46 protein-coding genes, 9 tRNA genes, 3 pseudogenes and 1 riboswitch (1 of these 59 cut by a window edge) are annotated in these 57430 nt (G+C 69.8%); of the genes and pseudogenes, 33 read left to right on the forward strand and 25 right to left on the reverse strand.

Features of this window, described 5'->3' with window-relative positions; genetic code table 11:
• From ACTWQO_RS39855 to ACTWQO_RS39875, 5 genes and pseudogenes are all read left to right on the forward strand, one after another.
• Positions 1-864 (forward strand): annotated as a pseudogene (locus ACTWQO_RS39855) (DNA polymerase III subunit gamma and tau); the annotation flags it as partial.
• A gap of 153 nt (positions 865-1017) precedes the next feature.
• Positions 1018-2268, forward strand: coding sequence for a phosphoribosylamine--glycine ligase (purD, locus tag ACTWQO_RS39860; protein ID WP_443242269.1), 1251 nt, complete (start codon positions 1018-1020; stop codon positions 2266-2268).
• 354 nt (positions 2269-2622) lie between these two features.
• On the forward strand, positions 2623-4416 hold the full coding sequence (locus ACTWQO_RS39865) for a hypothetical protein (protein ID WP_443242270.1): 1794 nt from the start codon (positions 2623-2625) through the stop codon (positions 4414-4416).
• Between the two features lie 237 nt (positions 4417-4653).
• Positions 4654-6153: a N,N-dimethylformamidase beta subunit family domain-containing protein gene (locus tag ACTWQO_RS39870; protein ID WP_443242271.1), complete on the forward strand. Its 1500-nt coding sequence runs from the start codon at positions 4654-4656 to the stop codon at positions 6151-6153.
• Positions 6154-6224: 71 nt separating this feature from the next.
• Positions 6225-7124 carry a phosphoribosylaminoimidazolesuccinocarboxamide synthase gene (locus ACTWQO_RS39875; protein ID WP_443242272.1) on the forward strand — a complete coding sequence of 300 codons (900 nt, stop codon included), beginning with the start codon at positions 6225-6227 and terminating at the stop codon, positions 7122-7124.
• Positions 7125-7174: 50 nt separating this feature from the next.
• On the opposite strand, the gene ACTWQO_RS39880 is transcribed toward ACTWQO_RS39875, so the two are convergent.
• The 8 genes from ACTWQO_RS39880 to ACTWQO_RS39915 all read right to left on the reverse strand — a co-directional run bounded on the left by ACTWQO_RS39880 (position 7175) and on the right by ACTWQO_RS39915 (position 11656).
• Positions 7175-7247, reverse strand: a tRNA-Gly gene (locus ACTWQO_RS39880).
• A gap of 23 nt (positions 7248-7270) precedes the next feature.
• Positions 7271-7879 (reverse strand): response regulator, encoded by a 609-nt coding sequence (locus tag ACTWQO_RS39885; protein ID WP_443242273.1) that lies wholly within the window; start codon positions 7877-7879, stop codon positions 7271-7273.
• Positions 7876-9099, reverse strand: a complete 1224-nt coding sequence (locus ACTWQO_RS39890) for a sensor histidine kinase (protein ID WP_443242274.1) — start codon at positions 9097-9099, stop codon at positions 7876-7878. Before ACTWQO_RS39890 ends, ACTWQO_RS39885 begins: the two co-directional genes overlap by 4 nt.
• A gap of 17 nt (positions 9100-9116) precedes the next feature.
• Positions 9117-9860 carry an ABC transporter permease gene (locus ACTWQO_RS39895; RefSeq protein ID WP_443242309.1) on the reverse strand — a complete coding sequence of 248 codons (744 nt, stop codon included), beginning with the start codon at positions 9858-9860 and terminating at the stop codon, positions 9117-9119.
• Positions 9861-9886: 26 nt separating this feature from the next.
• Positions 9887-10846, reverse strand: coding sequence for an ABC transporter ATP-binding protein (locus tag ACTWQO_RS39900; protein ID WP_443242275.1), 960 nt, complete (start codon positions 10844-10846; stop codon positions 9887-9889).
• Between the two features lie 130 nt (positions 10847-10976).
• A tRNA-Gly gene (locus ACTWQO_RS39905) sits at positions 10977-11049 on the reverse strand.
• Positions 11050-11129: 80 nt separating this feature from the next.
• Positions 11130-11201: transfer RNA gene (locus ACTWQO_RS39910), tRNA-Gly, on the reverse strand.
• A gap of 137 nt (positions 11202-11338) precedes the next feature.
• Positions 11339-11656 carry a histone-like nucleoid-structuring protein Lsr2 gene (locus ACTWQO_RS39915; protein WP_443242310.1) on the reverse strand — a complete coding sequence of 106 codons (318 nt, stop codon included), beginning with the start codon at positions 11654-11656 and terminating at the stop codon, positions 11339-11341.
• Positions 11657-11935: 279 nt separating this feature from the next.
• Between ACTWQO_RS39915 and purS the strand changes: the two genes are divergently transcribed.
• The 9 genes from purS (at position 11936) to purM (ending at position 21066) form a co-directional block, all read left to right on the forward strand.
• Positions 11936-12199: a phosphoribosylformylglycinamidine synthase subunit PurS gene (purS, locus tag ACTWQO_RS39920; RefSeq protein ID WP_015659417.1), complete on the forward strand. Its 264-nt coding sequence runs from the start codon at positions 11936-11938 to the stop codon at positions 12197-12199.
• On the forward strand, positions 12196-12876 hold the full coding sequence (purQ, locus tag ACTWQO_RS39925; protein WP_362944191.1) for a phosphoribosylformylglycinamidine synthase subunit PurQ: 681 nt from the start codon (positions 12196-12198) through the stop codon (positions 12874-12876). Before purS ends, purQ begins: the two co-directional genes overlap by 4 nt.
• Positions 12873-15131 carry a phosphoribosylformylglycinamidine synthase subunit PurL gene (purL, locus tag ACTWQO_RS39930; RefSeq protein ID WP_443242276.1) on the forward strand — a complete coding sequence of 753 codons (2259 nt, stop codon included), beginning with the start codon at positions 12873-12875 and terminating at the stop codon, positions 15129-15131. The genes purQ and purL overlap by 4 nt, the downstream gene beginning before the upstream one ends.
• Positions 15132-15252: 121 nt before the next feature.
• Entirely contained in the window at positions 15253-15753 is a 501-nt protein-coding gene (locus tag ACTWQO_RS39935) for an ArsR/SmtB family transcription factor (protein WP_443242277.1), read from the forward strand.
• Between the two features lie 31 nt (positions 15754-15784).
• Positions 15785-16621: a M23 family metallopeptidase gene (locus ACTWQO_RS39940; protein WP_443242278.1), complete on the forward strand. Its 837-nt coding sequence runs from the start codon at positions 15785-15787 to the stop codon at positions 16619-16621.
• A 10-nt stretch (positions 16622-16631) separates the two neighbouring features.
• Positions 16632-17429, forward strand: a complete 798-nt coding sequence (locus tag ACTWQO_RS39945) for a sterol carrier family protein (protein WP_443242279.1) — start codon at positions 16632-16634, stop codon at positions 17427-17429.
• Positions 17430-17498: 69 nt separating this feature from the next.
• Positions 17499-18380, forward strand: coding sequence for an META domain-containing protein (locus tag ACTWQO_RS39950; protein WP_443242280.1), 882 nt, complete (start codon positions 17499-17501; stop codon positions 18378-18380).
• Between the two features lie 57 nt (positions 18381-18437).
• A complete protein-coding gene (gene purF / locus ACTWQO_RS39955; protein ID WP_301982189.1) occupies positions 18438-19964 on the forward strand; it encodes an amidophosphoribosyltransferase in 1527 nt (508 codons plus the stop codon).
• Between the two features lie 34 nt (positions 19965-19998).
• On the forward strand, positions 19999-21066 hold the full coding sequence (gene purM / locus ACTWQO_RS39960; protein ID WP_443242281.1) for a phosphoribosylformylglycinamidine cyclo-ligase: 1068 nt from the start codon (positions 19999-20001) through the stop codon (positions 21064-21066).
• A 90-nt stretch (positions 21067-21156) separates the two neighbouring features.
• Here purM and ACTWQO_RS39965 read toward each other — a convergent pair whose 3' ends face one another.
• Positions 21157-21414 (reverse strand): DUF3073 domain-containing protein, encoded by a 258-nt coding sequence (locus ACTWQO_RS39965; protein WP_443242282.1) that lies wholly within the window; start codon positions 21412-21414, stop codon positions 21157-21159.
• A gap of 303 nt (positions 21415-21717) precedes the next feature.
• Positions 21718-22809 carry a Leu/Phe/Val dehydrogenase gene (locus ACTWQO_RS39970; protein WP_443242283.1) on the reverse strand — a complete coding sequence of 364 codons (1092 nt, stop codon included), beginning with the start codon at positions 22807-22809 and terminating at the stop codon, positions 21718-21720.
• A gap of 221 nt (positions 22810-23030) precedes the next feature.
• On the opposite strand from ACTWQO_RS39970, the gene ACTWQO_RS39975 reads away from it, so the two are divergent.
• Both ACTWQO_RS39975 and bldC read left to right on the forward strand, forming a co-directional pair.
• Entirely contained in the window at positions 23031-23873 is an 843-nt protein-coding gene (locus ACTWQO_RS39975) for a hypothetical protein (protein WP_443242284.1), read from the forward strand.
• Between the two features lie 577 nt (positions 23874-24450).
• Positions 24451-24657: a developmental transcriptional regulator BldC gene (bldC, locus tag ACTWQO_RS39980; protein WP_003949541.1), complete on the forward strand. Its 207-nt coding sequence runs from the start codon at positions 24451-24453 to the stop codon at positions 24655-24657.
• A gap of 472 nt (positions 24658-25129) precedes the next feature.
• Here the strand turns inward: bldC and ACTWQO_RS39985 are convergent, their stop codons facing one another.
• The 7 genes from ACTWQO_RS39985 to ACTWQO_RS40015 form a co-directional block, all read right to left on the reverse strand.
• A complete protein-coding gene (locus tag ACTWQO_RS39985) occupies positions 25130-25321 on the reverse strand; it encodes a DUF6274 family protein (RefSeq protein ID WP_362944175.1) in 192 nt (63 codons plus the stop codon).
• 370 nt (positions 25322-25691) lie between these two features.
• Positions 25692-25766: transfer RNA gene (locus ACTWQO_RS39990), tRNA-Asp, on the reverse strand.
• A gap of 94 nt (positions 25767-25860) precedes the next feature.
• Positions 25861-29814 (reverse strand): ATP-dependent RNA helicase HrpA, encoded by a 3954-nt coding sequence (gene hrpA, locus ACTWQO_RS39995; protein WP_443242285.1) that lies wholly within the window; start codon positions 29812-29814, stop codon positions 25861-25863.
• 137 nt (positions 29815-29951) lie between these two features.
• Positions 29952-30025, reverse strand: a tRNA-Phe gene (locus ACTWQO_RS40000).
• Between the two features lie 24 nt (positions 30026-30049).
• Positions 30050-30124, reverse strand: a tRNA-Asp gene (locus ACTWQO_RS40005).
• Positions 30125-30161: 37 nt separating this feature from the next.
• Positions 30162-30234 (reverse strand) — tRNA-Glu (locus tag ACTWQO_RS40010).
• An 80-nt stretch (positions 30235-30314) separates the two neighbouring features.
• On the reverse strand, positions 30315-31901 hold the full coding sequence (locus tag ACTWQO_RS40015) for a metallophosphoesterase family protein (protein WP_443242286.1): 1587 nt from the start codon (positions 31899-31901) through the stop codon (positions 30315-30317).
• A 104-nt stretch (positions 31902-32005) separates the two neighbouring features.
• Between ACTWQO_RS40015 and ACTWQO_RS40020 the strand changes: the two genes are divergently transcribed.
• The 7 genes from ACTWQO_RS40020 (at position 32006) to ACTWQO_RS40050 (ending at position 38538) form a co-directional block, all read left to right on the forward strand.
• Positions 32006-32356 (forward strand): metallopeptidase family protein, encoded by a 351-nt coding sequence (locus ACTWQO_RS40020; RefSeq protein ID WP_211362888.1) that lies wholly within the window; start codon positions 32006-32008, stop codon positions 32354-32356.
• A gap of 110 nt (positions 32357-32466) precedes the next feature.
• Entirely contained in the window at positions 32467-33021 is a 555-nt protein-coding gene (locus tag ACTWQO_RS40025; protein WP_443242287.1) for a hypothetical protein, read from the forward strand.
• Positions 33022-33238: 217 nt separating this feature from the next.
• Positions 33239-35413 carry a DEAD/DEAH box helicase gene (locus ACTWQO_RS40030; protein ID WP_443242288.1) on the forward strand — a complete coding sequence of 725 codons (2175 nt, stop codon included), beginning with the start codon at positions 33239-33241 and terminating at the stop codon, positions 35411-35413.
• Positions 35414-35884: 471 nt separating this feature from the next.
• Entirely contained in the window at positions 35885-36010 is a 126-nt protein-coding gene (locus ACTWQO_RS40035; RefSeq protein WP_443242289.1) for a hypothetical protein, read from the forward strand.
• Between the two features lie 48 nt (positions 36011-36058).
• Entirely contained in the window at positions 36059-37594 is a 1536-nt protein-coding gene (locus ACTWQO_RS40040) for an amino acid permease (RefSeq protein WP_443242290.1), read from the forward strand.
• Positions 37595-37703: 109 nt separating this feature from the next.
• Positions 37704-37776, forward strand: a tRNA-Lys gene (locus ACTWQO_RS40045).
• Between the two features lie 129 nt (positions 37777-37905).
• Positions 37906-38538 (forward strand): DUF2461 family protein, encoded by a 633-nt coding sequence (locus ACTWQO_RS40050; RefSeq protein WP_443242291.1) that lies wholly within the window; start codon positions 37906-37908, stop codon positions 38536-38538.
• 50 nt (positions 38539-38588) lie between these two features.
• Here ACTWQO_RS40050 and ACTWQO_RS40055 read toward each other — a convergent pair whose 3' ends face one another.
• From ACTWQO_RS40055 to ACTWQO_RS40065, 3 genes are all read right to left on the reverse strand, one after another.
• The gene (locus ACTWQO_RS40055) at positions 38589-39101 is read right to left on the reverse strand and encodes a DUF5994 family protein (protein WP_443242292.1); all 513 of its coding nucleotides are present in this window, start codon (positions 39099-39101) and stop codon (positions 38589-38591) included.
• A gap of 97 nt (positions 39102-39198) precedes the next feature.
• Positions 39199-39597 carry a DUF5994 family protein gene (locus ACTWQO_RS40060; RefSeq protein ID WP_443242293.1) on the reverse strand — a complete coding sequence of 133 codons (399 nt, stop codon included), beginning with the start codon at positions 39595-39597 and terminating at the stop codon, positions 39199-39201.
• A 48-nt stretch (positions 39598-39645) separates the two neighbouring features.
• The gene (locus ACTWQO_RS40065) at positions 39646-40644 is read right to left on the reverse strand and encodes an acyl-CoA desaturase (RefSeq protein ID WP_443242294.1); all 999 of its coding nucleotides are present in this window, start codon (positions 40642-40644) and stop codon (positions 39646-39648) included.
• 316 nt (positions 40645-40960) lie between these two features.
• Here ACTWQO_RS40065 and ACTWQO_RS40070 point away from each other — a divergent pair, with 316 nt between their 5' ends.
• Positions 40961-41323, forward strand: coding sequence for a hypothetical protein (locus tag ACTWQO_RS40070; protein ID WP_443242295.1), 363 nt, complete (start codon positions 40961-40963; stop codon positions 41321-41323).
• A gap of 196 nt (positions 41324-41519) precedes the next feature.
• Complete coding sequence (locus ACTWQO_RS40075; RefSeq protein WP_443242296.1) at positions 41520-42956, forward strand: glycosyltransferase family 39 protein; 1437 nt, start codon at positions 41520-41522, stop codon at positions 42954-42956.
• Between the two features lie 177 nt (positions 42957-43133).
• Here the strand turns inward: ACTWQO_RS40075 and ACTWQO_RS40080 are convergent, their stop codons facing one another.
• The 3 genes from ACTWQO_RS40080 to ACTWQO_RS40090 all read right to left on the reverse strand — a co-directional run bounded on the left by ACTWQO_RS40080 (position 43134) and on the right by ACTWQO_RS40090 (position 45526).
• Positions 43134-44192 (reverse strand): helix-turn-helix domain-containing protein, encoded by a 1059-nt coding sequence (locus tag ACTWQO_RS40080; RefSeq protein WP_443242297.1) that lies wholly within the window; start codon positions 44190-44192, stop codon positions 43134-43136.
• Positions 44193-44268: 76 nt separating this feature from the next.
• Positions 44269-44904 carry a GTP cyclohydrolase II gene (locus ACTWQO_RS40085; RefSeq protein WP_443242298.1) on the reverse strand — a complete coding sequence of 212 codons (636 nt, stop codon included), beginning with the start codon at positions 44902-44904 and terminating at the stop codon, positions 44269-44271.
• 106 nt (positions 44905-45010) lie between these two features.
• Complete coding sequence (locus ACTWQO_RS40090) at positions 45011-45526, reverse strand: MarR family winged helix-turn-helix transcriptional regulator (RefSeq protein ID WP_443242299.1); 516 nt, start codon at positions 45524-45526, stop codon at positions 45011-45013.
• Positions 45527-45591: 65 nt separating this feature from the next.
• Here ACTWQO_RS40090 and ACTWQO_RS40095 point away from each other — a divergent pair, with 65 nt between their 5' ends.
• The 8 genes and pseudogenes from ACTWQO_RS40095 (at position 45592) to ACTWQO_RS40130 (ending at position 55144) form a co-directional block, all read left to right on the forward strand.
• Positions 45592-46722, forward strand: a complete 1131-nt coding sequence (locus tag ACTWQO_RS40095; RefSeq protein WP_443242300.1) for a dihydrofolate reductase family protein — start codon at positions 45592-45594, stop codon at positions 46720-46722.
• Between the two features lie 102 nt (positions 46723-46824).
• Positions 46825-48042, forward strand: coding sequence for an alginate lyase family protein (locus ACTWQO_RS40100; protein WP_443242311.1), 1218 nt, complete (start codon positions 46825-46827; stop codon positions 48040-48042).
• 55 nt (positions 48043-48097) lie between these two features.
• Positions 48098-48174: transfer RNA gene (locus tag ACTWQO_RS40105), tRNA-Met, on the forward strand.
• A 154-nt stretch (positions 48175-48328) separates the two neighbouring features.
• A complete protein-coding gene (locus ACTWQO_RS40110; RefSeq protein WP_443242301.1) occupies positions 48329-48832 on the forward strand; it encodes a DUF4365 domain-containing protein in 504 nt (167 codons plus the stop codon).
• Between the two features lie 10 nt (positions 48833-48842).
• Positions 48843-49928 (forward strand): hypothetical protein, encoded by a 1086-nt coding sequence (locus ACTWQO_RS40115; RefSeq protein ID WP_443242302.1) that lies wholly within the window; start codon positions 48843-48845, stop codon positions 49926-49928.
• A gap of 30 nt (positions 49929-49958) precedes the next feature.
• Positions 49959-50570: a hypothetical protein gene (locus ACTWQO_RS40120; RefSeq protein ID WP_443242303.1), complete on the forward strand. Its 612-nt coding sequence runs from the start codon at positions 49959-49961 to the stop codon at positions 50568-50570.
• Positions 50567-53683: a helicase HerA domain-containing protein gene (locus ACTWQO_RS40125; RefSeq protein ID WP_443242304.1), complete on the forward strand. Its 3117-nt coding sequence runs from the start codon at positions 50567-50569 to the stop codon at positions 53681-53683. The genes ACTWQO_RS40120 and ACTWQO_RS40125 overlap by 4 nt, the downstream gene beginning before the upstream one ends.
• A 251-nt stretch (positions 53684-53934) precedes the next feature.
• A riboswitch (cyclic di-AMP (ydaO/yuaA leader) is annotated at positions 53935-54092 on the forward strand.
• 11 nt (positions 54093-54103) lie between these two features.
• Positions 54104-55144, forward strand: a pseudogene (locus ACTWQO_RS40130) (M23 family metallopeptidase).
• Between the two features lie 232 nt (positions 55145-55376).
• Here ACTWQO_RS40130 and ACTWQO_RS40135 read toward each other — a convergent pair.
• Together ACTWQO_RS40135 and trmB are read right to left on the reverse strand one after the other, a co-directional pair.
• Positions 55377-56669, reverse strand: a pseudogene (locus tag ACTWQO_RS40135) (PrsW family intramembrane metalloprotease).
• Positions 56670-56693: 24 nt separating this feature from the next.
• Positions 56694-57430, reverse strand: the 3' portion of a protein-coding gene (gene trmB / locus ACTWQO_RS40140; protein WP_443242305.1) for a tRNA (guanosine(46)-N7)-methyltransferase TrmB. The gene runs 34 nt beyond the window's last position; only the last 737 of its 771 coding nucleotides appear in the window; its start codon lies beyond the right edge, outside the window — the gene reads right to left on this strand; its stop codon occupies positions 56694-56696.

Raw genomic sequence — 57430 nt, forward strand, 5'->3', positions numbered from 1 at the left:
GCCCCGCAACCGCATCAGAGCCCACAGCCGCAACAGCCCCAGCCCGGACAGGGCGCCCCCGGCGCCTGGCCCACCGCCGCCCCCGCCGGCGGCGGCCGACGCCCCGGCGGCTGGCCGACAGCGACCCCGGCGGGCGGCGGCCAACCCCCTGCCGCCCCGAGCACACCCACCCCCAGCACGCCCCCACCCACGTCCACGCCCCCTCCCGCCCCACCGGCCGCCACCCCCGCATCCACCCCGGCACCCGGCGGCCTCGACCCCCGCATGCTCTGGCCCAACATCCTCGAGACCGTCAAGAACCGCCGTCGCTTCACCTGGATCCTGCTCAGCCAGAACGCCCAGGTGGTCGGCTTCGACGGCACCACCCTCCAGCTCGGCTTCGTCAACGCCGGTGCGCGGGACAACTTCGCGAGCAGCGGCAGCGAGGACGTGCTGCGACAGGCGCTGGCCGAGCAGTTCAACGTCCAGTGGAAGATCGAGGCCGTCGTCGACCCGTCGGGCGGCTCGGCACCCCCACAGTCGGCCGGCTCCTCCGGCTTCAACGGCGGCGGTGGCTTCGGCGGTGGAGGCAGCGCCGGTGGAAGCGGCCATGGCGGCGGCGGAGCTACGACGCCCCCGCGCCCGGCGTCCCCCCAGTCCGCGCCTACGCCCACCACACCCACGCCCGCCCCGGCTCCGGCCGCCCCCGCACCCCGACCCTCGTCCTCGCCCGCGTCGTCCACTCCGGAGCCACCCCCCGTCTCCCCCGAGGACGACACCCCGGAGGACGACGACCCGGACCTCGACGAGTCGGCCCTCTCCGGCCACGAACTCATCGTGAAGGAGCTGGGGGCGACGGTGGTGGAGGAGTTCACGAACGAGTAGGGAGCGAGGCGGGGCCGGCTCCTGGAGACGCCTGCATGGACCGGCATGGACCGGCATGGCACCGGCACCTCGGAGGATCCTCCAATCAAACAACCCCCCGCCCCTCAGCAACCCGCACAATTCACGCAGCCCCCCGCCGGTTAGGCTGACCCCGTGAAGGTCCTCGTCATCGGAAACGGCGCCCGCGAACACGCCCTGTGCCGTTCCCTGTCCCTCGATCCCGACGTCACCGCGCTGCACTGCGCTCCCGGCAACGCCGGTATCGCCGAGGTCGCCGAGCTGCACCAGGTGGACGCCCTGGACGGCACGGCCGTATCCGCGCTGGCTACCGAGCTCGGTGCCGACCTGGTCGTCGTAGGCCCGGAGGCGCCGCTCGTCGCGGGGGTCGCCGACGCGGTGCGCGAGGCGGGGATTCCGGTCTTCGGCCCCTCCAAGGAGGCCGCGCAGCTGGAGGGTTCCAAGGCCTTCGCGAAGGAGGTCATGGCGGGGGCCGGCGTCCCTACGGCCAGGTCGTACGTGTGCACCACGCCCGCGGAGGTCGACGAGGCCCTCGACGCCTTCGGCGCACCGTATGTCGTGAAGGACGACGGGCTCGCGGCAGGCAAGGGCGTCGTCGTCACCGGCGACATCAAGGCAGCCGCGGCGCACGCCAACGCCTGTGAGCGCGTCGTCATCGAGGAGTACCTGGACGGCCCCGAGGTCTCCCTCTTCGCGGTCACCGACGGCGTGACGGTCGTCCCGCTGCAGCCCGCCCAGGACTTCAAGCGCGCCCTGGACGGCGACGAGGGCCCGAACACCGGCGGCATGGGCGCGTACTCCCCGCTGCCCTGGGCCGACCCGAAGCTGGTCGACGAGGTCATGCAGACCGTGCTCCAGCCCACCGTCGACGAGATGCGCCGGCGCGGCACCCCCTTCTCCGGCCTGCTGTACGCCGGTCTCGCGATCACCGGCCGGGGCGTGCGGGTCATCGAGTTCAACGCCCGCTTCGGCGACCCCGAGACCCAGGTCGTCCTCGCCCGCCTCAAGACCCCGCTGGCCGGTGTCCTGCTCGCCGCGGCGAACGGCACCCTCGACATCCTCGAGCCCCTGCGCTGGAGCGACGACGCCGCGGTCACCGTGGTCGTCGCCTCGCACAACTACCCCGCGACCCCGCGCACCGGCGACCCGATCACCGGCCTCGACGAGGTGGCCGCGCAGGACGCCTCGCACGCGTACGTCCTGCACGCCGGGACGAAGCGCGCCGGCGACGCGATCGTGAGCGCGGGCGGCCGCGTCCTCTCCGTCACGGCCACCGGCAAGAACCTCACCGAGGCCCGCGACCGCGCCTACCAGGCCGTCTCCCGCATCCACCTCGACGGCTCCCAGCACCGCACGGACATCGCGGCGAAGGCAGCGGGCGCGTAAGCCACCTGCGGCGGCCGGGTATCCAAAACCCGGTCACCGACCAACCTCGCAGGCCTCGAATCCGTCTATGGATTCGGGGCCTGATCCTCGCTGTCCGTCATCCACCTTTCCCCAAAGCCATTCCATCGAGTGACCGGCGCCCCATACCGCTGACGAGGGGCGGGGCCCCAACTAGGGTGCGGCGCAAGCGTTCCGGCACTTGGCCCACCGGCATTGCGATGTCGGTGGTGGGTGCCACAGTGGGGGAGTGAGCAACGCCAGGGCAGTCGGCGGCGACCACGGTGACGGGCACCGTCACGGAGGGCGCCGCACCTGCCGCCGTTCGGGACAGCAGGGAGGGGGTGACGACCGATCATGACCGGTATGGGTGGGGAGGCGGGCGTACAGTCCGCGCGCTCCAGGGCTCTCGCCGTGCTGCACATCCGCAGCCGGGCGCTGGCCGTCGCACTGCTGCCCGCGGCACTCGCCGTGGTGTTGCTGGCCGGCGCGTCCACCGGCCATCTCGTGGGCGCGGGCTGGCACGCCACGCGCTGGGTCGTGACGCCGCTCGCCGTGCTGGTGCTGCTCGCGGCCGGCGGCATCGCGCTGGTCGTCGTCCGTTCCCGCCCCGCGGTGAGCCCGACGGTCCCGATCGGCGAGGAGTCGGCGCCGGATCTGTATCGCATGGTGCGCGACCTCGCCGACCGCCTCGACGTCCCGGCCCCCTCCGCCATAGCGCTCACACCGGACTGCGACAGCTGGCTGGAGGACCGTACGCATCTGTCCCACGGCCCGCCCCCGCCGCAGGACGGCGACGAAATCGCGGGCCTGGGCAGACACGCACACCGCCGCACCGCCACAGCACCCGTCCTCGTCATCGGCTCCCCGTTCCTGTGGTGGATGCGCGTCGGCGAGCTGCGCGCGGTCCTCGCCCCGGTCGTCGCCGGTACGGGACCGTCGGCGCACCCCGACATAGCGGCGGCCCGCCGTTTCGTACGGGGTCTGGACGCGGCGGTGGCCGTCACCTCGGCGCCCCATCGCGGGCCCGTGGCGCGCACGGTGCTCGCGGGAGTGGGCTGGGTGGCGCGGGTGCTGCTGCGCAGCTGCCGGGGGCATGCGGCCGAGATGGAGCGGGGCGTGGCCGCCGCGGCCGCCGAGCGTGCACAGGCTGTGGATTACGGGCTGCGGATCGTCGCGCAGGAGCAGGTGGGGCTGGCGTACGCGGGCTGGGACCGGCTGCTGACCCGGGTCGCGCTGCCCGCCTGGCGGATGGGGCGCTGGCCGGCCCGGCTGGACGCGGGCGTCGTGGCCGCGCTGACCGAGCTGTCCCGTCGCGACCGGCTGGCCGAGGGCTTCGCCTCACGACTGGGCGAGCGTCCCGCCTGTGACCTGCTCGAAGAGCCCGGCGCGGTGGACGAGGCCGCCTCACTCCTCGCCGCCCGCCTCTTCCACGGCGGCCCCGCGGAGCCCGGCCCGGACTGGTCCCCGGTGGACTGGCAGGAGTATCCGGAGGAGGTCGTCGACCGCAAATGGCGTACCGACGCGGCCCGCCTCCACCGCGTCCTGGACGCCCTCGGCGTCCGCCGCTCCCCCGGCCACACCACCCCGGAAGCCCACGGCCCCACCCTCGCCCGCGTCCTCGACCACCTGTCGGCCACACCGACCACCGACACCGACGCCGGCCGCGGCCCCGACACCGACGCCAGCCGCAGCCCCGCTCCCGACATCGGCCCCGACACAGACGCCGACACCGCCGCGGACAACGAACGCACCTCGGCCCTCGCCGCAGGCCTCACCGCCGAACTGGCCCGAGAGGAAGCCGCGACCCCCGCCGACCGAAAGGCGTCCTCGGCCGCCGGCCAGGGCCCGGACACCGCTCTCTGGGACGACGGCACGCTCCCGCTCTTCCCGCTGCAACCGCCCCGCACCGCCCGCGAACTGCTCGCCGACCACGTCACGGCGATGGTGTGCTGCGCCGCGATGGACACCGCGGGAGCGACCCCCGGCCTCGACTGGCTCGACGGCCCGTCCCTCATCGTCAACGGAGACCGCGCCGCCGACCTGACCCCCAGGGTCCTCAGCCTGATCGAGGACGGCGACCCGGCCCCGCTGCGGGCCTGGCTGGTGGAGTCGGGGATACGACCGGAGAAGCCGGTCCGCCTCGTCTGACGGACCCGATCGGAGGCCAGGTCCCGGACCCACCGGAGGCCACACCGAAATCCCGGCCGGAAGCTCGGATTCCACTTTCGGCCAATTCGCAACGAATAGTGACAGCCTGCGTGCGTTATGTGATGTGCTGGGACCGATCGCGCACATGGCAAGGGCTTGCGACATAAGACAGGCACACGAGGCACGCACAGACGCACAGAACGTACGAACACGGGGGCACGAGGGAGGGGAGCGATCATGGCGTCGCAGCAGATTCGCCGCTGGGAGTCGGGCGCGCTGGCGCACGCGGTGACGGACCCCTTCGGCCAGGGCCCCGTTCCCTGGCTGCGCGGCAGCGAGACCTACTTCGACGACACCGGCCAGGTCGTCCCCTGGTACGTCGATCCCAGCCCCGCGCAGTCGACCGGCGACAACCCCCGCGTCCCCGCGCCGCGTTCGGCCACCGGCGGCGGCCCGCGCGCCGCCGACGACGTCAAGCGCCAGATCAAGGGCTTCGCCTCCACCGGCGCGGTCGCCCCCGGCGAGGCCATCGACTTCCACATCACCGTCGACCCGCCCCAGGAATTCGGCGTCGACGTCTACCGCATCGGCCACTACGGCGGCGACGGCGCAGCCAAGATCACCACCAGCCCCCGCCTGTCCGGCATCGTCCAGCCACCCCCACTCACGGCCGACCGCACCGTCTCCTGTCACCACTGGTGGCTGTCCTGGCGGCTGCAGATCCCCTCCTACTGGAGCATCGGCGCCTATGTCGCCGTCCTCACCACCGCCGACGGCTACCGCTCCCACGTGCCGTTCACCGTCCGCGACAACCACCCCGCGGACCTGCTGCTCCTCCTGCCCGACATCACCTGGCAGGCCTACAACCTCTACCCGGAGGACGGCCGCACCGGCGCCAGCCTCTACCACGCCTGGGACGAGCAGGGCCGGCTGCTGGGCGAGGCCGACGCCGCGACCACGGTCTCCTTCGACCGCCCGTACGCCGGCGCGGGCCTCCCCCTCCACGTCGGCCACGCCTACGACTTCATCCGCTGGGCCGAGCGCTACGGCTACGACCTCGCCTACGCCGACGCCAGCGACCTGCACGCCGGCCTGGTCGACCCCGCGCGCTACCGGGGCCTGGTCTTCCCCGGCCACGACGAGTACTGGTCGCCGGCCATGCGCCGCACCACGGAACTCGCCCGCGAGCACGGCACCTCCCTGGTCTTCCTCTCCGCCAACACCATGTACTGGCAAGTGGAGTTGGCCCCGTCCCCGTCCGGCGTCCCCGACCGCCTGCTCACCTGCCGGAAGCGGAAAGGACCGGGCAGGCCGGTCCTGTGGCGCGAGATCGACCGCCCCGAGCAGCAACTCGTCGGCATCCAGTACGCGGGCCGCGTCCCCGAGCCGCACCCCCTGATCGTCCGCAACGCCGAGCACTGGCTGTGGGAGGCGACCGGTGCGCACGAGGGCGACGAGATCGACGGCCTGGTCGCGGGCGAGGCCGACCGCTACTTCCCGCGCACCCCGCTCCCCGAGCACGAGAACCGCATCCTGCTCGCCCACTCCCCGTACAGCGACAGCGACGGTGCCTTACGCCACCAGGAGACCTCCCTCTACCGCGCCCCCTCGGGCTCCCTGGTCTTCGCGTCCGGAACGTTCGCCTGGTCCCCGGCTCTCGACCGCCCCGGCCACGTGGACCCCCGTATCCAGCGGGCCACGGCCAACCTCCTGGACCGCATCTGCAAACGTGACTGAACCCCCTTGTCCAAGGTCGCTCCCGCATACGGGAGAATCAGCTCACTTGGACATCACCACGGGGAGGAACCGTGTCCGGATTCGTTGAAAAGCCCGAGCCCCTCCAGGTTCCGGGTCTGGTACACCTGCACACCGGCAAGGTGCGCGACCTGTACCAGAACGAGGCGGGCGACCTCGTGATGGTCGCCAGCGACCGCATCTCCGCGTACGACTGGGTGCTGCCGACAGAGATCCCCGACAAGGGCCGTGTCCTCACCCAGCTCTCCCTGTGGTGGTTCGACCAGGTCGCCGACCTGATCCCCAACCACGTCCTGAGCACCGACCTGCCCGCCGGCGCCCCCGCCGGATGGGAAGGCCGCACCCTCATCTGCAAGTCCCTCCAGATGATCCCCGTCGAGAGCGTGGCCCGCGGCTACCTCACCGGCTCGGGCCTCGCCGAGTACAACGAGTCCCGTACGGTCTGCGGCCTCGCCCTTCCTGAGGGGCTGAGCGACGGCTCGGAACTCCCCGCCCCGATCTTCACCCCCGCCACCAAGGCGGCCGTCGGCGAGCACGACGAGAACGTGTCGTACGAGGAGGTCGCCCGCCAGGTCGGCGCCGACACCGCCGCCCGGCTGCGCCAGGCCACCCTCGCCGTCTACGGCCGTGGCCGCGCCATCGCCCGTGACCGCGGGATCATCCTGGCGGACACGAAGTTCGAGTTCGGCTTCGACAACGGCACCCTGGTCCTCGCCGACGAGGTCCTCACCCCGGACTCCTCGCGCTTCTGGCCCGCCGACCAGTGGGAGCCGGGCCGCCCGCAGCCGTCGTACGACAAGCAGTTCGTGCGTGACTGGCTGACCGGGCCGGAATCCGGCTGGGACAGGAAGAGCGAGCAGCCCCCGCCCGCGCTGCCGCAGGAGGTCGTGGACGCGACCCGTGCCAAGTACGTGGAGGCGTACGAGCGCCTGACGGGCACGAGCTGGTCGTAGAACAAGAAGAAGCCCCCGGCCTCAAAGGCTCGGGGGCTTCTCCACTACAGAGCGGACGACGAGGCTCGAACTCGCGACCTCAACCTTGGCAAGGTTGCGCTCTACCAACTGAGCTACGTCCGCACTGCGCCGTGGCGCGAGAGCAACTATACCCAACCTCGCTCACGCGCGAGCCGTACGGCCGCATGCCGGTTCTCCGCCCCGAGCTTGGAGACGGCCGACGACAGATAGTTCCGTACGGTCCCCTGCGAGAGCGCGGCCCGCTCCGCGATCTCCGAGACGGGCGCCCCGTCGGCGGCGAGTTCCAGCACCTCGGCCTCGCGAGCGGTCAGCGGCGAGTCCCCGGCGGAGATCGCGTCGGCGGCCAACTCCGGGTCGACATAACGGTTCCCGGCGTGCACCGTACGGATGACCTCCGCGAGCCGCTGCGCGCTCACCGTCTTCGGGACGAACCCGCGCACACCGGCCGCCAGCGCCCGCTTCAGATGCCCCGGCCGGCCATGACTGGTCACGATCAGCACCTGGCACTCCGGCAGTTCGGACCGTAGCGATGTGGCGACCTTCACACCGTCGGCGCCGGGCATCTGAAGATCGAGCACGGCCACGTCCGGGGCATGCGCCCGGGCCATCGCCAGCGCCTCCGGTCCGGTGGCCGCCTCGGCGACGATCAGGAGATCGTCCTCCAGCGCGAGCAGCGCGGCGAGCGCACCACGGATGAGGTGCTCGTCGTCGGCGAGCAGCAGCCGGACGGTCATGAAGCGACCTCACTGACCACGGCCGTAGTCAGCGGCACCTCGGCCACCAGCCGGAACACACCCTGCCGCACCGGTCCCGCCTCCAGCGTCCCGTCCACCGCCGCCAGCCGCTCCCGCAACCCCGCCAGCCCCGAACCACCGGAGCCGGACGCCGTACGCGCCCCGTCGTTCTCCACGGTCAGTACCACCCGCCCCTCCCTCATCCGCACGGACACCTCACAGCGCCCGGCGTCCCCATGCCGCAGCACATTCGTCGTCGCCTCACGCACCACCCACCCGAGCGCCGACTGCACGTCGACCGGCAGCCCCTCGATCGAGCCGGACACCTCGCAGTCGATCCCGGCCGCGGTCAACACCCCCCGTGCACCGGCGAGTTCGACGGACAGGTCGGACTCCCGATACCCCCGTACGACATCCCGCACCTCCCGCTGCGACTCATGCGCGATCCGCTGCACCTCGATCATCTGTTCCACGGCCTCCGGCCGCCCCCGCCGCGCCAGCTGCACGGCCAGCTCGCTCTTCAACGCGATCACCGCGAGATTCCGCCCCATCACGTCATGCAGATCCCGCCCGAAGCGGAGCCGCTCCTCGGCGACGGCGAGCCGGGCGCGGGTCTCCCGGGCATCGCCGAGTTCGTAGACGGCGTTGAGCAGCCAGACGGAGAAGACGGACGCGAAGGACAGGAAGCCGGCCCCGGCCAGAACGGCGAGGGCCGTGGCCAGCGCGCCGGTCCCGGAGGCACCCAGTAGAAGCGGCACAAGACCGGCGCCCGCGGTGAAACCCGCCACCAGCATCAGCACACGCCACCGGCCGCGGATGCCGAGCGTCACGATGCCGACGCCGTAGATCACCACCGTGCCGAAGATGCCGCCCGCGGCGGTGTCGGAGGCGGAGCCGGCCAGGCTGCGATGGGCGAGGAGCATCGCGCCGACCCCCATCAGCGCTGTGACCACCCCCAGCGCCCACAGCAGCCGCAGGGGTTGCGGGCGGCGTCCGCGCGTCCAGTCGAGTGCCCGGGCCACGGTGCACGTGCCGAGCAGCGCGTGCGCGCACACCGTCACGAACAGCAAGCCCGCGAGCTGGATCCCCGTCCCGCCGAACACGGCCAGTCCGACCGTCGCCACCTCCACCACCGCGAAGGAGTGGAACGACCACCGCGTATACGTCTCCACCTTCGCCGGCGTGCTCTTCCCCCGCCACCAGCCGCCCGGCCCCCGCATACCCTCGCTCCCGTCCGTCAGTGCCGCGGCTCCCACCGGAACCACCGCCGTACAGCAAACACCGCGACCAGGGTCCAGGCCAGCGCGAGCGTGATGGAGCTGAGCGCCTCGCTCGCCGAGAGATCCCCGCTCCAGCCGCCCTGCACCAGCTTCATCACCGGCGACAGCGGCAGCAGCTCCAGGACAGAGGCCAGCCGGTCGGGCAGCACTTCCAGCGGGATGGCGATGCCGGAGCCGAGCATCGAGATGAACAGCAGCGGCAGCGTGGTGACCTGAGCGCTCTCCACGGTCCGCGAGTAGCTGGCGGTCACGGCCGCGAGTGCCACACACATCACCACGCCCAACAGCACGCCCAGGACGGCGAGATACACGGCCTTGGGCGCCGGGATGTCGAGCAGGGCCGTGCAGCCGACCGCCAGCAGCAGGCACTGCACCAGCCCGATCACCGCGGCCGGCGTCGCGGCACCCGCCAGGATCTCCGTGTCCCGCAGCTCCCCTGTGCGCAGCCGCTTGAGGACGAGTTCCTCACGCCGTGCGGTGAAGACGCCGACCAGCGCCGAATACACGGCGAACAGCAGCGAGAATCCGATCGCGGCGTTCAGCATCACCAGCCCGACGGTGAGCCCGACCTCCTCGAGTTCGGACTCCGGAAACGCCGACCGCACACTGACCGGAATCACCAGCGGTACGAACAGCGCCGAGACGAGCGTGGCCTTACTGCGCCCGAGCAGCGTCAGCTCGGCGCGGGCGAGGGCGGTCATGCGCCCCGCGGGAGTGGTCACCGTACTCACACGTACTCCTTCTCGGCGGCGGGAGCGACGGACGCCTCCCGGGCGATCCCCAGAAACGCCTCTTCCAGCGAGGCCGGGCGCACATCGAGGCGGTGCAGCTCGACCCCGGCCCGCGCGGCCCACATCAGCACTCCGGTGGCGGCCCGCTGCAGCTCCTGCGTCTGCAGCCGTACGACGCGCCCGTCCACCTCGTGCCCGCTCACCCCCAGCTCACCGAGCGGCGGCAGATCCCCGACGAAGTACCCCATGGGCAGCTCGAAGGAGATCCGGGACGGCTGGGACGCCGTCACCTCGGCGGGCGTGCCGGCCGCCGCGATCCGCCCCTCGTGCATGATCGCCAGGCGGTCGGCGAAATGCTCGGCCTCCTCCAGGTAGTGCGTGGTCAGCAGGACGGTCGTACCGCCTTCGCGCAGCGACCGCACCAACTCCCAGGTGTCCTGGCGCCCTTCGGCGTCCATCCCGGTCGACGGCTCGTCCAGGAACAGCACCTCCGGGTTGCCGAGCAGCGCCAGCGCGAGATCCAGGCGCCGCCGCTCACCCCCGGACAGCTGCTTCACCCGCACGCCGGCCCGCCGCTCCAGCCTGACCAGCCCCAGCGCCTCATCCACCGGCCGCGCCCCGCTCGTGCAGGCCGCCCACATCCGCGCCGTCTCGACGACAGTCAGCTCGGACGGAAACCCGCCCTCCTGCAGCATCACCCCGGTGCGCGGCCGTACGACGGCCCGGTCGGTGTACGGGTCATGGCCCAGCACCCGCACCCGGCCCCCGGCGGGCGCTGCGAGCCCCTCCAGCAGTTCGACGGTCGACGTCTTGCCGGCCCCGTTGGTGCCGAGGAGTGCGAAGAGCTCGCCACGGGCCACGGAGAAGGTGACACCGCGCACGGCCTCGAACCCGCCCCCGTACACACGCCGCAGGTCGGTGACCTCGATCACGTGCTCGTGTTCGTTTGAGTTCATGCCCTCAGCGTCCCGTCGCCTCGGGCCCCGGAGCAGTGCACGCTGTCATCACTCGACATGACAAATGTCAGGCGAACGCTCGGCAGAACGAAAAAGACCCCGGTCGGATCGACCGGGGTCTTCGAAAGAGAGCGGACGACGAGGCTCGAACTCGCGACCTCAACCTTGGCAAGGTTGCGCTCTACCAACTGAGCTACGTCCGCATTGCATCCGACCGGCTCTCACCGATCGGCGCGAGCACCAGCCTACCTGATCCACAAGAGTGGTCCGGACGGCGGTGCAGAGCGGGTGACAGGAATTGCACACTGCGCCTTCCCCCTGGAAGGGGGATGTTCTACTACTGAACTACACCCGCATGTACTCCGTGAGCTGGACTTTTTCGGCCCGGCCCGGCGGCGTGCTCCAGACTCTAACTGATCTGGAGGGGTGCAGCGCAAGTCGGTTGTCCTCAGGGCCCGCTGACGCATCCTGAGGACAACGGCGGTCGGCACCTCACTGAGCGGCGGCGAACGCCTCGTAGACCTTCTTGGGGATCCGGCCGCGTGCCGGCACCTCCATCTTGTTGGCCTGGGCCCAGGCCCGGACGGCTGCCGGGTCGGGGGCGACCTCGGTCTGCCGGTACGCCTTGCCGGAGCGCGACCGCTTCCGGCCGGCCTCCACGTACGGCGCGAGCGCCTTACGCAGTTTCTTGGCATTGGCTTGATTCAGGTCGATCTCGTACGACTTGCCGTCGAGTCCGAAGGCGATCGTCTCCGCCGCTTCTGAACCGTCGATGTCGTCAAAGAGGGTGACCACGACCTTCTGCGCCACGAATATCGGTCCCTTCATGCGGCACTTTGCCAATTCATTTGTACAGTGCCCGGCAATGCAATGTGAAGACCGACTAAATCCTTCCGCGTGTCCGAGCGCAATGGGTATCCGGGTGTCGATCGGGGATCTTTCCCGGAAATTTTCATGAAGGCGGCTTCCGATGCCGGATCGTGACAGCAGTCACGTAGGAACCTACAAGTCGACGCGCGTAGAATTTTTGTGCGGGTAGTCTGAAGGCACTGTAGGAACCTGCTCAGCACCACAACACCGGGAGTGCCAGTGGCACGCGTCGTAGTCGACGTCATGCTCAAGCCGGAGATCCTCGACCCCCAGGGCCAGGCGGTGCAGCGCGCACTGCCGCGGCTGGGTTTCGAAGGCATCTCGGACGTACGTCAGGGAAAGCGATTCGAACTGGAAGTTGACGGGCCGGTCGACGAGGCCGCGCTCGCCCGCATCCATGATCTTGCGGAATCCTTCCTCGCCAACACCGTGATCGAGGACTTCACGGTCAAGGTGGAAGAAGTGGCGGAGGCGGCCAAGTGACCGCTCGTATTGGCGTCGTCACTTTCCCGGGCAGTCTCGACGACCGGGACACTCAGCGTGCGATCCGACTCGCGGGTGCCGAACCGGTAGCTCTCTGGCACAAGGACAAGGACCTCCACCAGGTCGACGCGGTCGTCCTCCCCGGTGGTTTCTCCTACGGCGACTATCTGCGGGCCGGCGCCATCTCCCGCTTCTCGCCGGTGATGGAGACCGTCATCGAGCAGGCGAAGGCCGGCCTCCCCGTCCTCGGTATCTGCAACGGCTTCCAGATCCTCACCGAGGCCCACCTGCTCCCGGGCGGGATGCTCGGCAACGACCACCTCCACTTCATCTGCCGCGACCAGAAGCTGCGGGTGGAGAACGCGGAGACGGCCTGGACGACCGACTACTCGGCGGGCCAGGAGATTCACATCCCGCTCAAGAACATGGACGGCCGGTACGTCGCCGACCAGTACACGCTGGACAAGCTGGAGGCGGAGGGCCGCGTCGCCTTCCGGTACCTCGACTTCAACCCCAACGGCTCGCTCAACGACATCGCCGGCATCACCAACGAGGCCGGGAACGTCGTAGGCCTCATGCCGCACCCGGAGCACGCCGTCGAGCCCCTCATCGGGTCCGGCCGCACCGACGGCCTTCCCTTCTTCACCTCGATCCTCAAGAAGCTGGTCAACGCATGAGCCGGACGCCTCTGGACACGGTCGAGCACGCGACCGCGACCCCCGACGTCGAGCTGCCCTGGGCCGAACTCGGCCTGAAGAAGGACGAGTACGAGAGGGTCGTGAAGATCCTCGGCCGCCGGCCCACCGGTGCCGAACTCGCCATGTACTCGGTCATGTGGTCCGAGCACTGCTCGTACAAGTCCTCCAAGGTCCACCTCCGCCAGTTCGGCGAGAAGGCCCCCGAGTCCGACGCGCTGCTCGTCGGCATCGGCGAGAACGCGGGCGTGGTGGACGTCGGCCAGGGCTACGCGGTCACCTTCAAGGTCGAGTCGCACAACCACCCCTCCTACGTCGAGCCCTACCAGGGCGCGGCCACGGGCGTCGGCGGCATCGTCCGCGACATCATCGCGATGGGCGCGCGCCCGGTGGCGGTGGTCGACCCTCTGCGCTTCGGCGCCGCGGACCACCCGGACACCAAGCGCGTGCTCCCGGGCGTCGTCGCCGGCATCGGCGGCTACGGCAACTGCCTGGGCCTGCCCAACATCGGCGGCGAGGTCGTCTTCGACTCCTGCTACCAAGGGAACCCGCTGGTCAACGCGGGCGCCATCGGCGTCATGAAGCACGAGGACATCCACCTCGCGAAGGCGTCCGGCGCGGGCAACAAGGTCATCCTGTACGGCGCCCGGACCGGCGGCGACGGCATCGGCGGCGCGTCGATCCTCGCGTCGGAGACCTTCGACGACGCCAAGCCCTCCAAGCGCCCCGCCGTCCAGGTCGGCGACCCCTTCCAGGAGAAGCTGCTCATCGAGTGCACCCTGGAGGCGTTCAAGGAGAAGCTGGTCGTCGGTATTCAGGACCTCGGCGCCGCGGGCCTGTCCTGTGCCACGTCCGAGCTGGCGTCGAACGGCTCGGGCGGCATGCGCGTCACCCTGGACGACGTACCGCTCCGCGACTCGACACTCTCGCCCGAGGAAATCCTCATGAGCGAGTCGCAGGAACGCATGTGCGCGGTCGTGGAGCCGGAGAAGGTCGACCGGTTCCTGGAGATCTGCGACAAGTGGGACGTCATCGCGACCGTCATCGGTGAGGTGACGGACGGCGACCGTCTGGAGATCTACTGGCACGGCGGCAAGATCGTCGACGTCGACCCGCGCACGGTGGCCCACGAGGGTCCGACGTACGAGCGCCCGTACGCCCGCCCGTCCTGGCAGGACGAGCTGCAGGCGGACGACGCGAACAAGCTGCCGCGGCCGGCGACTTCGGATGAACTGAAGCAGCAGGTCCTGCAGCTGGTCGCCTCCCCGAACCAGGCCTCCAAGAAGTGGATCACCTCGCAGTACGACCACTTCGTGCAGGGCAACACGGTGCTGGCCCAGCCCGAGGACTCCGGGATGATCCGCATCGACGAGGCGAGCGGCCTCGGCGTCGCGATCGCCACGGACGGCAACGGGCGGTACGCGAAGCTGGACCCGTACGCGGGCGCGCAGTTGGCGCTCGCGGAGGCCTACCGCAACGTGGCGACGACGGGCGCGAAGCCGCTCGCGGTGTCGGACTGCCTGAACTTCGGTTCGCCCGAGGACCCGGCGGTGATGTGGCAGTTCGCGGAGGCGGTACGGGGTCTCGCGGACGCCTGCCAGCAGCTCGGCACCCCGGTGACGGGCGGCAACGTCTCCCTCTACAACCAGACGGGCGAGGTGGCCATCCACCCCACCCCGGTCGTGGCGGTCCTCGGCGTGATCGACGACGTCGCGCGCCGCACGCCGGTCGCCTTCCAGGAGGAGGGCCAGCTGCTCTACCTCCTCGGCGAGACGCGTGAGGAGTTCGGCGGTTCGGCCTGGTCGCAGGTCGTTCACGACCACCTGGGCGGCCTGCCGCCCAAGGTCGACCTGGAGCGGGAACGCCTCCTGGCCGAGATCCTGATCTCCGCCTCCCGCGACGGCATGATCGACTCCGCGCACGACCTGTCCGACGGCGGCCTCATCCAGGCCGTGGTCGAGTCCGCGCTGCTCGGCGGCAAGGGCGCGCGGCTCATCGTCCCCGACGGGCTCGACGCCTTCACCTTCCTCCTCTCCGAGTCAGCGGGCCGGGCGCTCGTCGCCGTACCGCGCTCCGAGGAAGTCCGCTTCAACGACATGTGCGGCGCGCGTGGCCTGCCGGTCACGCGAATCGGTGTCGTGGACGGTGACGCAGTCGAGGTCCAGGGCGAGTTCGCGATCTCCCTGGAGGATCTGCGCGAGGCACACGAGAACACGATCCCGGCGATTCTGGCCTGATACTCCGATATCCCGTACGCCACTGAAGGCCCCGCCCGAACTCGACTGAGTCCGGGCGGGGCCTTCGGCATGCGCAGGGACCTGCTTGCACGTAATTACGTAGTTCCGTAATCTCGGGAGAGTGGAACTGGAACAACGCGTTGCCGACCTCGAACGCCGGCTGGCGGCCCTGGAAGCCGCCGACCGGCCCGCTCCTGGCCTCGGCGAGGGCGACTTCTGGGCCCTGGAAGGGCTGAAGGAGCAGCTCAGCGAGGTGGGAGCGGCCGATGGCGGCGTCCTGTTCACCGGTGCGGTACGGCTGCCGACGGGGGAGCAGTACGCGTGGCAGCGCGGCACGTTGACCGAAGGGCTGCTCGACGGCGACTGGACCGACGTGGCCGAGGTGTTCGCGGCGCTCGGTCACCCGGTGCGGCTGCGGCTGCTCCGCGAGATCCTCGGCGGTCGCCGCACCGCGGCCGAACTCACCGAGCTGGACGAGGTCGGCACGACCGGCCAGATCTACCACCACCTGCGCCAACTGACCGGCGCGGGCTGGCTGCACACCACCGGGCGGGGGCGATACGAGGTGCCGCCGGGGCGCGTCGTACCGCTGCTCGTGGCGCTGTCGACGGCCCGGCCGTAAGACCGACGGTCAAGGGGATCAAGGGGGAACGATGTCTGCACGCAAGCTCGCCATGCACGTCTACCGTGGCCTGGTCCTGGCCTTCGTCGGCCTGGTGACCGCCCACGTCCTGTTCGACTTCGGCTATCCGAGGTGGTGGAACTTCCTGCCGTTGGTCCTGGCCTACGGCCTCGTCACCGTGGTGAACCGGTCGGGTGGCGGAGCCCGGGACGACAAGCGGGTGATCCGGGAGGCCGTAGAGGTCGCCCCGCCCGTCACCGGCCGCTGGTCCGCGCTGAACAGCCCCGCCGACCGCACCCCGAGCCACGGCGTCCATGGCTACGGCCAGACGTTCGCGATCGATGTCATCGCCGAGCCCGAGCCGGGCGCCCGCCCCGGCTTCCGGGCGCTGTGGCCGATCGCCCGCCGCAGCACGGACTTCCCGGCGTTCGGCGCGGCGATCCTGGCGGTCGCCGACGCCACAGTCGTACGGGCGCAGGACCAGCAGCGCGATCACCTGAGCCGTACGTCCTGGCCGGCGCTGCTGTACCTGATGCTCCTCGAGGGCTCGGTACGCGACCTGTTCGGATTCGGCCGCGTCTTCGGCAACCACGTCGTCCTGGACCTCGGCAACGGCACATTCGCCGCATACGCCCACCTGCGGCGCGACTCCCTCACCGTCCGCGAGGGCGACCGGGTGCGTGCCGGCCAACTGCTCGCCCGCTGCGGGAACTCCGGCAACTCCAGTGAGCCGCACCTCCACTTCCAGCTGATGGACGGCCCCGACCCGGACACCGCCCGCGGCATCCCCTTCCGCTGGTACGGCATCGGCGTGCCCCGCAACCGGGAGATCTTCGAGGCGCCCGCAGCCGCGGACTCCCACGCCTAGGCTGATCTCCATGCCACCGGCCAAGAAGCGCACCCGTACATACGACCCGGCCAAGATCCGCACCGCCGTCCTGGCCCAGCTCGGGAACGTACGGGAGGCCGTCCGCACCCTCACCCCCGAGCAGTTGGCGGTGCCCACGCGGCTCGGCGACTGGACCGTACGGGATCTGGTCGCGCACATCGGCATGGCCCTGGGGGCCGTCGTCCGGCTGCTCGACGAGCCCGAGCCGGCCAGGCAGGACGGCGCGCTGCTCGACTGGCCGTCCGCGATCGGGGCCGATGCCGCGGACATCGGTGCCTACGCCCATGAGCTCGCCGAGCGGAATCCGGATCTCGACGCCCATCTCGCCGACCTGGAGCGGAACTTCATCGCCCATCTCGACGAAAACCCCGGCACTCGGCTGCTCCCCACCAGCGCGGGCGCCCTGACGCTGGCCGACTACCTCGTCACCCGCACCGTGGAACTCGTCGTCCACACCGACGACCTGAACGCCGCCGTACCCGGCCTGGACATCCCGTACGACCGCCAGGCCCTCGCCGCGTGCACCCGCCTCCTCGCCGACGCGCTCGCCGCCAAGGCGCCCGGCGGCTCGACGGAGGTGCGGATCCCGCCGTACGCCGTGGTGCAGTGCGTGGAGGGGCCGAGGCATACACGCGGTACGCCGCCCAACGTCGTCGAGACCGACCCGCTCACCTGGATCCGGCTCGCGACCGGGCGGGTGCAGTGGAAGGATGCCGTCCATGACGCCAAGGTCAGCGCCAGCGGGGAGCGGGCCGATCTCGGGCCGTTGCTGCCGCTGCTTCGCTGACGGACGGGCACATGACAACAGAGTCATAACGGGGCCGAACCCATCGCCCGTCCCGCGCGTCAAAGAGCCATGAAGCGGACGACGAAGAACATGACGTACGCCGCCGCGGCCCTGGCCGGCACGGCCGTCCTGGCCGCCTGCGGCACGGAGTCCGGCAGCGGCGCGGTCGGCGAGGGCGACACCAAGGACATCTCGACCATCGCGGACACCTCCTGGCTGCCCCAGAGCGTGACCGTCGACGGCAAGAAGTACGATCTGCCCAAGGGCGACTCCTTCGAGCTCGAGGACGCCCACATCACCTTCAAGCCCGGCGCGGCCGAGCCCGACGTCGGCGGGGGCGAGTCCGGCGGCACGGTGGGCTGCAACCACTTCGGTGCCGACGTCGACATCAAGGGCGACACCGTGAAGGTCTCCGACCTCGCGATGACGCTGATCGGCTGCGGGGGAGCCGTCGGGGAGTTCGAGGAGAAGTTCGTCAGCGTCTTCGAGGGCAACCTCAAGGCCGCCATGCAAGAGCGCGACGGCACCAAGACCCTCACTCTGACCAGGGGCAACGGCGACCACATCACCCTCCGCGAGGGCACCGCCAAGACCGCCCCCGCACTCAAGGGCACCCGGTGGACGATCGACACCCTGCTGTCGGGGAAGAGCGACGACTCGACCGCCGCGTCCCTGCCCGCCGAGGCGAAGGCCCACCTCACCCTCACCAAGAACAACACCGTCACTGGCAGCCTCGGCTGCAACACCTTCAACGCCAAGGCCACCGTCAAGGACGGCACCATCGAGATCGGTCCTCTCGCGACCACCCGCATGGTGTGCTCGGGGCCGGTCATGAAGACCGAGCGGGAACTCACCGAAATCCTCTCCGGCAAGGTCTCCTACCAGCAGAAACACAAGTCCCTGACGATCAACGCGGCCTCCGGCGAGGGCCTCGTGGCACGGGCGAAGTAAGCAAGCCCACTCTTCACGAATTCGGACCAGTGGTCGATCTCGCCTACACTCGGTGGCGTGCCACGTGGTGACGGTCGACTCAATCATGATCTGCTCCCCGGTGAGAAAGGCCCCCAGGACGCTTGCGGCGTCTTCGGTGTCTGGGCTCCGGGCGAAGAGGTCGCCAAGCTCACTTACTTCGGGCTCTACGCCCTCCAGCATCGGGGCCAGGAATCCGCGGGAATCGCGGTCAGCAACGGCTCCCAGATCCTCGTCTTCAAGGACATGGGCCTGGTCTCCCAGGTCTTCGACGAGACCTCGCTCGGTTCGCTCCAGGGTCATATCGCGGTCGGTCACGCCCGCTACTCGACCACCGGCGCTTCCGTGTGGGAGAACGCCCAGCCGACGTTCCGCGCCACAGCGCACGGCTCCATCGCGCTCGGCCACAACGGCAACCTGGTCAACACGGCCCAGCTCGCCGAGATGGTCGCCGACCTGCCCAAGCAGGAAGGCCGCACCCCGCGCGTCGCGGCCACCAACGACACCGACCTGCTCACGGCGCTGCTCGCCGCCCAGGTCGACGAGGACGGCAAGCCGCTGACCATCGAGGAGGCCGCCCACTCGGTCCTCCCGCAGGTGCTCGGCGCCTTCTCCCTCGTCTTCATGGACGAGAACACGCTCTACGCCGCCCGCGACCCGCAGGGCATCCGCCCGCTGGTCCTCGGCCGCCTGGAGCGCGGCTGGGTCGTCGCCTCCGAGTCCGCCGCCCTCGACATCTGCGGCGCCGCCTACGTCCGTGAGATCGAGCCCGGCGAGTTCGTCGCCATCGACGAGAACGGCCTGCGAACGTCCCGATTCGCGGAAGCGAAGCCCAAGGGCTGTGTCTTCGAGTACGTCTACCTCGCCCGCCCGGACACCGACATCGCCGGCCGGAACGTGTACCTCAGCCGGGTCGAGATGGGCCGCCGCCTCGCGAAGGAAGCGCCCGTCGACGCCGACCTCGTCATAGCGACCCCGGAGTCCGGCACCCCGGCCGCCATCGGCTACGCGGAAGCCTCCGGCATCCCCTTCGGTGCGGGTCTCGTGAAGAACGCCTACGTCGGCCGTACGTTCATCCAGCCCTCCCAGACGATCCGCCAGCTCGGCATCCGGCTGAAGCTGAATCCGCTGAAGGAAGTCATCAAGGGCAAGCGCCTGGTCGTCGTCGACGACTCCATCGTGCGCGGCAACACCCAGCGGGCTCTGGTCCGCATGCTCCGCGAGGCGGGCGCCGCCGAGGTCCACATCCGGATCTCCTCGCCACCCGTGAAGTGGCCCTGCTTCTTCGGCATCGACTTCGCCACCCGCGCCGAGCTCATCGCCAACGGCATGACCATCGACGAGATCGGCACCTCCCTCGGCGCCGACTCCCTGGCGTACATCTCCCTCGACGGCATGATCGAGGCGACCACCATCGCCAAGCCGAACCTCTGCCGCGCCTGCTTCGACGGCGAGTACCCGATGGAGCTCCCGGACCCCGAGCTGCTCGGCAAGCAGCTCCTGGAGACCGAGCTGGCCGCAGGGCCCGCCGCCACGGCCGCGGCCGACGCGATCCGTCGCCCGTAAGCCACGCAGAAACCAACCCGAAAGATCCCAGGCAATGTCTGAGACTCATGCTGCTTCCTACGCGGCTGCCGGCGTCGACATCGAAGCGGGCGACCGCGCGGTCGAGCTGATGAAGGAGTGGGTGAAGAAGACGCAGCGCCCCGAGGTCCTCGGCGGCCTCGGCGGTTTCGCCGGCCTCTTCGACGCCTCCGCCCTCAAGCGCTACGAGCGTCCGCTGCTCGCGTCCGCCACCGACGGCGTCGGCACCAAGGTCGACATCGCGCGCCAGATGGGCGTCTACGACACCATCGGCCACGACCTGGTCGCCATGGTGATGGACGACATCGTGGTGTGCGGCGCCGAGCCGCTGTTCATGACCGACTACATCTGCGTCGGCAAGGTCCACCCCGAGCGGGTGGCCGCCATCGTGAAGGGCATCGCCGAGGGCTGCGTGCTCGCCGGTACCGCTCTGGTCGGCGGCGAGACCGCCGAGCACCCCGGTCTGCTCGGCCCGGACGACTTCGATGTCGCCGGCGCCGGCACCGGCGTGGTGGAGGCCGACCGGCTGCTCGGCCCGGATCGTATCCGTACGGGTGACACGGTGATCGCCATGGCGTCCTCCGGCCTTCACTCGAACGGGTACTCGCTCGTACGCCATGTCCTGCTGGAGCGCGCGGGCATGGCGCTGGACACCCAGGTCGCCGAGTTCGGCCGCACCCTCGGCGAGGAGCTGCTGGAGCCCACCAAGATCTACTCGCTGGACTGCCTGGCGCTGACCCGGACGACGGATGTGCACGCGTTCAGCCATGTCACCGGCGGTGGACTGGCGGCCAACCTCGCCCGCGTCATCCCGGACGACCTGCACGCGATCGTCGACCGCTCCACCTGGACCCCGGCCCCGGTGTTCGACCTCGTCGGCAGGACCGGTGACGTCGAGCTGCTGGAGCTGGAGAAGACCCTCAACATGGGCGTCGGCATGATCGCGATCGTCCCGGAGGAAGCGTCGGACGTGGCCCTGGCGACCCTGGCCGACCGCGGTGTGGAGGCATGGGTGGCCGGCGAGATCACGGACCGCGGCGACCATGCCACGGGTGCGGAGCTGGTCGGCACGTACTCCGGTTAACTGCGCTCCGGCCGACGCCTGCGAAGGCAGCGCAAAACCCGGTCCGACGGGTAACCGCTCAGGACCGGGTCAGGCACTGCTGGACAGTCGTCAAGCGCCGCGGCGTTGTTGCGACGTGGGACCGGACTCGTCGTCCTCTTCGTCCTCGTCGTTGTTGTAGAGATCCGCGTACTGCGCGTACGGGTCGTCGTCGTCTTCGTCGTCCTCGAACGGCTCGCCGTTCGGCGGCTGGTTCGAAGTCGAAGCGCCCAGCTCGCTGGCCAGACGCGACAGGTCAGTCCCGCCGCTGTTGTACTTCAGCTGGCGGGCGACCTTCGTCTGCTTGGCCTTGGCCCGGCCGCGCCCCATGGCTCGACCCCCTCGGTGACGGGGCTCGACGGCCCCAGAGTCTCGACACGCGTTCATGATCTGGAACGGACTCTCCGTGGAGAGGCCGGTCCGTAGGGCTTCCACGGTACCTGAGCCCGCGCCCATACGGTACGTCGCCCGCAGCAGCCGCGTGTGCACAGGACCTTTGAGGCGCCCTGTCCTCGCTGGTCAACCGCGATTTTAACCACTTCCTGGCGGTCGACCCGCCGATGGAAGTGAGAGTTCTCTCTAAGTGCCCACCGACGGGTACCGGCCAAACCTCCCGGACCGGCCCGGGCCCACTCAGCGTCCGCGCGCCGCCGCCGCCTCGTGCATCCGCTGCTCGGCGATCCGGTCGGCCGCCGCGGCCGGCGGAATGCCGTCCGCCTTCGCTCGTGCGAATATCGCCAGCGTGGTGTCGTAGATCTGCGCCGCCTTCGCCTTGCACCGCTCGAAGTCGAAGCCGTGCAGCTCGTCGGCGACCTGGATGACACCGCCCGCGTTCACCACATAGTCGGGCGCGTACAGGATGTGGCGGTCGGCCAGGTCCTTCTCGACGCCCGGGTGGGCCAGCTGGTTGTTGGCGGCCCCGCACACGATCTCGGCGGTGAGCACCGGCACGGTGTCGTCGTTGAGCGCGCCGCCCAGCGCGCAGGGGGCGTAGATGCCGAGCCCGTCGACGCGGATCAGCGCCTCGGTGTCCGGGACGGCCAGCACGGTGTCGTACCGATCGGTCATCTGCCGTACGGCCTCCTCGCGCACGTCGGTCACGAAGACCTCGGCGCCCTCCGCGACCAGGTGCTCCACCAGGTGGCGGCCGACCTTGCCGACGCCCGCGATGCCGATGCGCCTGGCCCGCAGCGAGGGGTCGCCCCACAGATGCTGGGCGCTGGCCCGCATGCCCTGGTAGACGCCGTACGCGGTGAGGACGGAGGAGTCGCCGGCGCCGCCGTTCTCGGGCGAGCGGCCGGTGGTCCAGGGGCATGCGCGGTGGACGACGTCCATGTCGGCGACGTATGTGCCGACGTCGCACGCGGTGACGTACCGGCCGCCGAGCGAGGCCACGAAACGCCCGTAGGCGAGCAGCAGTTCCTCGGTCTTGTCGCGCTCAGGGTCACCGATGATCACGGCCTTGCCGCCGCCGTGGTCGAGCCCGGCCATGGCGTTCTTGTACGACATCCCGCGCGAGAGGTTGAGCGCGTCGGCGACGGCCTCCTCCTCGCTGGCGTACGGGTAGAAGCGCGTACCGCCGAGCGCGGGGCCCAGGGCGGTGGAGTGGATGGCGATGACGGCCTTGAGGCCGCTGGCTCGGTCCTGGCAGAGCACGACTTGCTCATGACCCCCCTGGTCCGAATGGAACAGGGTGTGCAGGACGCCGTCGGTTACGTCGGTCACGGTGGTGACTCCTGGGTAAGTAGCGGCGGTTGGGACGAGCTCCCGTAAGGGTGGCGGGGGCAGCTAGCACGAGATTAGAGCCTGTACGCCCCGCCGACCGCGACGTGCTCAGGATCACCTACTCCCGGAGTACGCCCGTGCGACGATTTGCATAGTTTTCCCGCACGTTTGTGAGCGGGTTTCGCAGGTTTTCCTGGCAGACGGCGGGGGAGGGAGCAGGCGTGCCCAAGGTGTCCTCGCTGATCGTCCCGTACGCGACCTATCTGCGTGTGTACGAACCGCTGGCCGCCTTCCCGGAGCGGGAGCGCGACCACTGGACGCGGTACGCCCGGCGCCCCGACCGTCCCACGTACCAGGACGAACTCCGCCGCGCGCTGGCCGACTTGCTGCCCACGCCGCCCGTCCCGGTGCCGGTGCACGAGAGCCGCGACGCCTTCGTGCTGGAGGTCGACGGGGTGGTCTGTGTCTGCCCCTGGCGCACCCGGCTGCGCGGTTGGCAGGCGCTCGGTGATCTCGCCGAGGAGTTGCCGCCGCCCGTCCTGGACGCGGTCCTGCCGCCCGTCGTACGGCGCCAGGCGGCCCAGGACTACGAGCGCTGGCTGGCCCGCAACCCCGATGCCCGGCCGTGGATCCGCACCTCGACCTGGCAGGTGCCGCTGCACTGGTTCGTGCTGGTCGCCGACGAGGAGCGGCGCTTCGACAAGGGCTCCGGCGAGGTTCCGCCGATGCTGCGCTACCGGACGCCGATGGTGCAGGCCCGGCGGCGGGTGGCGCGGGCGCTCAGGACCCTGAAGGACACCATCGACGAGGGGCCGCTGATCGACGGCCTGCTGGACGTGGGGCGCTGGCTGGAGGAGTTCCATCCGCGCTCGCTGGTCGAGCTGGACTACGGCGGCCTGGTGCACACCCTGCCGCCCGGTGAGCTGGAGGACGACCACTCGGCCGCCGACGTGGCCGAGGGGATCGCGGCGCTGCGGCAGGGGGACGGCGAGGCGGCGGGCGAGGCGTACGGCCGGCTCGTGGAGCGGTGGCGGTCGGTGCGGGACCGGCGGTCCGCGAACTGACTTACGGAGTTTGATCGTCGTTCGCCGATATGACGCCTGACCTGCGGTCGGGGAACTGACGTTTGACCTGACGCCCGTTTTGGGGTTTCGTCCTCGTCCTGAGGTTCCTGAGGTTTCGTCAACATGGGGCGTTGGTCCCGATCCGGGCTTATGTCTCAAGCGTGACGGACCGCACGTACGCGGCCCTTGCCTCCCTTGCCCCTCCTCATGTCAAAATAGGACAAGGAGTCCGGGGAGGACTCCGTCCGTCCTACTGTGTTCCACTGTGGGCGGAATCTCTGTATTGCCTGCTTTGGGGGGTCTTGTGACTCCTGATCGTCCTGTGACTGATCGTCACAGCGGCGTGACTGTCCGCTATGGCATGGTCCATCGGCTTCCGTCGCCGATGAACACCTGGGGGGCAATTCCATCGGTTTGGCCGACGCGGCTGGACAGATGGTGTAGTTGTAGTGCCGAGGACAAGCCGTTCGTCCTATAACCGACTCGACCCGCGTCCGCCATTTCGGGCAACGCGGGTCAAGGTGCAGAATTTAGAGGAAAGAACCGAGAAGGTTCGGTTCTCCCGAGGAGGCCGCTCATGACCGCTCGCACCCCTGATGCCGAGCCGCTGCTGACCCCGGCTGAGGTCGCCACCATGTTCCGTGTGGACCCGAAGACGGTCACGCGGTGGGCGAAGGCCGGGAAGCTTACATCGATCCGCACGCTCGGCGGGCACCGCCGCTACCGCGAGGCGGAGGTCCGTGCTCTGCTCGCGGGCATTCCGCAGCAGCGCAGCGAAGCCTGAACAACTGAATAAACCGGGCAAACCGGCTGGTCCCCCACTGGCCGAGGCGTTCGGAAACCTAGCTCCAAACGACGCGGGTTCTGCCCCAACGGAGCCCACGCCCGAGCTCCACAGAGCTTATGAAGCACATCACAGGGTGCGTCGTCGATCGCGCTGGACTCCGCCGAGTTCAGCGCGATCTTTTTTGTGCCCTGTCGCGGCTGGTCCGGCCGGCTCTGTGGGCGGCCTTGTCGGAGTCTGGGGAGGGGTGTCGGATCTCCTGTGTGCGAGCTCTGGGAGATGCCTCAGGCAGGTGCAATTGCACATATTAAATTGAACAGTTGTAGGAGCCGGGTAAGAACCGGGGTTTGAAAAACTCATCCGGTGACACCCGTCACATGCCAGGGTCCTTGTCGCCCCTGTCTCCCGTGCGCTATTGAGAGCCGCACGTTCCAGCATGCCACCGCAGGACCGCCGTTGAGCCGGGCGTTCGTCATGCGGGCGAGGGGCTTTCGTCCTCCACGGCCTCCTGCGGATCCCGGGCGGTGCGTGGGGCCGTGTCCATGGCCAGCCGCAGCAGGTGGTGGCAGATCGGGCAGTGGCGCGTCAGATGGCGATAGGAGGAGGCGGCCGCCAGATGCGCACGAAGCAACGCCCGCGTCTCATGCCTAGCCGATGCCGCCATACCCCACCTCCACAGGACCGCCCGGGGAAGCACCCTTGGTTTCTGGGTACCGAGCGATGGAGACGCCGTCAAGACGGCGTCAGGGGGGCGCCGGGAAGCAGGGCGGGAGCACAACAAAGCCCGGGTCCGAAGACCCGGGCCCTCTTGGTAGCGAGCGTTGCTGGGGTGCGTGGTGGCATGAAGAAGGCCCGTGACCTTGTTCGGCGCGGGCCTTGCTCTTCGCTGCGGTCCTGACGGGATTTGCTGTACCCGATTGCGGCTGCGCCGCGGGCGCGGCCTCCGCCTTGGCAGGGTGGTGAGCGTTGCTGGGGTGCGTGGTGGCATGAAGAAGGCCCGCGACCTTGTTCGGCACGGGCCTTGCTCTTCGCTGCGGTCCTGACGGGATTTGAACCCGCGGCCTCCACCTTGACAGGGTGGCGAGCACTCCAAACTGCTCCACAGGACCTGGTTTCGCGGCACTTGGTGGTGCGTTGTGCTGCGAGAAGAGACTGTACAGGAGGGGCGCCGCCTGGTCGAACTCACTTAGGGTGCGGGGCCGGTTACGGAGCGGCCGCGTCGATCGCCTTCACGATGCGCTTGTCGGAGACCGGGTACGCCGTGCCGAGCGCGTGGGCGAAGTAGCTGACCCGGAGCTCCTCGATCATCCAGCGGATGTCCAGGACGGAGGAGGGCACCGGCCGGCCCTGCGGCATCTGCTCCAGCAGCCACGCGTACTCGTCCCGCATCTCGTGGACCTTCTCCATGCGCGTGGTGTCCCGCTGGACGTTCGTCGGCATCTGCTGGAGCCGGCGGTCCGCGGCCACCAGGTACCGCATCAGGTCCGGCAGCCGCCGCGTCCCCGTCTCCGTCACGAAGCCCGGCTTCACGAGGCCGTCCAGCTGCGCCCGTACGTCCGCCAGGTTCGGCAGCAGCGCGGGGCTCCGTACGGCCTTCAGGCGGCGCTCACAGGCCTGCCACGCGGCGAGGACCTGCTGCACCTGCTCCACCGTACGGACCGTCGTGTCGACGATCTCGGCGCGGACCTTGTCGTACAGCTTCCGGTACGACTCCTCGTCCCAGACCGGCCCGCCGAAGTCGCCGATCAGCTTGTCCGCCGCAGCCATCGCGCAGTCGTCGAACAGGGCCTGGATTGAGCCGTGCGGATTGGCGGACAGGGCGAGCTTCTGGGCGTTCGTCAGCTTCTCGGACGCGAACTTCGCCGGGTTCACCGGGATGTTGCGGAGGATCAGCCGCCGCGTGCCCAACCACATGGCCTGCTGCTGTTCCGCCTCCGTGTCGAAGAGGCGCACGGAGACGGTGTCCCCGTCGTCGACCAGCGCCGGGTACGCCTTCACGGGCTGCCCCGCACGCCGGGTCTCGAAGACGCGGGTGAGGGAGCCGATCGTCCAGTCGGTCAGGCCCTTGCGCTCCAGGGACTCGCCGCCCTGGCGTTCGGCGGTGGCCGCCGCGGCCTGCGAGAGGGCTTTCCTCGCCTTCGGCTTCAGCTGGAGCTTCAGGGTCTCCAGATCCTTGTCCTCGGCCAGCTTGCGACGCCGCTCGTCGACGATCCGGAAGGTGATCCGGAGGTGGTCGGGGACCTTGGACCAGTCGAAGTCGTCCGTGGTGAAGGGAACGCCCACCATGCGCTTCAGCTCGCGGGCCATGGTGGTGGTGAGGGGCTCCTGGAGCGGGACCGCCGTGTCCAGGAATCGCTTCGCGAAGTTCGGCGCCGGTACGTAGTTCCGGCGGATCGGCTTCGGGAGGGAGCGGATGAGTTCGGTGACTACTTCCTCCCGCAACCCCGGAATCTGCCAGTCGAAGCCCTCGTCCGTGACCTGGTTCAGGACCTGGAGCGGGATGTGGACGGTCACGCCGTCGGCGTCCGCGCCCGGCTCGAACTGGTACGTCACCCGGAACTTCAGGTTTCCCTGCCGCCAGGAGTCCGGATAGTCGGCCTTGGTGACCGCCTCCGCGGACTCCCGGATGAGCATCTCGCGCTCGAAGTCGAGGAAGTCGGGCTGCTCATGCCGCTTGTGCTTCCACCAGGAGTCGAAGTGGGCGCCGGAGACGACGTGTTCGGGGACCTTCTGGTCGTAGAAGTCGAAGAGCGTCTCGTCGTCGACGAGGATGTTCCGGCGCCGGGCGCGATGCTCCAGCTCCTCGACCTCGCTGAGGAGCTTGCGGTTGTCGGCGAAGAACTTGTGGTGCGTGCGCCAGTCGCCCTCGACGAGCGCGTTGCGGATGAACAGCTCGCGGGACGCCTCGGGGTCGATCCGGCCGTAGTTGACCTTGCGGTCGGCGATGATCGGGACGCCGTAGAGCGTGACCTTCTCGTACGCCATCACCGCGGCCTGGTCCTTCTCCCAGTGCGGTTCGCTGTACGTCCGCTTGAGCAGGTGCTCGGCGAGGGGTTCGACCCACTCGGGCTCGATGCGGGCGTTGACGCGGGCCCAGAGGCGGCTGGTCTCCACCAGTTCGGCGGACATCACGAAGCGCGGGGGCTTCTTGAAGAGGGCGGAGCCGGGGAAGATCGCGAACTTGGCGCTCCGGGCGCCCAGATACTCGTTCTTCGCGCCGTCCTTCACGTCCTTCATGCCGATGTGGGAGAGCAGCCCCGCGAGGAGGGAGACGTGGACCCTCTGCTCGGGCGCGTCCTCCTCGTTGAGATGGATGCCCATCTGCTTGGCGACCGTTCTCAACTGCGTATAGATGTCCTGCCATTCGCGGATGCGCAGGAAGTTCAGGTACTCCTGCTTGCACATCCGGCGGAAGGACGACGAGCCGCGTTCCTTCTGCTGCTCGCGGATGTAGCGCCACAGGTTGAGATAGGCGAGGAAGTCGCTGGTCTCGTCCTTGAAGCGGGCGTGCTGCTGGTCGGCCTGCGTCTGCTTGTCGGCCGGGCGCTCGCGCGGGTCCTGGATGGACAGGGCGGCGGCTATGACCATGACCTCGCGGACACAGCCGTTCTTGTCGGCCTCCAGGACCATCCGGGCCAGCCGCGGGTCGACGGGAAGCTGGGCGAGCTTGCGGCCGGTGTCGGTGAGGCGCTTGCGCGAATCCTTCTGGGTGGGGTCCAACGCGCCCAGTTCCTGAAGGAGTTGGACGCCGTCGCGGATGTTGCGGTGGTCCGGCGGGTCGATGAAGGGGAACTTCTCGATCTCGCCGAGTCCGGCGGCGGTCATCTGCAGGATGACGGACGCGAGGTTCGTACGCAGGATCTCCGCGTCCGTGAACTCCGGGCGGGCCTCGAAGTCGTCCTCGCTGTAGAGGCGGATACAGATGCCGTCGGACGTACGGCCGCAGCGGCCCTTGCGCTGGTTGGCGCTGGCCTGGGAGATCGGCTCGATGGGGAGCCGCTGCACCTTGGTGCGATGGCTGTACCGGCTGATGCGGGCGAAGCCGGGGTCGATGACGTACTTGATGCCCGGGACGGTGAGGGAGGTCTCGGCGACGTTGGTCGCCAGAACGATCCTGCGGCCGGTGTGCGGCTGGAAGACGCGGTGCTGCTCGGCGTGAGAGAGGCGGGCGTAGAGGGGCAGCACCTCGGTGAAGCGGTACTGCTTGCGCACGAGCGCGTCGGCGGTGTCCCGGATCTCCCGCTCACCGGAGAGAAAGACGAGGATGTCGCCCTTCCCCTCCCCCTGAAGCTCCTCGACGGCGTCGATGATCGCGGTGATCTGGTCGCGGTCGGAGTCGTCGGAGTCGTCCTCGAGAAGGGGCCGGTAGCGCACCTCGACGGGGTAGGTACGCCCGCTGACCTCGATGATCGGGGCGTCACCGAAGTGCCGGGAGAAGCGCTCGGGGTCGATGGTGGCGGAGGTGATGACGACCTTGAGATCCGGCCGCTTGGGAAGCAGCTGGGCCAGATACCCGAGCAGGAAGTCGATGTTGAGGGACCGCTCGTGGGCCTCGTCGATGATGATCGTGTCGTAGGCGCGCAGCTCGCGGTCGGTCTGGATCTCGGCGAGCAGGATGCCGTCGGTCATCAGCTTGACGAAGGTGGCGTCCGGGTTGACCTGGTCGGTGAACCGCACCTTCCAGCCGACGGCCTCGCCGAGCGGGGTGTCCAGCTCTTCCGCCACTCGCTCGGCGACGGTACGCGCGGCGATCCGCCGGGGCTGCGTGTGCCCGATCATGCCGCGCACGCCCCGGCCGAGCTCCATGCAGATCTTTGGGATCTGCGTGGTCTTCCCGGACCCGGTCTCACCGGCGACGATCACGACCTGGTGGTCGCGGATGGCGTCCGCGATGTCGTCGCGCTTCTGGCTGACCGGAAGCTGCTCGGGATAGCTGACGGCGGGAACGCGGGCCCGTCGCTCGCCCATCCGCTGTTCGGCCTTGGCGACCTCGGCCTCGATCTCGGCGAGGACGGCGGCGCGGGCCTCCGGCTTGCGGATCTTGCGGGCACCTTCGAGCCGCCGGCCGAGCCGGTGCGCGTCGCGCAGCGACAGTTCGGCCAGACGGGGGGCGAGGGCGCCGAGGGCGGGGGTGCCGGGGGCGGGGTGCGTAGACATACGCGGTCCAGGATCTCATCCCGGGGAAATCGGTGGCGAACGCTTTGTTTCCGGCGGACCGGTCTCAGGGAGCTGCGCACTGCCGTGAACGGCGAAATGATCAAGGGCCCCGCTCGCTGAGCAGGGCCCTTGGGCTGTGGCTGGGGCCGGGGTCGAACCGGCGACCTATCGCTTTTCAGGCGATCGCTCGTACCAACTGAGCTACCCAGCCGCGAGGTTCCAAGAGGAACCTCAGCGGTCCTGACGGGATTTGAACCCGCGGCCTCCACCTTGACAGGGTGGCGAGCACTCCAAACTGCTCCACAGGACCAAGCGATGCGTACGACAGTGTCGCACACGGTGTTGCGTGCCCCCAACGGGATTCGAACCCGTGCTACCGCCTTGAAAGGGCGGCGTCCTAGGCCGCTAGACGATGAGGGCTATCGGCCCGCCTGGGCGCCTCTCAGCGCGTCGGGGACGTGAGAAGCATATGGGATGGCGGGAGGTATCGCCAAAACGGTTTACGGGGACGTGGTCGCGGGAGTGGGGGAGGGCGACGGAGACGGGGTCGGCGTGGGTGACGGGGCGGCTCCCGGCTGGTTCTCCTCCGGGAGGTGGCGGGCCACCTCCGCCGTCGTGAGGCCCAGGCCGCCCAGTCTGATCTCGTCCCAGGCCTGGAGGCGGCGGGTGTCGCGGTCGAAGTAGAGGATCGACGTCTCGATCGGGTCGGGGTACTTGCCCTCGATCGCCCGCAGGCCGCTGCCGCCCGTGGAGCCCTCGATGCGCAGCCGGGTGCCGAACGGCATGACCTCCATCTCGGAGTGGTGGAGGTGGCCCGCCAGGACCAGTGGCACCTGGCCGTCCGTCTCGCGGGCCGCGGACGGCTCATGGGCGACGGCCACGTCGACCGGCTCTCCGGCGGCCTTCCGGTCGCGCAGGGCGGAGGCCAGCCGGGCGCCCGCCAGTTCCTGCGACTGCTCGGCTCCGGTCTCGTTCGTGCGGTCGGGGGTGAACTGGGGGTCGCCGATGCCCGCGAAGCGCAGGCCGGCGACGGACACCACCCGGCCGTCGTCGAGGACGTGGACGTTCTTCATACGCTCCAGATAGCGCTGGGTGATCATGGAGTCGTGGTTGCCGCGGACCCAGACGTACGGGGCGCCCAGGTCCTCGATCGGGTCCAGGAAGCCGTTCTCGGCGGCGGTGCCATGGTCCATCGTGTCACCGGAGTCGACGATCACGTTCACCTTGTACTGCTCCACCAGCGAGGCGATGATCTTCCAGCTCGCCGGGTTGAGGTGGATGTCCGAGACGTGCAGGACCCGGATCGTGGTCGGGTCGGGCTGGTAGGCCGGGAGCGTGGACGTGGCGTCGTACAGCTTCGTCACGTTGGTGACGAGGCGTGCCAACTCCTTCTGGTAGACGTCGAATTCGGTGACGATGCTGCGTGCGTCGCCGACCAGGGAGGGTGCGGAGGAGAGCAGGCCGGAGAACTTGGGCTCAAGGACCGAGTTCGGGTTCCAGGTGGCGAAGGCCGTGCCGCCGGACGCGGCGAGGAGGGTGAGGGCGAGGCCGCCGGCGGCGAGGGCGCGGCGGGGGCGGCGGTAGACCGCGAGGCCGAGAGCGGTGGCGCCGGAGACGACGGCGACACAGGAGCGTAGGGCGAGGTCGAGCGCGCCGCGGCCGACGTCCTCGCCGACTTCGTCCTGGAGGCCGGAGAGGCGTTCGGGGTGGTCGACGAGGGCCTGGGAGCGGACCGGGTCGAGCTGGTCGACGTTCACGTCCAGGCGGACCGGGGCGATGTGGCTGTCCAGTTGCAGTGCGCCGAGCGGCGAGACGTTGATCTTCGTGCCGCCGGCGAGTGAGGGGCGCAGGGTCATGGTGGTGTCCATGGGCCCGACGGGCACCCGGACGTTCCCGACGATCAGCAGGCCCAGCCAGGCGCCCAGCAGCACGACCGCGACCAGCCCCAGGGCGCGGCTCCAGGGGTGGGGCTGGGGGACGAGTTCGACGGCGGGGTGCGGGCGGCGGGAACGGTAGCGGCGGGCGAGCGCACGCGGTGCCCGGCGTACGCGGTTCAGGGCGGCGACGTTGGGGACGCGGGCGGCCATTGGTCCCGTATGCCCAAGTCCGGCAGCGGATATGCGGGGCGGCGGTGACTCTCATACCGTCGCCGTGACCCTCCTACGACCGTTCCGTACCGGACAATGTCCCTGTGCTGGAGATGACGCGCGAGGAGTTCGAGGAACTGGTCGCCGAGGCGCTGGACCGTATCCCGCCGGAGCTGACGCGGCTGATGGACAACGTCGCGGTGTTCGTCGAGGACGAACCGCCCGCGGACGATCCCGAGCTGCTCGGCCTGTACGAGGGGACTCCGCTGACCGATCGCGGGGAGTGGTACGCCGGGGTGCTGCCGGACCGGATCACGATCTACCGGGGGCCGACGTTGCGGATGTGCGAGTCGCGGGAGGAGGTCGTGGAGGAGACCGAGGTGACGGTGGTGCACGAGATCGCGCATCACTTCGGGATCGACGACGCCCGGCTGCACGCGCTGGGGTACGGCTGAGGCGTCGTCTGTCCAGTGTGACGCGTCACGTGTCGTCTGGCGCGTGTCCTCTTGTGGGCGGCGGGAGTTGGGCAGGTTGACTTCTTCGCCCTCCCCGGAGGTGGCTGCCCGTGCGCCCCTTGTACGTACCCGTTCGCCTGGCCGCCACGGTCGTGGCCGTCGCCGCTGCCGCCGGCTGTATGAGCGTGGGTGACGACGGGCCGGGCGGGAACTCCAAGCCGTCCCATTCCGCCGGGCAGCGAGGTGGTGAGGCGCCCGACGGGGGGTCGGCCGTGTCGGGCGGTGGCTCCGGGTACGGGGCGGCGACGGGCGGCAAGCGGGACGGGAAGGGCGGCGGGGAGAAGCGGGACGGCAAGGGCAAGGGCAAGCCGGGGAAGGAGTCCGGGCGGCCTTCGGCTTCGGCTTCCGCGCCTGGGAGCGGGGCTCCTTCGGCGCCGGTGCGTCCGGGTGGGCCCGGCGGGACGGGCGGGGCGGGCGAGCCCGTGCCGACCAAGCCGCAGCCGACGCCTACGCGGACGGTCGCGCCGGAGCCGACGCCCACGCCGCCGTCGCCGACCGCCTCGCCGGACCCGACCGTCGCCGAGCCGTCGTCGTCGGCGCATGGCGAGACGGCACCGCAGCTGGCCCAGCGGGAGCCGGCGCCGACCGCGGGGTCACCGGCGTGAGGGTGTGACCTGTCTCTCGGGGGAGCGGTTTGCCTTGGGGGCTGGTGGGTGCGTATGGTTATAGATCGTTTGAATCATTTGCCCGGCGCCATAGAAGAGCGCGCCGTGTGGCGCGTTCTCTCCCTTGCCGTGGCTGACCGCATAGAGGCGGTCGTATTGCGAAATCACGGAGTTGACGGGCGCGTGCCGACGAGACTCCGGAAGGTTTCGCATTCGCATGTCCATTTCCAGTACTGATCACGTCGTCGTGCCCGAGAACGGGGACGAGACCGTAGAGGCTCCCGAGACCGCAGAGGCCCCCGAGCTCACCTTCGCGGACCTCGGTCTCCCCGAGGGCGTCGTGCGCAAGCTCGCGCAGAACGGCGTGACCAGCCCCTTCCCGATCCAGGCCGCGACCATCCCGGACGCCCTGGCCGGCAAGGACATCCTCGGCCGTGGCCGCACCGGCTCCGGCAAGACCCTCTCCTTCGGCCTGCCGGCCCTGGCCACGCTGGCCGGCGGCCGCACCGAGAAGCGCAAGCCCCGCGCCGTCATCCTCACCCCGACCCGTGAGCTCGCCATGCAGGTGGCGGACGCGCTGCAGCCGTACGGCGATGTCGTCGGCCTGAAGATGAAGGTCGTCTGCGGCGGCACCTCCATGGGCAACCAGATCTACGCCCTCGAGCGCGGCGTCGACATCCTCGTCGCCACGCCCGGCCGCCTCCGCGACATCATCAACCGCGGTGCCTGCTCCCTCGAGAACGTGCAGATCGCCGTACTCGACGAGGCCGACCAGATGTCCGACCTGGGCTTCCTGCCCGAGGTCACCGAGCTGCTCGACCAGATTCCGGCGGGCGGTCAGCGGATGCTGTTCTCCGCGACCATGGAGAACGAGATCAAGACCCTCGTCGACCGGTACCTCAAGGACCCGGTCCACCACGAGGTCGACGCCGCCCAGGGCGCCGTCACGACCATGTCGCACCACATCCTCGTCGTGAAGCCCAAGGACAAGGCGCCGGTCACCGCCGCGATCGCCTCCCGCAAGGGCCGCACGATCATCTTCGTCCGCACCCAGCTGGGCGCCGACCGTGTCGCCGAGCAGTTGCGCGACGCCGGTGTGAAGGCCGACGCGCTGCACGGCGGCATGACGCAGGGTGCGCGCACCCGGACGCTGGCCGACTTCAAGGACGGCTACGTCAACTGCCTGGTCGCCACGGACGTCGCGGCGCGCGGCATCCACGTCGACGGCATCGACCTCGTCCTGAACGTCGACCCGGCCGGTGACCACAAGGACTACCTGCACCGCGCGGGCCGTACCGCCCGAGCCGGCCGCACCGGCACGGTCGTCTCCCTCTCGCTCCCGCACCAGCGCCGCCAGATCTTCCGGCTGATGGAGGACGCGGGCGTCGACGCCGGCCGTCACATCATCAACTCCGGTACGGCGTTCGAGCCCGAGGTCGCCGAGATCACCGGCGCCCGTTCGATGACCGAGGTCCAGGCCGAGTCCGCGGGCAACGCCGCGCAGCAGGCCGAGCGTGAGGTCGCTCACCTCAGCAAGCAGCTGGAGCGGGCGCAGCGGCGCGCCGCCGAGCTGCGCGAAGAGGCCGACCGCCTGGTCGCCCGGTCCGCCCGCGAGCGCGGCGAGGACCCGGAGACCGCGGTCGCCGAGGCGCAGGCCGCGGTGGTGGAGGCCCTTGAGGCGTCCGTGCCGGAGCAGCCGGTCGCACAGGATGTGGACCGGGCCGAGGCTCCGGCGCCGTACGAGCGTCGTGAGCGCCGGGACAACGACCGGGGTGGCTTCCGTCGCGACGAGCGTCGTGACAACGACCGTGGTGGTTTCCGTCGCGATGACCGTCGTGATGACCGTGGCGGCCGTTCCTTCGAGCGTCGTGACAACGACCGTGGTGGTTTCCGCCGGGACGACCGTCGTGATGACCGTGGCGGCCGTTCCTTCGAGCGTCGTGACAACGACCGTGGTGGCTTCCGTCGCGATGACCGTCGTGATGACCGTGGCGGCCGTTCCTTCGAGCGTCGTGACAACGACCGTGGTGGCTTCCGCCGGGACGACAGCCGTGACGACCGTGGCGGCCGCTCCTTCGACCGCGACCGTGGCAGCCGTCCCTTCGAGCGTCGCGACAACGACCGTGGCGGCTTCCGCCGGGACGACCGTCCGTCCGACCGCCCGGCCGGCCGTTCCTTCGAGCGCCGTGACGACCGCGGTGGTCACCGCGGCAGCGACCGCCCCTTCAACCGCGACCGCCAGGGCGACCGCCCGGGCTTCCGCTCCGGCGGCCACGAGCGCCCCTACGGCCGCCGTGACGACCACCGCGGCGGCACCGGCACCGGCACCGGGTCCGGCTCCTCCTCCTTCGGCCGCCGGGACGACAAGCCGCGCTGGAAGCGCAACGGCTGACGCCGAGTGAAGTAGTGAAGTAGTGAAGTGAGGAAGGGCCCGTACGACTTCGGTCGTGCGGGCCCTTCCGGCGTTTCCGAAATCGCATGGTCGGCCGTGACCTGCGCGTTGCGGTCGCCGCGGCCGGTACACCCAAGTTCGATGAGTCGTCGCGGCCGCGAAGTCGGACCGGTACTGGGATCCACACGGCCCCGGCTAAGCAGTCGGTATACGAGATCGGTGAGACCGGGCCGGTCGTCACGCGCACCCCAGGTGCCGCCGCTCTGGACGGTGACACCCTGTGGACGGCGGACGAGCACAGCTTCACGGCCCACGACCTCGCGGAGGCCGGCGAGGCGAAGCTCGGTGACGGGCACGTCGTCACGCATGACAAGCAGGCAGGCAAGCTGACCCTCACCAGGGTCGCGAGCGGCGCTCGCCCGCAACGGGGGCGTCGGCGAGATCACCGGCGACGGGAAGAGCGACCTGGTCATGCGGGACACGGCGGGGAACCCGTACCGCCAGACCGGCAACGGCAAGGGGTCCTTCGCGGCCCGGGTGAAGATCGCGACCGGGTGGCAGTACTACAAGGGCCTTTCCTGGAGGGCCATTTTCTAGCCAAGTTGTGACGTGTGTCATGCCCCCGGCGAGGGAATCGCTGGGGGCATGACAGATGACGCCAAAGTGAGTGGGCTGTCTGACGAAGAGCGATTGGCCCAGCTCGGCTACACGCAGGTCCTTGCCCGCCGCATGTCGGCGTTCTCCAACTACGCGGTCTCCTTCACGATCATCTCGGTCCTGTCGGGATGCCTGACGCTGTATCTGTTCGGCATGAACACCGGCGGTCCCGCCGTGATCACCTGGGGCTGGGTCGCGGTCGGACTGATGACGCTGTTCGTGGGCCTGTCGATGGCCGAGATCTGCTCGGCGTACCCGACGTCGGCGGGCCTGTACTTCTGGGCCCACCGGCTCGCGCCCCCGCGAACGGCCGCCGCCTGGGCCTGGTTCACGGGCTGGTTCAACGTGCTCGGCCAGGTCGCGGTGACCGCGGGCATCGACTTCGGGGCGGCGTCCTTCCTGGGCGCGTACCTGAACCTGCAGTTCGACTTCGAGGTCACGCCCGGCCGCACGATCCTCCTCTTCGCGGGCATCCTGGTGCTGCACGGCCTGCTCAACACCTTCGGCGTGCGGGTGGTGGGCCTGCTCAACAGCGTGAGCGTGTGGTGGCATGTGCTCGGCGTGGCCCTGATCGTCGGCGCGCTCACCTTCTCCCCGGACCAGCACCAGTCCGCGTCCTTCGTGTTCGGCGAGTTCGTGAACAACACGGGCTGGGGCAGCAGCGTGTACGTCGTCGCGCTCGGCCTGCTCATGGCCCAGTACACCTTCACCGGCTACGACGCCTCCGCCCACATGACGGAGGAGACACACGACGCGTCGACGGCGGGCCCGAAGGGGATAGTCCAGTCCATCTGGACGTCATGGATAGCCGGGTTCGTCCTGCTCCTGGGCTTCACCTTCGCCATCCAGTCCTACGAGGGTGCTCTCACGTCGCCGACCGGCGCACCGCCCGCGCAGATCCTGCTCGACGCGCTGGGCGCGACGGCGGGCAAGCTGCTGCTCCTGGTCGTGATCGGGGCGCAGCTGTTCTGCGGGATGGCGTCGGTGACGGCCAACAGCCGGATGATCTACGCCTTCTCCAGGGACGGCGCGCTGCCCTTCTCCCACCTCTGGCACACGGTGAACCCGCGCACCCGCACCCCCGTGGCGGCGGTGTGGCTGGCGGCGCTGGGCGCGCTGGTGCTCGGGCTGCCGTATCTGATCAATGTCACGGCCTACGCGGCGGTGACGTCGATCGCCGTGATCGGCCTGTACATCGCCTACGTCATCCCGACGCTGCTGCGGCTGCGGAAGGGCGAGGACTTCGAGCGCGGGCCGTGGCATCTGGGGCGCTGGTCGCGGCCGATCGGGGTGGTGGCGGTGGCGTGGGTCGTCGTGATCACGGTCCTCTTCATGCTGCCGCAGGTCTCCCCGGTCACCTCGGACACCTTCAACTACGCCCCGGTCGCCGTCCTCGTCGTCCTCGGCTTCGCCGCGACCTGGTGGCTGGCCTCGGCCCGGCACTGGTTCCTCAACCCCGACCACGAACGGACCATCGCCCGCGAGGCGTCCCGCAAGGGCACGCCCGAACCGGTCGATCCGTAACACCCCTGGACACTCCTGGCCCGCCCTGCCGGGGCGGCACGGCCGAGACCCCGATACCCGATCGGAGTCCCGGCCGTGTCCGGCTATGCTCGGGGAGGCAACATCGCCTGGGCCCTTAGCTCAATTGGCAGAGCAGTGGACTTTTAATCCATTGGTTGTGGGTTCGAGTCCCACAGGGCCTACGGGTGGTAGGCGGGGGGTATGCCCTCTGACCTGCTACGCAGCGCCCAGGTCGGCTTCGGTCGGCTTGGGCGCTGCTTTGTTTTCCGAGGCCGGCGTGATCGTGGAGCGCACTGAGCTATCCTCCGCGCATGCGCGGACAGTTCACCGGCTGGCCGGAGCAGGCCATGGACGTGTTGTGGCAGCTCCAGGGCGAACCGACCCACGCGACCCGCGAGCGCTACCGCGCGGACCGCGAACGCCTGGTCCGGCAGCCGATGATCGCCCTGCTCAACGAGGTCGCGGACACCGACCCCCGGTACGAGGACTTCTCCGTCTGGCACTACCGCACCGACTCCTGGTGGTGGCAGCACCAGGGCGCGATGATCCGGCTCGGCCGCAAGATCGAGATCAATCTCCGGTTCGACCTGGACGGCCTGCGGATCCAGGGCGCCTGGTGGTACCCCGATCCCGGCCAGGTGGACATGTTCCGCAAAGCCGTGGCCTCCGAGGGGAGCGGCCGTGAACTGTCCGCCATCGTCGAGGAGCTGCGGAAGAAGGGCTACGACATCTCCGGGGACGTGATGAAACGCCCCCCGCGTGGCTATCCGACGGACCACTCCCGTACGAACCTGCTGCGCCACCGTTCGCTGATCGCCGCCCGCCCTCTCGGCTGCGAGGAGTGGCTGCACACCCCGGAGGCGGTCGACCGGGTCCTCTCGGCCGCCGCGGACCTGGACGCCCTGCTGATGTGGCTGGTCCGCCACGTGAAGAGCGCCGCCTGACCCGGCCGCGGCGAAGCTGTACGCCGACGCCTTCGAGGCGGGAGCGGATGTCATGGGCGCCCGGCCGTCGGGCCTTCCGTGCTGCTCGGGTCCGCGCGCTCGGTGCCGGTGTCGATGAGGATCTGTTCGGCCTGCGTCACGTTGTCGGCGCGGACGGCCTCGGCCATGGCGGCGCGCGCGGCGTCGGGCGTCGCATGCGGCGGGACCACGAGGAGGGAGAAGAGATCCTGCTCGCCCCGGGTGATGAGGACGGTGTCGTCGCCGATGGAAGAGGCGTCGATGTGGACGACGCGGTCCTCGATGGTCATCCGCGTCGGCAGCTCTTCCCAGGCGTCCGCGTCCAGGCCGACGCGCGTGACCGGCCCGAGGTACTCGGTCAGTGCGGTGATCAGGCCGGGCAACTCGGCGGCGATGTCGTGGGAACGCGGCCACCACGCCCCGTCGAGCACTCCCAGCCGGTCGTGTGTCGTCTCCAGCCGGACGACGGCTGTCCCGGGCCGCACGGCCCGGTGGACGGTGTCCGGCAGAAGCCTGGTCACACGCGGGGAGTCGGAGTCGGACATCGCCTCACCTGCCCGCCGGCAATGAGGAAACCGAGTGGCTTCCTCGTTTTCACGGTACTCCCCGGCGGGCGGCGACCGGGAAGCCCGCCGGCTCGCGCTACGTGTGCACGTCCGCCGCGGCTGCCATGAGTGGTTCCGCGGCCTCCTCGGTCGTGTCGGGCGGCACGACCAGCAGGTCCCAGCGTCCCTGGCCGGGTGAGAGCAGGACGATGGTGTGGGCGGCGGATGCCGTGGGAGTCCGGTGCAGTCGTACGACCTGGTTGGAGACGAGCATCCGGCCGGGCACCGCGGACCATGTCGCCCCGTTGACGGTGACGCTGGTGATGTGGCCCCACGCGCGCGGCAACCCGGCGAGCAGCCAGGGGAGTTCGGCGAGCAGGTCGTACGAACGGGGCCACCACGCTCCGTCGATGGGGCGGGGCATACGGCCGTGGGGTGCCAGGCGCAGGCGTAGGAGGGGGTGGGAGGGAAGCGGGGGTTGCATGGCGGTGGTCACTGGAGCTCCTGTCGATCGCCGTGCGGCGGAGGAGATGAGTGCTCGGGGTCAGGTGCGGCGGGCGGCGACGCGGGCCGGAGTGGGCCAGCGCACGTCGTGCACCCAGCCGAGGCGTTCGAGGAGGCGGATGACGGCGGCCGAGGGGTCGAGCTGGCCCCGGTCGACGCCGTGGCGGGCGCTGGTGGGGTCGGCGTGGTGGAGGTTGTGCCAGCTCTCGCCGAACGAGAGGAGGGCGAGCGGCCACAGGTTGGTGGCCCGGTCATGGCGCCGGGTGCGGAACGGGCGGTCACCGATCATGTGACAGAGGGAGTTCACGCTCCAGGTGACGTGGTGGAGCAGCGCGATGCGCACAAGTCCCGCCCACAGCAGGGCGGTTACGCCGTGCAGCCACGTCCCTCCGATGAGCCAGCCGGCCGCGAACGGCAGGGCGAGCGTGAGGACGCACAGCGCCGGGAAGGCGCGGGCCACGCCGCGGATGTCGCGGTCGGCCAGCAGGTCAGGCGCGTAACGTTCCGGCGGCGTACGGTCGTTGCGGAACAGCCAGCCGACATGCGCGTGCAGCAGTCCGCGCAACTGGCCGCGCAGATGCGTGCCGTAGCGGTACGGCGAGTGCGGGTCCCCCGGCCGGTCGGTGAAGGCGTGGTGGCGGCGGTGGGTGGCGACCCAGCCGATGACGTCGCCCTGGAAACTCATCGATCCGGCCACCGCGAGCGCGATGCGCACGGGTCGGACGGCCCGGTAGCTGCCGTGGGTGAGACCGCGGTGGAAGCCGACGGTGACGCCGAGACCCGTGACCGTGTAGAGGACGAGCGCGAGCACGATGTCGGCGGGATGGATGAGGCTGCCCCACAGCAGCCAGCCGGCGAGGCCGATCGCCAGGAACGGCAGGACGACGATCACTGCCGTCACCGTGACGTACAGCCGTTCACCGCCGTCGCGCGGGGGCGCCGGTCCGTCCGGCGGGAAGGGGGACGTTCCGTCGTAGCCCTGGGGCGGGGCGGGGGCTGACAGTGTGGCCGTCGTGGACGTGGTCGGGCTGCGTGACATGCGTGGCTCCTCGGCCTGGATGCGGATGGCGCGGCCGGGGTCACGGGCTGCCCTGAGGACGTGTGACGGGCGGTGGAGTGGAAGGGAATGTGGTCTGGTGGTTCACCGGACCATGAGATGACGGCCCGGAGCCGGTCCGAATTCCGCTATGTGAAAGGCCCTCGGGTTCTCACCGTACTCCTGCCCGTGTAACAACCGTGTCCGCTCGCGGGCGGTATCGCGTTGACACGGGCCGACGCCGGACGTTGACTGGCGGCACGGCTCAGAGCCATGCCGCTCCGGAAATCCGGCACAACGCACAGGAAAGCGGCACTTGATGATGTACGACCAGACACGCGCCCGACAGTCCGCCGACCAGCCCCGTGGCGACGCGGGACGCCGCGCGCCCGGCCCGGCACCGCTGTTCCCGCCGGACGAGCGGGACAAGATCGTCCGGCGACTCGGACGGGCCGTCAACACGTTCCCCGACGCTCCGCGTGAGTCCCTGGAGGAAGCCGAAGGCGCCTTCGACGAGGCCACCGCCCAGCTCATGGAGGCCCTCGCCGAACAGCGGCGTACTCTCCGCGCGGGCTGGCAGGACCAGGACTCCGAAGATCAGGACGCCGAAAAGCAGTCCGCCGACCTGCACCTCGCGCTGAGGCAGTACCGGGAGATCACCCAGCGCCTGCTCCGCCTCTGAACGACGCCGGGCCTGATGGGTTGTGAGGGCTCGAGGTTCACTGCCTGGGCAGTGAACCTGTTCACAGCTGTCATCAGTCGCTAAAGATCGTCCTCCTTGCTTAAGGTACGGAGGCGGCTCTCGCAGGCATGTTCATGACGTCGGTCCGCATCATCACCTCAAGGACCCGAACGTCTTCATGTCTTGCCACATATCCATGCTCCGGCGCCGCCTGCCCCTGTGGGCGATACCGCTGCTGTGGACCCTGGCGCTCGGCCTGTGGGGAATCTCCCGGCAAGACAGTGTGTGGCGGGACGAGGCGGCGACCTGGCAGGTGGCCCGCCGATCGGCCGGGGAGATCTGGCACATGCTGGGTCAGGTGGATGCCGTACACGGGCTCTACTACCTGCTGATGCACACGCTCTTCGAAGGCTTCGGCCCCGGCACCACCGTCCTGCGACTCCCCTCTGTCCTGGCCGTGGCGGCAGCGGCGGCCTGTGTGACGGTCATGGGTCATCGCCTGGCCGGAGCCAGGGCGGGCCTGGCCGCGGGGCTGGCGCTCGGGCTGTTGCCGGCCGTGCAGTTCCACCTCCAGGAGGGACGTCCGTACGCCCTGGTCATGGCCGGGTCCGCGCTCTCGACCCTGCTGCTGGTGACCGTGCTCCAAGGCAGGGGCCGCGCGGTGCACTGGGCCGCGTACGGGTGCGTGGTCCTGGTGTGCGCGCTGTTGAACTGGCTGTCGTTGCTGATCCTGCCCGCGCACGCGGCGACCCTGATGTGGACGAAGGCCGAACGGAGAGTGTGGACACGCTGGTCGGTGGCAGCGACGGCCGCGACGGCGGGCGTCCTGCCGTTGATTCTGTTCAGCCGGACGCAGTCCGAGCAGGTGTCGTGGATCCCGCCCCTGACATGGCACGCGCTGATCGGCCCGGCGGTCCTGCTGGCCATCGGCGGTCTCGGAGTGTCGCTGGACCGGCCGCGGGCGGGCCGGCTGTCGGTGGCGGCGGTCGGACTGCCGCTGCTTGCGGTGCCGCAGGTGGGGCTGCTCGGTCTTTCCCTGATCAAGCCGCTGTTCCTGGACCGCTATGTCCTGTTCAGCATGCTGGGTCTGACCTTGCTGATCGGCGCGGTCATCGGCGCGGCGGTGCGTGTGGTCGGGCCCCGGTTCCCCAGGGCGGTGCCCTGGCTGGTTCCGGCGATCGTCTCAGTGGCGGTGGTGGCGTTGCTGCCGCAGTCCCTGGCCACGCGGTCTCCGGCGAGCCGGGTGGACGACGTCCTGTCGGCGGCCGCGAACGTACGGAAACTGAAGAGGGCCGGGGACGCGGTGGTCTTCATACCGGCGGCCCGGCGCGACACCCAGCTGGTCTCCCCCGACGCCTTCGCCGGTCTGCGGGACATCGCGCTGGCGCAGAGCCCCACCGCGTCCGGAACGCTGAAGGGCGAGGAAGCCGACCCGGAGCGGATCAGGGCGGCCATGCTGGAACAGCGGCGCATAGTGCTGGTCACGGATGTGCCCGAAGTGGCCCGGCCCGTATCCGCGAAGCGGGACATCGTGAAGAACGCCGTTTTGCGGGAGTACTTCGAAGCGGTGGCGGACGAGCAGGTCCGCGGGCGGCGGGTCATCGTGTACGAGCGTCGCGATCACAAGCCGTGAACATGAGTCCGGTGACACGCCCCAAATGCTCCCGTGAGTCAGGAAGCACCCCAGTGCCTCCAGGTCCCCCCGCGGTCCTCCCCCGCATCGAGGGTGTGCTCGATGGGGTCCGGTCCCGGTCCTGAAGTCACTGGGATGCTGTGATCCAACTCTCGCCTGAGCTGGTCAGTCGCGTCTTTAGCAGCCCGTGCCGAGATCCTTGGCATTCTGTGCACGCTCCCGGGCCTCGCTCGGGGAGACTCCGTAGGCCGCGCGGAAGGCCCGGCTGAAGTCGGCCGGGTTGCGGAATCCCCAGCGGGCCGCGGTCTCGCCGATGGTGCGGTGGCTCAGGGCGGGGTCGGTCAGGTCGGCGTGGCTGCGTTGCAGGCGGCGGCGCCGGATCGTGGCGGCCACGGGTTCCGGCGCGTCGCGGAACAGGGTGTGCAGGGTGCGTACGGAGATGTGGTGGTGGGCGGCGATGGCCGCCGGGCGCAGCCACGGGTCGGCCAGGTTGTGGTCGATGAAGGCGTTGATCCGGGCGAGCAGCGCGGCCTTGCGGGTCTCGACGGGCAGCGCGTCCTGCTCGCCGAGCCGCGCGGCCAGCAAGGACGCGGCCAGATCGACGGCGACGGAACCGAGCCGGGCCAGCTCCGCCGGTCCGCAGCCGCGGGCGGCGTCCGGCAGGTCCGTCAGATACGGGGCGAGCAGCGCCGCGGAACCGGTCCCGGTGGGCAGCGGCTCGGCCAGCAGCCGGTCCGCCCGGCCGTCGGCCAGGGGCAGCACGGTGCGCGGCAGCCGCAGCACCGTCATCCGGCACTGCTGCTCGGGGTCGTGGAAATCGCTGATCAGCGGGCGGGAACTCGAGTACAGGGTCATTTCGCCGGCGCCGAGGCAGGCGACGTTCCTGGACTGTTCCAGCCGTATGGAGCTGTTGCCCCCGACGAGGATCATGAAGTAGTCCTCGGGATCCTGGCGGCGGATCTGGGCCAGGGAGCGGCGGGCGGTCATCGGGGAGAAGGTGAAGGTCGTGACCTGGCTGCGCGGCAGCATCCCCACGGCTTCCAGCCGGCCCTCGAAGCGGGGTGCGTGCGCGCTGCTGATCGACACCGGCATCAGCTCGTCGACGACCTCGGCCCACCAGCTGAACCGGTCCGGCTCCGGCACGGAGTCGGACCCCATCGTCAGGAACGGGCCCGCCGCTGGGGCGTCCTGTCCTGACGTCTCCTCGGGAATGTCGGGGATGCCGGCGATGGACATGGAGTCGATAGTGCCCGGCGCGGACGTCATCCGAGAAGGGCGCCCGGAAGGCTCCCGTCGTCGGGTGCGAGCAAGGTCAGCCTGCCGTACGCTCCGTCAGTTCGCCCAGCGGCAGGGTGTGCTGGGTCTGGAGCACCTTCGCCCGCAGGTAGCGGACGTTGTGGGCGGTGGTGAACACGCCGGTCGGCACGCGGTCGCGGACGCCGATGCCGAGGTCCCGCAACTGGCCCGCCTTGTCCGGGTTGTTGGAGAGCAGGTCGAGCTCGCCGACGCCGAGGGCGGTGAGCATCTGCGCGGCCGCCGTGTAGTCGCGGGCGTCCTCGGGCAGGCCCAGCGCGGTGTTCGCCGCGTAGGTGTCGAGGCCCTGGTCCTGAAGGGCGTACGCGTCGAGCTTGTTGTAGAGGCCGATGCCGCGGCCTTCCTGGCGGAGGTAGAGCAGGACCCCGCCGCGGTCGGCGATCCGCTCGACGGCCTCGCGCAGCTGCGGGCCGCAGTCGCAGCGGGCCGAGCCGAAGACATCGCCGGTGAGGCACTCGGAGTGCAGACGCACCAAGGGGACGGGCCCTGGATCGCCGAGGACGACGGCCACATGCTCCTGGCCGTCGGCCAGTCCGTGGAAGGTGACCAGTTCGGCATCGACGCTGTAGCCGTCTCCGAAGCGCAGCGGCACGCGGACGCGGGAGCGCTGGGTGGCGGCGGGGAAGTCGGGCATGCGGGTACTCCGGTCCTCGGGCAGATCTGCTTCAGATTTGAAGCAGCTCCTCGGTCTCGGACCCTACCTCTGCTTCAATTTTGAAGCAACGCATTTGTGATCCGCGTCATGAACAGGGCTTGGTCGACCGCCGCCGCCACGGCACGTCATCGGGCGCCGCCTGCGCCGCGTCCCCCTCGAACCCCTCGGCGACCTTGCTGAAGATCTCCTCCATCTGCCCGACCTGCTCCGGGGTCAGCCGGTCGAACAGCAGCGCCCGTACGGTCTCCACATGCCCGGGTGCCGCCCGCTCCAGGACCGTCATCCCCTCGTCGGTCAGCGCCGCGATGCTGCCGCGCTTGTCCCAGCGGCAGTTCTCGCGCCGCACCAGCCCGTCCTTCTCCAGGCGCGTCACGGCATACGTCAGACGGCTGCGGGTGATCTTCAGCCGCGCCGCGAGGTCGGTCATGCGCAGCTTGCGCTCCTCGGTCTCGGACAGAGTGGCAAGGATGGAGTAATACATGTGCGGCATGCCGGCTTCCTGCTGGAGTTGCCGGTCGAGCGCGTCCTCCACCAGGAGGACGGCGCCGATGTACGCGCGCCAGGCGCGCTGCTCCTCGGGGGTGAGCCAGCGGGTCGTCATGCATCCAGTGTAGGTTTGTTTCAAACTTGAACCAAGCCCGCCCGTCGCCGAGGTGGAGTACGCAGATGCCCTTCCCCTACGTCCTGCTGTCCGCCGCCGTCTCCCTCGACGGCTACCTGGACGACACCGGCCCCGACCGCCTGCTCCTGTCCAGCCCGGCCGACTTCGACCGCGTCGACGAGGTACGGGCCTCGGTCGACGCCATCCTCGTCGGCGCCGGCACCATCCGCGCCGACAACCCCCGCCTCCTGGTGAACTCCCCCGGGCGCCGAGCGGCACGAGAGGCCGCGGGAAAGCCCGCCTACCCCCTGAAGGTCACGGTCAGCGGCTCCGGAGACCTGGACCCGACGGCGAAGTTCTGGCACACGGGAGGCGAGAAGGTCGTCTATACGACGGACCAGGGCGCCCAGCGCCTGCACGCCACGCCTGTCGATGCCGACGTGGTCCCACTGGGCCCGGAACTGGACTGGCGCCGGCTGCTGGAGCACCTGCACGAGGTGCGCGGCGTGCGGCGTCTCATGGTCGAGGGCGGCGGCGTCATCCACACCCAGCTGCTCCAGCAGGGGCTGGCCGACGAGTTGCAGCTGGTTTTGGCGCCGCTGTTCGTGGGCGACCCGAAGGCGCCGCGGCTGTTCGGCCCCGGCGGATATCAGGGCGGCCGCCTCCGCCTGCTGGAGACACGGCAGATCGAGGACGTCGTGCTCATGCGCTACGAGCCCACCGCACCCGGCGCCGGCCGGCCGGCCTCCGCCGCCGACCACCACTGGCTCGCCCTGGCCTGCGAACTGGCCGGGCAGTGCCCTCCCTCGCGGACCGCGTTCAGCGTGGGAGCGGTCGTGGTCGCGGCCGACGGGACGGAGCTGGCGCGGGGCCACTCCCGTGAGGGCGGCGACCTGGTCGTCCACGCGGAGGAGGCCGCGCTGGCGAAGCTCGACCCGACCGACCCCCGGCTGGCCACCGCCACGGTGTACAGCAGCCTGGAACCATGCGCCCACCGCGCGTCCCGCCCCGCGCCGTGTGCGCGGTTGATCCTGGACGCCGGAGTACGGCGCGTGGTGACCGCGTGGCGCGAGCCGGACACCTTCGTGGTGGCCGCCGACGGCAGCGGGATGCTGGAAGCGGCCGGCGTGGACGTCGTCGTACTGCCGGAGTACGAGGAGCGCGCGAAGGCACCGAACCGTCACCTGGCGGCGTGAGGACCGACCTCAACTCCCCTTCGGCCCATCAGATCCTGCGCCCCGTCCCCGCACCGGGCACGCTGCGAATGAGCGGGTGTGGATCACGGCACGGAGGCGGCGATGGGGTCGGTGCGCAGACGGACGACGGCTTTGCTGATCCCGCCCCTGGCCGCGGCACTCCTCGCCTCCTGCGGGACGGCCGACGGTTCGCGCACCATGGCCCGCACCCTCCCGCCGGACGCCGAGTTCACCCACCCCGGTGTCCTCGTCGGCAAGGCCCAGCTGGACGCCGTACGAGAGAACGTCCTGGCGGGCAGGCAGCCGTGGCTGAAGGCGTTCCTCGACATGCGGGACAGCAGATATGGGGCGTACAAGTACCGGGCCGAGCCGTACCAGACCGTCAACTGCCCGGCCGGTGCCATGGCCGGCCGAGGCTGCATCCAGGAGCGTACGGACGCCATCGCCGCCTACACCCACGCCCTGCTCTTCACGGTCATGGGCAAGCGGCAGCACGCCGTCAAGGCCCGGGAGATCATGGACGGCTGGTCGGCGAAGCTGAAGCGGCACACGGGGCAGAACGCCGGACTCCAGGCGGCCTGGGCCGGGTCGACCTGGGCGCGGGCCGCCGAGATCGTGCGGCACACACCCGGCGCCGACTGGCCCGCCGACCGCGTACAGCGCTTCGAGACCATGCTCCGAACCGTCTACCTCCCCCGGGTCACCCGCCGGGTCCTGGACGTCAACGGAAACCGGGATCTCGCCTCGACCGACGCGGCCATCGGCATCGCCGTCTTCCTCGACGACCACAAGACCTTCGACCACGCCCTGCGACGCTTCCGCGACCGTGTCCCCGCCTACTTCTACCTGCGCAAGGACGGCCGCCACCCGCTCACCGCGCCGGGCTCCGGCATGGACACCCCGCAGCGGCTGAGGTCGTACTGGTTCCAGCAGTCGACCTACAAGGACGGCGTCACCCAGGAGACCTGCCGTGACTTCGAGCACGTCGGCCACTCCCTCGCCGCCACCGCGCACATCGCCGAGACGGCCTGGCACCAGGGCGTCGACCTGTACGGCGAGGTCAAGGACCGGCTCAAGGCCGCCCTGTCCCTGCACGCCCGGCACCAGCTGGGCGAGCCGGCACCGTCCTGGCTGTGCGGCGGCAAGGTCGCCAGGACCATGGGGCCCGACCTGGAAGTCGTACTGAACCACCTGGAAGACCGGCTTCACGTCACCGTCCCCGCCGCCCGCAGACTCGCCGAACGGACCCGCCCGGCCGGTACCGACGGCCTCTTCGTCGCCTGGGAGACCCTCACCCACGCGGGCAATGCCGCAGGGTGAATCAACGTGTGGTCATGGGTGTCCCGCGGATGGCGTAGACTAGTGAACACAACGACGCGGGGTGGAGCAGCTCGGTAGCTCGCTGGGCTCATAACCCAGAGGTCGCAGGTTCAAATCCTGTCCCCGCTACCAAATATGCAGTTGAAGAGGCACCTTCGAAGTTTTATTCGAAGGTGCCTCTTTCTGCTGTTTCGGGACTGTCCAAAGGTCCACTTTTTGACCCTGACAGTCTTTGGAGCCTCCCGTAAGCTCCTGACTACTGTGCGCCACAGCAGGGGGGCTTTGGATGCTCGATGCCCGACAGCATCAGGGCAAATTCGGCGAGGACTACGTCCGTGTGCTTGCCTCCGCGGCAGGGTTGATCGTCATTCAAGGCGATCTCGACGCCGATGGGGTCGATCTCGGATTCCGCGCCACCGGTCGATACGGACGGGTGCTGTCACCCACTGTCGAAGCTCAGATCAAGACATGGTCGGCGCCATCCGGGTCGTCCGGTCACCTGACCTATCGCGGGCTCAACGAGTGGCAGTTCAACAAGCTGGCCGGTCCCGACTTCACCGTTCCTCGGTTCTTGTTCGTCATCTGCGTCCCCGCGGACAAGCAGGAGTACGCGGCCATGACGACCGATGGCGTCATGCTGCGTCACCTCGGCTATTTCGTCTCACTCCGTTCCGAGGAGCCGATCACGAATCCTGATCGTGAGCGAAAGCGTCCGGTCAGGGTTCCGACGGCGAACGTGCTCACCGCCTCTTCGCTGCGCCGGCTCACCGAGACCCAGTCGGACTGGTAGGGGAACCGAGATGACGATTCCGCTGAAGGTCGCTGACATCGCCGGCTATCTGGCCGAAACGGGCTGGGAGCGGGATCCGCGAGGCTGGCGCGGGGCGAGTGTCTGGCAACATCCGGGCGACTACGAGGTGTTGGTGCCGGGTCGCGACGGTATGGGGGACAACGAGCGCCGGGTCCGGGAGATCCTTCGCTGCCTGTCCGCGCTGGAGGACCGACCGGCGGGCGACATCGCTCTGGAGATCGCCAGACCGCAGCTGGACAAGCAGTATTTCCGGACGTTTCCCACGGGGCACGACCCGGGTTACACGTCGCTCCTCTTGGGTGCGCAGGCCGTGGTGGGCGTCCGCAGCCTCCTGAGTGCGGCGACGCGCACCGTCGTGCAGGGGCCGCATTTCTCCTTCGCCGGCAGGGCACCGGGCGTGGTGGGGGACCTCCTGCGTGCGGCCGAGCTCGGCCCGTCCAAAGCCGGAAGCTACATCGTGGAGACCCGGGTGCCGGCGGATACGACGGCTCAGGCCCCGAGTGGAGAGCAGATCGCCGGTCGGACCGTGCTGGTCCAGATGCATGAAGCGGTGAGCGCCGCCCAGGCGGCCGTGGCGGCGGAGGAGCCCGCGGCATTCGACGACACCGTCACGGCCGGCGTCTCGGCGGATCTGTGCAAGGCGCTCAGCGATCTTTCCGGCTCCGACCGGAGCGAGCCGTTCGAGATCACCTTCCGGTGGGCGCGCTCGCAGCCCCTCGACGCGCCGTCACACGTCGTCGCCTTCCCCGAGACTTCGGGATCGCTTCTGTCGGCGGCGGCCACCCGGCTTCGCGGCCTCAGCGCCACCGGTGCCGCGACGCTCTCCGGTGTGGTCGAGGGGCTGCACGACGACGCGGCCGGCAACGACCGGTGGCGGATCAAGGTCCGCGGCGAGTTGCGCACCGAGCACGCCGAACTGGTCCGGCGGGCCGTCTGGGTGCGGCTTCCGGACCAGGCCTCGTACGACCGGGCGATCACCGTGCATCGGGAGCGGCAAGAGATCACCGTGACGGGCGAGTTGTCCAGCGCGACCGGCCGGGTGGAACTGGTGCCCGGGCGGGGGCTCGACATCTGAACGGCTTTCGGCTCATCGAGGAGGGGTACTGTGCCGACGGAGTTGACCGTACGCGATCATGCATCGCTGTTTGCCCTGATGGTGGTCGCACGACCGGTGACCAACCGCGAACTGCGCGATCTCGCCGGACTGGAGGTCAGCGCGGAGATACGCCGACGAGCGAATCAGGATGTCGAGCGGATCGCGACCAAGAAACGTGGTGCGGTCAACACGCACCAGCTCACGCCCGCGGGCAAGACCTGGTGCGAGTCCGCTCTGGTGGCCGGACGTCCGGACGGAGCGAAGTTTCCGGCCGGCGTGCTGTTTGCGGTGCTGGACAGTGTCGGACAGTATCTGGCCCGCTCGGGCACCAAATTCGGCGAGTTCTTCAAGCCCGACGTCGAGGGCTGGATCCGCGCGGTGTACGCGGAACTCACCGTCCGCCGCGAACCAGGCAGTTGGGTCAAACTGTCGGCGCTGCGCCCATGGCTCGAAGGCCTGCCACGGGGGGTCGTCGACGCCGAACTCGACCGGATGATCGAGCAGTCCGACGTACAACTGATGGCCGAACTCAACCAGCGCGCGCTGAACGACGATGACCGCAAGGCCGCTGTCGACATCGGCGGCGAAGCCCGCCACCTGCTGCGGATCGGACCGGCGTGAACAGGGAGATCGCGGCCCTGAAGACCATCCACATCAGCACCGCGCCGACGCAGGACGAGATCTGGACGCCGACCCCCTACCACGTCGACGGCCTTCATCCGGAGGTGTACCGGCGGCTGGAAAGGGCGATGAGCGCCGTCGAGCGCGCCCACTCGCCGGTCGCGGCGGTGGTATGCGGTGAGCGCGGATCGGGCAAGACGCATCTGCTCGGCTGGACCCGCCACGAGATCCAGGAGCGCGGCGGCTTCTTCTTCTACATCAAGCTCGTGACCGGCCGGGACTTCTGGGAGGGCGCCGCCAACAGTCTCGTCGACAGTCTGTACCGCAAGGACGAGGGCGACCAGTTGCAGCTGGTTCGCCTCCTCGGTGAGCTTTCGCACCGAGCCGGCCTCGACACCGAGACCCACAGCGCCATCATCGGTGAGCGTGAGCTGACGCGCGCCCATGTCGACGCGTTCGTTCAGGGCATCCGGAAAATCGACCGGCAGGTCGGCAACGAGGCCGCCGATACGGCCCGCGCGCTGGCGCTCGTCGCCTCCACAGGCGATGCCGCGGGGATCGGCCAGGCCTACCTCGCGCTGGACGACGACGATCAGGGCCGGAGTGCCGCCTGGGGGATGTCGCCGCGCGGGCGGCCGGCGCAACTCCTGCTCCGCGATCTCACGCGCCTGTTCGCCCTCGTCGGGCCGCTGGTCTTCGCCTTCGACCAGCTGGACAACCTGGTGTCCGCGTCGGAGACGTCTGCGCTGACGTCGTCCGCGTCCGGCGGGAGCCGGGCAGCGCAGCGGCTGAGCAGCGACATCGCCGCCGGCCTGATGGAACTGCGGGAGGAAGCCCGCCGGACCCTGATGGTCGTGGCGTGTCTCCAGGACACCTGGGGGCTCATTTCCCGGTCGGCGGTTCGGTCCGCCCTGGATCGGTTCGAGGTCCTGCCGACACTCGGAGCGATTCCCGACGAGGCCACTGCCGCCGCCATCATCAGCAACCGATTTCGCCAGGGCTACGAGGCCGAGGGGTTCACCCCGCCCTACCCGACGTGGCCGATCAGCCCGGCCGCGCTGGCCGAAGCCCCCCACCGGTTCACCGCACGGCGGCTGCTCAAGCGCGTCGAGAAGCACCTCGCCGACTGTGAGCAGACCGGCACGGTTTCCGAACTGACCTCCCTGACAGGCGAAGAGCCCATGGGAGCCGCACAGCCCACGCCCGTGATGGCCGGCAACCTGAACGCCTTGACCGAGTCCTTCGCAAAGCTCCGTGCCGAGGCCGATGATCGCGGGCCGCTCAACGCCGCGTCCGAGGACGACGTGATGCCCGCCCTGCTGGGCGCGGGACTGCGGAGCCTGGTCAAGGAACTCGGTGCGGACGAGACACGGTTCCTCATCGAGACGGACTTCGGCCGCAAGGCGGCGCTGCACGCCCGGCTGCGCCATGTCGTCGACGAGGACAGCGAAAGCGAGATCCACTGGTCCTTACGGGCGATCGCCACGGACAACGCTCGCGCCGCCCAGACCCGGATACGCAACGCGGCTGTGGAGGCCGGCCTGGCGGCCCACCTGACGAGTCGCCGTCTGATCCTGCTGCGGAACATGCCGTATCCGAGCGGTGCCAAGACCAAGGAGATCAAGGACGACTTCGAGGCGCGGGGTGGGGTGTCGTTACCGATCGGCGCCGCCGATCTCCGGACCCTGGCCGCTCTCCGGGCCATGCTCGACGACCGTGCGCCAGGCCTGGCCGAATGGCTGCGACAGGAACGCCCCGCCTCCCGTATAGAGGTCTTCGCGCCGGTGCTGGCCGATCTGCGGCAGCAATTCGGCATCACGGCCACGGACACCGGCTCCAGCGGGGACACGGCGGACGCGGCGGACATGTCGGAGGACGCCGAGCCGGCTCGTACCGAGATCGTCATCGGCGCCACGGTCCGGGGCCGCCGTCCGTTCGCGGTTCCCATGGAACGGCTCCGGATGCACACCGCGGTGGTGGGGGCGGCGGGATCGGGCAAGACGGTCCTGATCAAGCGACTTGTGGAGCAATGTGCTCTGCGCGGTGTCTCGGCGATCGTGCTGGATCCGAACGACGACCTCGCCCGGCTCGGCGACCCCTGGCCGCGCACGCCGGATCGCTGGGCGGAGGAACAGGAGCGCGAGGCCCGACGCTATTTCGCGGATGTCGAAGTGGTGGTGTGGACGCCGGGCCTGAACCGGGGACGCCCGATCTCCTTCTACCCGCTCCCCGACTTCGGTCCGGTCCTTGACGACGAGGACGACTTCCCGCGTCTGGTCAGGTCGACCGTGACCTCACTCGCGCCGCATGCCGGTGTACGGGGCAGCAGTGCTCGCGCGACCCAGCAGCTGGGGGTGCTCAAACGTGCCCTCGAACGGTACGCGCGCGACGGCGGCAAGACCTTGGCCGGCTTCGTCGAGCTGCTCGCCGAGCCCTCGCCCGACATCGTGAACAGCAGGACCAGTCGCTTCGCGGTTCAGATGGCGGACACGCTGGAAGCCGCGATGGAGACCGACCCGCTGTTCGGGGAGTCCGGCGCACCCGCCGATCCCGGGATGCTCCTGATCCCGTCGCCGGGAAAGACCGCCCGTATCTCGGTGATCAGCTTCGTCGGCCTGTCCGGCGACGGACCGGCCCAGTTCGTCAGCCGTCTCCAGGCGACCTTGTTCTCATGGTTCCGGGCGCACCCGGTCGGCGACCGTGCCCTGGGCGGGCTACTGGTGATGGACGAGGCGCAGAACTTCGTACCCTCCGGTGCGGCGAGTCCGAGTACGGAGAGCACGGTCGAACTCATCCGCCAGATACGCAAATACGGACTCGGGATGGTCCTCGCCTCGCAGACGCCCAGGGGGATCCACAATCAGGCGCTGGGCAACACGGTGAACCAGTTCATCGGCCGCCTTACCGTTCCCGCTCAGATCAACGCCGTCGAGACCATGGCGGAGGCGCGGAACGCGGTCCTCGACAACCTCGCGGGTCTCTCGCGCGGCATGTTCAACGCCGCGACCGAGGGGACCGGATTCAGCAAGATCGAGGTGCCGATCTGTCTCAGTCACCACGATGTGCCGCTCAAGGAGGACGAGATCGTCGAGCGAGCCCGCCGCGGTACGTGAGGGCGCGGTTGTTGTCACCCGGCGTGAGTGGACGGTCCCGCTCCGGTAACAACTGACACAACGTCAGAACTGGTGTGACTGCTGAGTTGTCGCTGAGGCGCGGCCAACTCGCCCGTTTTTCATCGGTCATGACCCGTACGTCCTGCGCAAAAACGTTAATGATCAAGCGGAACCGCTTGGAATCCGGCCCCCGCGTCTATTAACGTTCGATAACGCAGCGCGGTCGTCCCAGCCGTCACAAGAGTCGGCTCCGTGCGCACGCGCCGAATTCCGCAAGGGAACCGGGGAACCACCACCTTGGGGTGAATCGCGCGGATGCCACCGTGGAAGCACGGTAGGTATACGCGCGTAGGAGACCTTCCTGCTCCGAACCCGTCAGCTAACCCGGTAGGCGAGAAGGAAGGAAAGGAGTACGCCTACGTGGCGTCCAACCGGCCTGCCCCCGAGGCCCCCTTCGTGCCGAGTCAGCGCGAGCCCGACACCTTTGTGTACGGCGGCTACCGCACCGACGACGAGGGCCCGCTGGAGGAGTGGAACCCCACCGAGGAGTCCATTCGTCCCGTACGCGGCCGGCACCGCGTCAGCAAGCAGCGCAACGGGGCATTCGCCCGGAGCTCCACGGTTCTCGGCGTCGGCGTCATAGCCGCTGTCGGCGCGGGCGGCATGGCCAGCGCCAACACCGGCAAGCCGCCGGTGTCCATCTCCCTGCCCGACCTGCCGTCCGTGGGCTCGATCATCTAGGACGACGCCGCCGAGGACTCGGCGGACACCGCGACCGCGCTCAGCACTGTCAGCGTGGCCTCCACCGAGAGCGAGCAGTCCGCCGCCGACGCGGGTGAGACGCTGCGCTCCCGGATCCTCGCCCAGGCCGAGCGGCAGCAGGACCAGGTCGACAGCAAGGCCGCGCAGGCCGTGCAGGCCGCCGCGCAGAAGGAGGCCGCCGAAGCGGCCGCCAAGGCGGAGCAGGAGGCCAAGGCCAAGGCCGCCGCCGCGAAGAAGAAGGCGGAGGAGGAGGCCGCGGCCAAGGCGGAGGCCGAGCGGCTCGCCCAGCTGGCCAAGCAGTTCGCGCTGCCGACCTCCTCGTACACCATCACCTCGACCTTCGGTCAGGCCGGTTCCCTCTGGTCCTCCGGCTACCACACCGGCCTCGACTTCGCCGCCCCCACGGGCACGCTCATCAAGGCCATCCACAGCGGCACGATCACCGAGGCCGGCTGGGACGGCTCCTACGGCTACAAGACCGTCCTCACCCTCGACGACGGCACCGAGCTCTGGTACGCCCACCAGTCCTCGATCAGCGTCAGCGTCGGCCAGAAGGTCGCCACCGGCGACGTCATCGGTCGCGTCGGCGCCACCGGCAACGTCACCGGCGCCCACCTCCACCTCGAGGTCCACACCGGCGGCTCCGACAGCGGCATCGACCCGATGGCGTGGCTGCGGAGCAAGGGGCTGAACCCCTGAGGTAGCGCTGCTGCGGCGGGGCCGTCTCAGCTGCGGCCGCCGTCCCGCTCAGCTGCGGGCATGCGTGCCGCCGGGGGCGGTGCCCACCTGGCAGGCGGCAGTACCTCCCGCCAAGCTGCGGGCATTCGTGCCGCCTAGGGCGGCACGGGTGGGCGCAGGCGGCACCCCGTCAGCGCCGGGGGCCGCGCACCCACCCCCGCCCAGCCGCACGCCGGGCCACTCGCAACGCCGGCTAGGTCCGATACGGGTTGTACGCGGGATACGGATACGGCACCGCATTCCCATACGCCCCGTACACCGGCAAAGGCGGCGCAGCCACCCGCGCCGCATGGTCCAGCGCCGGCCCCGCAACCCCCCTCCGCTGCCACAGCTCATGCAGCAACTCCCGCTCCCGTACGACGAAGTCGGCCCCCGCCCGCCCCCGCCGCCCCCGATGCCGCAGAAACGCCAGCGACGTCGCGTACGCCTAGTACTGCGCCACCGCCCGCCCCGCCGGCCTGCCGAAGTGACGACGGGCGTACTCCCGGGCCAGCCGCCGCGCCCGCATCGACCCGAGTACAAAGGGCGCGGCCGGCCCCAGCCAGCCCGCGGCGACATACGCGGGCAACTCGGCCCGTACGGTCCTCAGCTCCCGCTGCCGCGTCCAGATCAACAGCCAGGTCAGCAGCACGAACGCGGGCACCATGAAGATGGCGTACACGGCGAAGAACCCGTACGTGCCGAAGCTCGACGAGCCGTTCCACATCGCGTGCATGCCCATCGCCAGCAGCAGCCCGGACAGCGGCACGAGCACGCGCCGGACATGCTGCCGGTCCGCCGAGAGCGCGGCGACACCGAAGCCGATGCCGGTGAGGACGGTGAAGAGCGGGTGGGCGAACGGCGACATGATGATGCGGACGAAGAACGTCGCCGCGGTCACGGAGGCGATACCGCGGTCGCCGGTGAGCTGGTCGGTCCCGAAGGCCGTACCGAGGTAGAGGATGTTCTCGGTGAACGCGAAGCCGGTCGCGGTGACCCCCGCTATCACCACCCCGTCGACGATCCCGGTGAAGTCGCGTCGCCGGAAGAGAAAGACGAGCAGTACGGCCGCCGCCTTGGCGGACTCCTCCACGATCGGCGCTATCACCGTCGCCCCGAGGGTGTCCGCGCTGGACGGATCCGCGGTCGCCGTAGCTATCCATCTGGTCGCGAAGCTGTTGGCGACGATCGCTATCAGCGCCGCCGCGCAGGCGCCCCAGGCGAAGGCGAAGAGGAGGTTGCGCCAGGGGCCGGGTTCGACCCGGTCGAGCCAGCGGAAGGCGGCTATCAGCAGCGGCACGGGGAACACCGACAGACCGAGCCCGACCAGGAACCCCTCCGTGCCGGTCTGTTCGCGGACCAGGGCGAGGATGACGAGGCCGGACAGCGCGAGGAGCGTGATGAGGGCGCCGTACCGCACCCAGCGCTTCTGCCACCAGTGCGCGTGCCGCCGCGTGCCACCGGCGGGATCTCCGGTGTGCGGCGGGAACGGGGGGGTGGTGGCCACGGTTTTGACCCTAACGAGGGAAGGTTACTGGGGACCTTCGTGCAGTACGCGGCGGAACAGCAGGTCGTTCACGACATGTCCCTTGTCCAGCCCTTGGCCCTCGAAACGGGTGAGCGGCCGGAAGTCGGGACGCGGCGCGAAACCGCCGTCGGGCTGCGTGTTCTCGAAGTCCGGGTGCCCGCTCAGCACCTCGAGCATCTGTTCGGCGTACGGTTCCCAGTCGGTCGCGCAGTGCACGGTCGCCCCCGGCTTCAGCCGGGTCGCGGCGAGGCTGAGGAACTCCGGCTGGATCAGCCGCCGCTTGTGGTGCCGCTTCTTGGGCCAGGGGTCGGGGAAGAAGACGCGCAGCCCGTCGAGGGAGTCGGGGGCGAGCATCTCGCGGAGCAGGATGATCGCGTCGCCGTTGCCCACACGGATGTTGGACAGGCCGTGGTGGTCGGCCAGGTTGAGCAGATTGCCCTGGCCGGGGGTGTGCACATCGACGGCGAGGATGTTGGTCCCGGGGTCCGCCGCGGCCATCTGGGCGGTCGCCTCCCCCATCCCGAACCCGATCTCCAGCACGACAGGGTTCGCGTTCCCGAACAGCTCGGTCAGATCGACGACCCGCTGCCCGTCGATATCCAGCCCCCACTGGGGCCACAGCCGCTGCAACGCATCCGCCTGCCCCGCCGTCACCCTGCTCCGCCGAGGCTGAAAACTCCGAATCCGCCGCTCGAAATGCGACCCCGCGGGATCGGCCTTCGGCCCATCGGGAAACCGCG

The sequence above is a fragment of the Streptomyces sp. 4N124 genome, assembly GCF_052245395.1.
Lineage (GTDB): Bacteria > Actinomycetota > Actinomycetes > Streptomycetales > Streptomycetaceae > Streptomyces.

Excerpts from the sequence above, each read along its gene's own strand:
- ACTWQO_RS40070 (WP_443242295.1), top strand. The coding sequence starts at position 40,961 with ATGATGTACGACCAGACACGCGCCCGACAGTCCGCCGACCAGCCCCGT.
- ACTWQO_RS40040 (WP_443242290.1), top strand. The coding sequence starts at position 36,059 with ATGACAGATGACGCCAAAGTGAGTGGGCTGTCTGACGAAGAGCGATTG.
- ACTWQO_RS40115 (WP_443242302.1), top strand. The coding sequence starts at position 48,843 with ATGACGATTCCGCTGAAGGTCGCTGACATCGCCGGCTATCTGGCCGAA.
- ACTWQO_RS39950 (WP_443242280.1), top strand. The coding sequence starts at position 17,499 with ATGAAGCGGACGACGAAGAACATGACGTACGCCGCCGCGGCCCTGGCC.
- ACTWQO_RS39985 (WP_362944175.1), bottom strand. The coding sequence starts at position 25,321 with ATGGCGGCATCGGCTAGGCATGAGACGCGGGCGTTGCTTCGTGCGCAT.
- ACTWQO_RS39900 (WP_443242275.1), bottom strand. The coding sequence starts at position 10,846 with ATGAACTCAAACGAACACGAGCACGTGATCGAGGTCACCGACCTGCGG.
- ACTWQO_RS40080 (WP_443242297.1), bottom strand. The coding sequence starts at position 44,192 with ATGTCCATCGCCGGCATCCCCGACATTCCCGAGGAGACGTCAGGACAG.
- ACTWQO_RS40085 (WP_443242298.1), bottom strand. The coding sequence starts at position 44,904 with ATGCCCGACTTCCCCGCCGCCACCCAGCGCTCCCGCGTCCGCGTGCCG.
- purM (WP_443242281.1), top strand. The coding sequence starts at position 19,999 with ATGTCTGAGACTCATGCTGCTTCCTACGCGGCTGCCGGCGTCGACATC.
- ACTWQO_RS40050 (WP_443242291.1), top strand. The coding sequence starts at position 37,906 with ATGCGCGGACAGTTCACCGGCTGGCCGGAGCAGGCCATGGACGTGTTG.
- ACTWQO_RS39945 (WP_443242279.1), top strand. The coding sequence starts at position 16,632 with ATGCCACCGGCCAAGAAGCGCACCCGTACATACGACCCGGCCAAGATC.
- ACTWQO_RS39965 (WP_443242282.1), bottom strand. The coding sequence starts at position 21,414 with ATGGGGCGCGGCCGGGCCAAGGCCAAGCAGACGAAGGTCGCCCGCCAG.
- ACTWQO_RS40110 (WP_443242301.1), top strand. The coding sequence starts at position 48,329 with ATGCTCGATGCCCGACAGCATCAGGGCAAATTCGGCGAGGACTACGTC.
- ACTWQO_RS40030 (WP_443242288.1), top strand. The coding sequence starts at position 33,239 with ATGTCCATTTCCAGTACTGATCACGTCGTCGTGCCCGAGAACGGGGAC.
- ACTWQO_RS39870 (WP_443242271.1), top strand. The coding sequence starts at position 4,654 with ATGGCGTCGCAGCAGATTCGCCGCTGGGAGTCGGGCGCGCTGGCGCAC.
- bldC (WP_003949541.1), top strand. The coding sequence starts at position 24,451 with ATGACCGCTCGCACCCCTGATGCCGAGCCGCTGCTGACCCCGGCTGAG.
- ACTWQO_RS40090 (WP_443242299.1), bottom strand. The coding sequence starts at position 45,526 with ATGACGACCCGCTGGCTCACCCCCGAGGAGCAGCGCGCCTGGCGCGCG.
- purL (WP_443242276.1), top strand. The coding sequence starts at position 12,873 with ATGAGCCGGACGCCTCTGGACACGGTCGAGCACGCGACCGCGACCCCC.
- ACTWQO_RS39890 (WP_443242274.1), bottom strand. The coding sequence starts at position 9,099 with ATGCGGGGGCCGGGCGGCTGGTGGCGGGGGAAGAGCACGCCGGCGAAG.
- ACTWQO_RS39940 (WP_443242278.1), top strand. The coding sequence starts at position 15,785 with ATGTCTGCACGCAAGCTCGCCATGCACGTCTACCGTGGCCTGGTCCTG.
- ACTWQO_RS39865 (WP_443242270.1), top strand. The coding sequence starts at position 2,623 with ATGACCGGTATGGGTGGGGAGGCGGGCGTACAGTCCGCGCGCTCCAGG.
- ACTWQO_RS39885 (WP_443242273.1), bottom strand. The coding sequence starts at position 7,879 with ATGACCGTCCGGCTGCTGCTCGCCGACGACGAGCACCTCATCCGTGGT.
- ACTWQO_RS40035 (WP_443242289.1), top strand. The coding sequence starts at position 35,885 with ATGCGGGACACGGCGGGGAACCCGTACCGCCAGACCGGCAACGGCAAG.
- ACTWQO_RS40015 (WP_443242286.1), bottom strand. The coding sequence starts at position 31,901 with ATGGCCGCCCGCGTCCCCAACGTCGCCGCCCTGAACCGCGTACGCCGG.
- ACTWQO_RS40100 (WP_443242311.1), top strand. The coding sequence starts at position 46,825 with ATGGGGTCGGTGCGCAGACGGACGACGGCTTTGCTGATCCCGCCCCTG.
- ACTWQO_RS39895 (WP_443242309.1), bottom strand. The coding sequence starts at position 9,860 with ATGACCGCCCTCGCCCGCGCCGAGCTGACGCTGCTCGGGCGCAGTAAG.
- ACTWQO_RS40055 (WP_443242292.1), bottom strand. The coding sequence starts at position 39,101 with ATGTCCGACTCCGACTCCCCGCGTGTGACCAGGCTTCTGCCGGACACC.
- ACTWQO_RS40065 (WP_443242294.1), bottom strand. The coding sequence starts at position 40,644 with ATGTCACGCAGCCCGACCACGTCCACGACGGCCACACTGTCAGCCCCC.
- hrpA (WP_443242285.1), bottom strand. The coding sequence starts at position 29,814 with ATGTCTACGCACCCCGCCCCCGGCACCCCCGCCCTCGGCGCCCTCGCC.
- ACTWQO_RS40075 (WP_443242296.1), top strand. The coding sequence starts at position 41,520 with ATGCTCCGGCGCCGCCTGCCCCTGTGGGCGATACCGCTGCTGTGGACC.
- ACTWQO_RS40095 (WP_443242300.1), top strand. The coding sequence starts at position 45,592 with ATGCCCTTCCCCTACGTCCTGCTGTCCGCCGCCGTCTCCCTCGACGGC.